Here is a 54,009-nt window from a genome sequence, read left to right as displayed (position 1 = left end):
TCGGCCATCAGATCGGCCCGCTCCACGCTGCGGCCGCTGCTGCAGAACTCCGGCATCGGGATGCGGCCGGACAGGCCGGCCTCGATCGCCTGTTGCAGCTCGGTGCTGAGCTTCGCCCCCGAGGGGCCGAACACCTTGATGCCGTTGTCTGCTGGAGGGTTGTGGCTGGCCGACACCATCAAGCCCCCGGCGGCGGCGGCGCGGCGGATGGCGCCGGGCACCGCCGGCGTGGGGCAGATCCCCAGGTGCCAAACCTCCCGTCCGGCCGCCGTCAGGCCGGCGGTGAGCGCGGCAGTGAGCATGGGCCCGCTGATGCGGCTGTCACGGCCGATGAGCACCGGGGCTCCGGCGGGAAGCACCTGGCCGCACCAGAACCCCACCTGCAGGGCCAGGGCAGGCGTGACCTGGCTCCCCACCTGTCCGCGGATGCCGTCGGTGCCGAAACCGGCGATGCCCTCACCCAGTGGATGGGCCAGGGGCGGATGGCCCAGGGGCAGATGACCCAGCAGATGGCTGGTCGGCTGGGTCATGGCGAAGCCAGTGCTGGGGGCAAGCGTATGTCCAGGCGCCCGGGACGCCCAGCCCGGCAGTGCCAGCTGGTTCAGCGCCAACGACGCGGCCACCACACCCAGCCGCACAGCTCCATCAGAGCCCACAACAACAGGCCACCCACCACCCAGCCCGGCAACCAGCTGAACGGCACCCATGGGCGCAGCACCAGCACCAGTGCCGCCAACCCCAGCACCCGCAGGGCCCGCAGACGCTGGGCACTGCCGGGGAGGCTGGAGAGGTAGGGCGGCAGGGCAGGCCGGCGCATGGGCGGCGAGGTGGCGAGGCAACGGACCACCAGAATGCCGCCCGACGACCCGGCCGGCCCGTGCAGCGCCTTCCCCTGTTTCTGGCGGTGAGCTGCCTGGGCAGCGCCGCTCTGCTGCTCGGCGGCCGTCTGCTGCTGCAACAGCGACCGGCACTCACGCCCCAGCTCTCAAACCGCAGCCTGGAGCGCAGCTGGCGGCTGGATCCCGATCCCCAGCGACGCCGCGAAGCCGCACTGCTGCTGGCGGGCCGCGGCGGCGCCAACAGCCAGGGGGATCACACGCTGCTGGACGCCGAGCGGCGCCTGCTGCGCGGCCAGGGCTGGGGACGGGATCCCCTGGCGGCGCTGGTGCTGAAACGCGAAGCCCAGGTGGCTGAACGGTTGGGGGACGACGGGGTGGCGGCCAGCCGCTGGCAGGCCTTGCTGCGGCGCTTTCCCGGTGATCCAGCCAGCGCCGATGCCCTCTACAGCCTCGGCCGCCAGCAGCCGGCCCTGCGTGAGCACCTGCTGGAGCGTTTTGCCGGCCATCCGGCGGCCCTGGCCGCCGCCCTGGAGCAGGGACCCGAGGGCGCCCTGCACCTGGCCCGCTGGGGGGTGCGCTGGCCAGGTGCCAGGGCCCAACTGCGGCGACGCTGCTCAGCCAGCCAGCCGGCCCTGAGCGCCGCAGAGCGCAACCAGCTCGCGGCCGGTCTGGCCCAGCTCGGAGATGCGGCGGCAGCCCAGAGCTGCCTGGGCGACACCACCGCGAGCCCCGCCACTGACCTGGCGCTGGCACGGGCCCTGCTGCTCGATCCCGAGCGGGAGGCAGCGGCGGAAGCTCGGCTGCTCGCCCTGGCCCGCAGCGCTCCCGAGAGCGACGAGGCCCTGGAGGCGGTGCGGCTGCTCGGCGAGGGGCGCAGCGCCGCCAGCCTGGAGGCGATCCAGCAGCTGCCGGCCGCCCTGCGCGGCAGCGCCCCCGCCCAGGCCCGGCTGGCCCGGGAGGGCGGCGATCCGCTGCGCGTCCTGGCGGTGCTGCGCCAGTGGCCCGACGATCCCGCCAGCTGGGAACTGCAGTGGCATCGGGCCCGGCAGCGGGCCCTGGAGGGGGACTGGGGCCAGGCCGCCCTGGTGCTCGATGAACCCAGCCTGAATGGCCGGCTGCCGGTGGCCCTGGACGGCCGACGGCGCTTCTGGCAAGGGCTGGCCCGCTGGCAGCTCGGCCAGCGGCAGCAGGCCCGGGAGATCTGGAGCGACCTGCTGGAGCAGCAGCCCGGTGGCTACTACGGCTGGCGCGCCGCCGTGCGCCTCGGCCAGGGGGATGTGGAACTCGATCCCCTGCTGGCACCGCCCCTGGCTCCAGCCCACTGGCACCCCCTCGGCAGTGACGACCCCAACCAGGAGCGCCTCTGGCGTCTGAGCCAGCCCCTGGAAGCCTGGGAGCACTGGTTGCTGGGGCAGCACCAGCGTGCCAACGGCGATCCGGTGGCGCAGATCCACGAGGGTCGCCTGCGCCGGGCGGTGGGCGACCACTGGCTGGGGCTGGGCCGGCTCGAGCAGGCCAGCCTGCGGCTACCGGCCCAGGACTGCGCCTGGGCGCGGGTTCTGGAGCGGGAGCTGCACACTCCGGCCTTCGGCGAGCAGCTCAACGCCGCCGGCGCCGAGGCCGCCGTGCCCGCCACCCTGCTGGCGGCGGTGGCCAAGCAGGAGTCGCGTTTCTCGCCCACGGTGCGCTCACCGGTGGGCGCGGTGGGGCTGCTTCAGCTGATGCCCGCCACGGCGGAGGAGCTGCTGGGCCGCCCGCTGCAGGTCGATGAACTCGAACAACCGGCGCTCAATGCCAGCCTGGGCGCCCGCTATCTGCGCCAGCTGCTGCAGCGCTGGCAGGGGAATCCACTGCTGGCGGTGGCCAGCTACAACGCCGGCCCCAACGCGGTGGCCGGCTGGATCGATCCCCGCCTGAGCAGCGAACCCGAGCTCTGGGTGGAGGCCATCCCCTTTCCCGAGACCCGCCTGTACGTGAAGAAAGTGATGGGCAACCTCTGGAGCCTGCAGGAACCCCGACCACCGGCCTGCCTGTCAGCACCCGTCAGCCCCGGCTGATCAGCCAGCGGCCGAGGGCACAGCTCGCCAGCACCAGCCCACTGAGGCCGAGGGAGAGCTGCAGCGGCGGCGGCACCACCCGGATACGAGCCAGATCCACCCTTGCCAGCAACACCGCCGAGCCCAGGATCAGCACCCGCGAGAGCACCTCCAGCCGCAGCAGATAGATGGCGGCCACGGTGACGATCAGCAGGGTGAGCACCAGGGTCATCACCTGGCTGGCCGCCATCAGTCCGGTGACGCCGCGCAACAGCCGCAGCGGCATGCTGCACACCACCACCACCAGCAGGGTCTGCAGGGCGTCAAACGAGCCGAACCAGCCCAGCACCGCCAGCAGGCCAGCGCCCGGCAGCACCCGCCAGGATGTGCCGATGTAGGCCGCCACCGCCACCAGCAGCAGCACCAGTGGCGCGCGCAGCGGCAGCACCAGCAGGCGCAGCAGGGGCACAACGGCAGCGGCCAGTGCAGCCATGGCTCAGGAGGGGTCCAGCACCAGGGCGATGGCCTCCACCGGGCAGCTGGGAATGCACTGTTCGCACACCAGGCAGCGGCTGGATTCGAACTGCAGCCGCCAATCCGGAGCCTTAAAGCTGAGGGCACCGCTGGGGCAGACACTCGAGCAGATGCCGCAGTCGATGCAGCGCTGACGGTCGATGGCGATCTCCCCGGGAGCGCGGTTGAGACCCAGGCCCTGGCTTTCCAGCCAGGCCTCGGCGGCCGCGAGCTCGTCGATGTCGCCCGAGAGCTCCACCACCATGGTGCCGCTCTGGTTGGGGGCGATCTGGGCCCGCAGGATCTTGGCGGCGATGTCGAAATCCACCGCCAGCCGGTAGGTGATCGGCTGGTGCACCACCTCCCGGGGGAAATGCAGGGTGAGACGGCGCTTCATGGTTCAGCGGCGACGGTGCACGCGGTCACGGCTCGGCAGCGGCGCCGACCCTGGCAGAGTGCACCCAGACTCAAGCACCCCTGCCTGTTCGCGTCGACGCCGTTGCCGGACCTCGCCTCACCTCAGCCATGAGCAACTCTGAACGCGCGGTCGGTCCTGGCCGTCGGGAACGGCTTGCACTGCTGGCGATCGCCGGCCTGCTCGCCCTGCTGGTGCTGTGGCTGCGGGGCGGGCTGCCGTCGCAGACACCGCTGGAGGCCCTGGCCCGGCGATCCCCGGCCCTTGGCGAAGCCCTGGCCGATGGCACACCCACCGTGGTGGAGTTCTACGCCGACTGGTGCGAATCCTGCCGGGCCATGGCCCCGGCGGTGGAGGCCATCGAACGGCAGCAGCGCGGCAGCCTTGACGTGGTGCTTCTCAATGTCGACAACCCCCGCTGGCAGCCTGAGCTGGAGCGCTACGCGGTGAACGGCATCCCCCATCTGGAGCTGTTCGATGCCGCCGGCACCAACCTGGGCCACTCCATCGGCGCCCGTTCAGCGTCTGAACTGGAGGCCCTCACGGCCGCTCTGCTCGGGGGCGAGCCCCTGCCCGAGCTGGCAGGGGTGGGGGCGGTGAGCCGCCTCGATGCCGGCGGCAGTCCGGCCGCGCCGGCCAGCACGGACCCCCGCAGCCATGGCTGAACCCAGTTTCGATTCCCGCTTCCGGGTGGAGCCCATCGCCGCCACCCCAAACCCGCAGCAGTGCGTGTGGGCGGCCATGCACCAGGACTACAGCGAGAACTTCGTGGCCAGCGATCCGGCGGGCTGGCCGGATGAACGGCGTGCCGGAGAGATCTGCGTGAAGCGGCTGCTGGCGGGCGAACGGGGCCACTACGGCCCTCTGGAGCATGCCCAGATCGTGCTGAATGTGGGCTGGTTTCCGCACTCGGTGATGCAACAGGCCCGCACCCATCGGGTGGGCGTGAGTTTCGATGTGCAGTCGATGCGCTACACCGGCGACCGCATCCGCAGGGCCGCCAACGGCGAACTGGAGCTGGAGGAGGTGTTCTACCTCCGGCCGGTGGGTGACTACGCCGATCGCCAGGGCAAGAAATACGCCTACTCCCTGGACCAGCGCGGGATCGATCTCCACCTCTGCCGCCAGGCCGCCGAGCGCTACCGCGACCTGCTCGATGCCGGCTATGCCGAGGAGCACGCCCGCGGCATCCTGCCGTTCGACTACCGCCAGCACTTCGTAGTGAGCTTCAGCCTGCGGGCTTTTCTGCACTTTCTCGACCTGCGGGCCAAGCTCGATGCCCAGCTGGAGATCCGAGCCCTCTGCGATCTGCTCTGGCCCCATCTGCAGAGCTGGGCTCCAGAGATCGCCGGCTGGTATGAAAAGAGCCGGCTGCATAGAGCCAGGCTCGCGCCTTAGCGCGAGCTCAGATCCGGGCCAGGGTCACGCGCTCGGGCTGGTGCTGATATTTGCCGGCACGGTCCTTGTAGGTGGTGTCGCAGGGGTCACCCTCGAAGAACAACAGCTGGCAGATCCCTTCACCGGCGTAGATGCGGCAGTCGGCCCCGGAGGAATTGCTGAATTCCAGGGTGAGATGGCCCTCCCAGCCTGCCTCGGCCGGGGTGGTGTTGACGATGATGCCCAGCCGGGCGTAGGTGCTCTTTCCGAGGCAGATCACGGTGATGTTGGCTGGCACCCTCATCTTCTCCAGGGCCACACCCAACCCGTAGGAATGGGCGGGCAGGATGAAGTAGCTGCCGTCTTGATCATCGTGCAGAGGTGCGGGCTCCAGGTTGGCCGGATTGAAGCGCTTGGGATTCATCACCGTGCCGGGCACATGGCGGAAGATCAGGAATTCCCGCGGTGACAGACGCAGGTCGTAGCCGTAGGAGGAGCAGCCGAAGCTCAGCACCGGCCGGGCCGTGGTGTCGGGGTCGAGATGGCGCACCAGGTTGGCCTGGAACGGCTCGAGCAGGCCCGCTGCGGCCTGGTCCTTGATCCAGCGGTCGTTCTTGAGCATCGAGGGGCGGTCTCAGAAGCCGCGGCGCAGTTGGGTGACCTGATCGGCTAGGGCCATCAGCTCCGGCGCCATGGGCGGCCCGGTGAGGATGACATCCATCGGCGCCGGCCGCTGCTCGAGCACGGCCAGCACCTCCTCTGCCGCCAGGAACCCCAGCTCGATCGCCAGCCCCAGCTCATCGAGCACCATCAGATCGACAGCCGCTGCGAGCAGCTGATCGCGGCTGAACTCCCACACCTCCTGCACCGCCTGGCGCACGAGCGGATCGTGCTCGCTGGCCGGTTCGGCAAGGCAGGCTTCAACGGCTGGCCGCAGCCAGCGCAGGCGGCCACAAAGGCTGGGGCTGGCCGCGGTGCCCTGATTCACCCCGCCCTTGAGGAACTGGCACACCAGCACCTGACTGCCGAGGCCGGCCGAGCGGATGGCCTGGCTGAGCACGGCCGAGAAACTGCCGCGATAGGGGGCGGTGTGGACCTGCAACAGGCCTTCAGGCTGGGCCAGCAGGCGCAGCGGAGTTGGGGGGGGCGGCGCCGGCGCGTCCGGCTGCCGCGGCCGACTGGCACTGGTTGCAGCCACAGCTCTCAGGCCCAGCGGTGGCGCACCGCAGGCCGGGCCAGCGGATCGGGCGCCGAGGCCGGCGGGAAGGCTGGCGGTCATGGAGCAGGCGGGCGCGGAGCTGAATGTAGCGGCTTCGGAGCCGATCACAACGGCCGCACACCACCTGTGGTGGAGAACAGACGTATCACCGCTCGGCCACCTCGCCCCGGGGGGCGGCTCACCAGGGCGGGAGCTGCGTTTGGTGCGCGTTGTTACAAGTGACCTCCGGTCCGATCTTTAGGGTTCCGACTCACCCATGCCTGGTCCATGGTCGGCGCCACCCGCGGCTTCAGCCGAACCGCCAGCACCCCCACCACCGGGACCCCGGGCGCCGTGACCACGATCGGTAGCGGAGTTCAGGACAGCACCACCCTGCTCGAGGTGATGCGGGGTCTGAGCGGCAGCAGCAGCGAAACCGTTGAGCGCGGCAAGACGATCTTTTTCCCCGGCGATCCCGCCGAGCGCGTCTACCTGTTGCGACGGGGTGCCGTCAGGCTCTCCCGCGTCTACGAGAGCGGCGAAGAGATCACCGTGGCCCTGCTGCGCGAGAACAGCCTGTTCGGGGTGCTGTCGCTGCTCACCGGTCAGCGTTCCGACCGCTTTTATCACGCCATCGCCTTCACGCGGGTGGAGCTGATCACGGCCCCGGCCACCTCCCTGCGCAAGGCGATCGAGCTCGATGCCAGCGTGGGCCTTCTGCTGCTGCAGGGCCTCTCCTCGCGGATCCTGCAGACGGAAACCATGATCGAAACCCTCACCCACCGCGACATGAGCTCGCGGCTGGTGAGTTTTCTGCTGGTGCTCTGTCGCGACTTCGGTCTGCCTGGCAGCGAGGGGATCACGATCGATCTGCGGCTCTCCCACCAGGCCATTGCCGAGGCGATCGGCTCCACCCGCGTCACCATCACCCGGCTGCTGGGCGATCTGCGCCAGGAGGGTCTGCTGCAGATCGACCGCAAGAAGATCACCGTGTTCGACCCGATCGCCCTGGCCAAACGTTTCAGCTGAGCGGCCGCCACTCGCCGCTGCAGACCGGTATGGCCCAGCGGCGCAGGATCGAATCGCGCGGACGGGGCCTGGAGCGGGAGATCGGGCCGGGAGATACTGAAGAGATTCGAGCGTCGCTGTGTCGGGCTGGCTGCTGATCCTGGCGCTGCTGGTGCTCGGGGGTGTGCTGGCCACCCTCGGCGACCGCCTCGGCAGCCGTGTGGGCAAGGCACGGCTGAGCCTCTTCGGGCTGCGACCGCGCAACACCGCCGTGGTGATCACGGTGCTCACCGGCAGCCTGATCAGCGCCGTGTCCCTGGGGCTGATGCTGCTGGTGAGTGAGCGGCTGCGGCGCGGGCTGTTCGAACTGGATCGCATCGAGGAGCGGCTGCGCACCAGCCGCGAGCAGCTGGAGGAGAGCCGCGGCGAACTGCAGGCCAGTCAGGCGGAGGTGGCCCGCGCCCAGCTGGGCCAGCAACGGGTGGAGCGCGAGCTCACCCAGGCCGAGGAGCGGGCCGCGACCCTGCGCAATGAACTGGCCCCGTTGCGCGCGGAGCAGGCGCGGCTGGAGGGGGAGCGCGACCGACTGCAGGCCGAACGCGGCCGGCTGCTGGGGGAACGGGAGCGACTCAGCCGCGACGTGGCCGGACGGGATGCCGAGCTCAGTCGACGGGAGAGCGAGCTGGCCGAACTGCGCCAGCGCATCGACGCCGGCAGCAGCGAGCTGGAGGAACTGGAGGACAAGCTCATCGCCCTGCGCCGGGGTGACGTGGTGCTCACCAGCGGCGAACTGCTGTCCAGCGCCAAGGTGAAGCTGGAGCGTCCGCAGCAGGCACGGGAGGTGATCGACGCCCTGCTGCAGCAGGCCAACCTGATCGCCTTTCGCCGCGTACGCCCCGGCGAGCCACCGGAACGCCAGATCCTGCTGGTGCCCACCGCCGACATCAACCGTCTTGAGGAGATGCTGCAGCGGCCGGGCAGCTGGGTGGTGAGCATCCGCTCGGCGGCCAACGTGCTGCGTGGCGAGCAGCAGGTGCTGGTCGTCCCCGACCTGCGCCCCAATCGCCGTGTGGTCAGCGCCGGCGAGGTCCTGGCCCGCACCACGATCGAAGGTGATCTGCGCAATCCCGAGCTGCTGGCCCGGCGACTCAATCTGCTGCTGGCGGAGTCCTATGCCCGGGCGCAGCGCCAGGGCACGATGGTCGATGGGCTGCAGGTCGACCCCACCGCCTTCAGCACCCTGATCCGCACGATCAGCGAACAGCCTGCCGGCCAGGTGCTGCCGGTGCAGTCCGTGGCCCTGAGCGATGCGGACACGCCGGATCCGATCAGCGTGGAGCTGCGCCTGGGGCGGCAGCAGGTGCGATCTCCCCGGCGAACACGCCCGTGACAGCCAACGCCTGGCTGGCGGCGGTGGATCCCGGCCGCAGCAAATGCGGCCTGGTGCTGGCGGATGGCGGCAGTCTCACCCTGTTGGAGGCGGCGATCCTGGTTCCAGAGGAGGCCCAGGCACTGATCGCCCACTGGCGGCGGCAGGGCCTGGCCAGTGTGGTGCTCGGCAACGGCACCGGCAGCGGCGACTGGCAGCGGCGGCTGGGGGCACTCGGGCTGCAGGTTGAGCTGGTGGACGAACGCGGCACCACCCTGCGGGCGCGACAGCGCTACTGGGATCTCAATGGACGCTGGCACTGGCGCCGCTGGCTGCCGGCAGGCCTGCGGCTGCCACCGCGCGACATCGATGACGTGGTGGCCCAGCTGCTGCTGGAGCGCCATCTGGGGGAGCGGCTGGAGCGGCAGGAGCTGACGGTGTGGCGACGGTTGCCGGCGCTCAGAACCGGGCCCTCACCGTGAAGGCGTAATCGCCGCCGGGCTCAAGCTGGTAATCGGCCCGCAGCAGGAAGCGCAGCAGGGCGTCCTGGATCAGGGCACGGCCCAGGGATGGCTCCACACTCAGCTCGCCGCGATCGAAGGCCCAGCAGAAGGTCCAGCGAAAGCCTCCGGCGCTCACCTCTCCCTCCAGCACCCGGTTGCTGAAGCTCTGATGCAGCACCCGCAGCTGGGCGGTGGTGGCGGGGAGGCGAGCCATGGATTCAGGCTGACGCAGCCTGGGCCCGGAAACCGTTCAAACGGTTACCGGCCCGCTCCAGTCCCAGGCGCTGGATCAGGCTGATGCCGGCTGTCACCTCAGTGAGCACATCCTCCAGCAGCGGTTGCTCCTGGGGGGCAAAGCGGCCGAGCACGTGGCCCACGGTGCGCGCCCGCCGTTCGGCGGGCGTGTCGGCCGGGGCGCCGATGCCGATGCGCAAGCGCGGAAAGGCCTCGGTGCCGAGGTGAGCGATGGCACTGCGCAGACCATTGTGGCCGCCGGCACTGCCACGGGCCCGCAGGCGCAGCCGCCCCAGCGGCAGGTCCATATCGTCCACCACCACCAGCAGCTGGGCCGGCTGCAGGGAAAACCAGTCGAGAGCGGCGCGGATCGAGCGACCGCTGTCATTCATGTAGGTGTGGGGCATCAGCAGCCGCAGACGCTGCGATCCCAGGCCCACCTCCGCCAGCAGACCCTGAAACTTCGCCTGCTGGCGGAAGGAAACAGCCGCTTCGCAGGCCAGCCTCTCCAGCACCATGAAGCCCACGTTGTGGCGGGTGTCGCGGTAGCGCGACCCCGGATTGCCGAGACCCACAACCAGTCGCAGCTCAGCTGCGGCGGTGTCGTCCGCTGCGCAGGAGGCTTGCAGACCGTGCACAGCAATCAGGCGGGCGGTGGGACGCCGTCAGCAGTGGCGGGGTCGGCGGTGGGCGCTTCGGAGCCCTCCGACAGGGCAGGGGTAAGAGGTACAGCAGCCGGCGGCATAGGGGCCGGCTGCACAGCGGTGGCAGGTGGCACCGCGGCAGGCTGCGACGCTGCGCTGGCCTCAGGGGTGGAGAGGGCGGAGCGGAATTCCTGCTCAAATTCCGTGGACGCAGTCTGAAAACCCTTGAGGGTGCGGCCGAGGCTGCGGCCCATCTCGGGCAGGCGCTTGGGGCCGAACACCAGCAGGGCAATGCCGGCAATCACCGCCATCTCGGGAAGGCCGATACCGAAAATGTTCATGGCGGCAGAGGAGTTGGGGCGAGCCTCAGCTGGCGCCGTCCCAGTTGACGTTGATCCCCTCGAGCAGCAGGGACTGGTTGTAGAGCTGCAGGATCACCAACAGGAACACCAGGAAGAGCAGCATGGCCACTCCCATCACGGGGGTGGTGCCCCAGCCGGGAACGACCTTGCCGTACTCGGAATTGAGGGGGCGGAGGATATCACCGAGACGGGTGCGTTGCGCCATGGAATGGATCGGCCTCTCACGCTGTAAATGGCTGTGCCTACTGTACGGGTCATCAGCGCCCATGGGCGTGGAGGTTGGCTGCACCGTGCCCGCAGCCCCGTCCCCGCAGCCCCGACCCGCCCGACCCCGCCCACAACCAACCAGCCAGCCATGGACCCCACCAGCACCAGTTCACCGGCCCTCTCCGTTGCCCTCGCCGTGCTGGCCGTGCTGCTGAGCCTCACGGGCTTTGGCGTGTATCAGGCCTTCGGACCGCCCTCCAAGGCCCTCAGCGACCCCTTCGACGACCACGACGACTGATCAGCAGCAGCTCATCAGCCGGGGCAATCCGCCAGAAACCCAGTTCCCAGGGTTTCAGCAGCAGGGTTGACGGCCGCTGATCCGCCCACGCTCGCTGCTCCTCCTTCGCCGCCAGCGGCCCACCCTTCGCCGCCAGCGACTCGTCCATACCGTCGAGACGCGCCTCGATCCGCCAGCCGCAGCCCAGGTTCACCGCCAGACGGCAGGGCGAGGTGTTGAGCAGGCTGATGACCGCCCCTTCTGGCTCCAGGGTTCTGAGGCCCATCAGCTGCACCCCGGGCGGCAGCGCCGGCAGGGCCACCCGGGCAGCGACGGCGCCCGCTTCGGGAGTGGCCTGGCCGCCGCGGTACAGCAGCGGGGGTTCGCGGAAGGCCAGGGCCTGCTCCGGCACTGCCGCGGCGCGCCAGCCGGGGGCGCAGGGCAGCAGGGCCAGGCGCAGGCGTTGCCAGCCATTGTCGGCGCCGGGATCCGGCCAGGTGGGGGCGCGCAGCAGCGACACCCCCAGCCGATCGCCCCGGGCCGACACCCCCTGCGGTCCATCCAGCAGCACGGCCAGGTCTCCGCCGGCCCCGCAGGAGGCCATCCAGCTGATCGCCGCCACTTCCCAGCGCGCCCGCTCCCGCGCCGTGAGCGGTTCGGCGGGACGCTCCAGCACCCCTCCGGAGGTGTCGGACGCCCAGCGATCGGCCCGCTCCGCCAGGGGCACCTCGAGGCGCAGCAACTCGTGGCGCTGGCGCCAGTCGATGCTCAGCACCAGCTCCAGCCAGGGGCTGTCGGCCAGCAGCCGCCCATCCAGGCGCACCCGGCTGGCACCGCAGCTGCCCCGCCACACAAAGCTGGCGCAGAGCGGGCCCCGCTCGCGCCACTGGGGCTCGCCCTGCCAGCGCCAGGGCAGCGGGCGACTGCGGTAGTTCGCGGCGATATCCCAGGCATCCCAGAACTCACCCCGATCGACGTAGCGGCACCAGGCCAGCGCTGCCGCCAGCAGGGGTCGGCCCTGGCCATCGCGGAGCTGCTCGATGCCAGAGGCCCCCAGCTCCACGCTGATCGCGCCGTTGCCAGCGCGGCGGCCGTCCACCCACACCGCACCCCGGGGCAACGCCTGCGCGCGCTCAACCGCCGGCATGGCGCCGTGGGCACTGGAACCGGGCTGTCGCCAGACGGGCTCGGCCGAGACTCCGCCCAGCGCCGGCAGCTGCACCCAGGCCCCCCCCTCCGGCGCGGGCTGGCTGGGCAGGGGCGTCTGGCCGGACAGCCAGCGGCCGGGGGGCAGGCGAAGGATCGGACGGGGGCCGGCGAGGGGCTGCAGTTGCACCGCCCACCAGAGCTGACCCGCAGCGGCGGCGGGGCCAGGGTCAGCGAGACCGGGGTCAGCCCGCTCGTCCAACCCGGCAAGCCAGGTAGCGAGGGCCTGATCCCGCAGCCTCCGGGCGCTGCGGCGGGCGGCCCGCCACTGGGGCTCGGCCTGCTCGAACACCTCCGGAATGGCCGTGCCGGGAAGGATGTCGTGGAACTGCTGGAACAGCAGGGGCCGCCAGTCGGGCTTCGACCGCAGCCCCACGGGCGCCCCGGGGGGCATCCCCGCCAGCACCCCCGCCAGCTCTGCCTGCCGCAGCAGCCGCTCAAGGCTGCGGTTGTGGCGTTTCTGATCAGGCCGGGTGGTGGCGCAGCCGCGGTGCAGCTCCAGGTAGAGCTCATCGCGCCACACGGGCAAGCGGGGGGCGTGGGGCTCGAGGCCGGCCAGATAGGCCCGCAGGCTGCCGTGACGCTGGGGTGCCGCCTCGGGCTGCTGGTTCCAGAGCTCCAGCTGCTCGAGCATCTCGGCCGTGGGGCCACCGCCGTGGTCGCCCACCCCCGGCAGCCAGAGCAGCTCCCCGAGCCCCGTGGCCTGCTGCCACTCCAGCCGCTGGCGCTCCATCGTCAGCGGGTCGCCATCCGTGCCGATCGGTGCCGTCATCAGCGCCAGCTGCTCGGCGCCGCAGCGGGCGCGCCAGCGAAACAGGCGATGGGGGAAGGGATTGCTGGCGTTCCAGAACAGCTTGTGGGTGCAGAACCAGCGCACACCGGTGGCCGCAGCCACCGCCGGCAGTCCGGCAGCGAAGCCGAAGCTGTCGGGCAGCCAGGCCAGCCGATGCTCAAGACCGGGAAAGCGCTCCCGACTGTCGCGCTGGCCCAGCTGGAACTGGCGCAGCAGCGAGGCGGTGCTGATCAGCACGCAGTCGCTCTCCACCCAGGGGCCATTGATGGGCTCGAAGCGACCGGCAACCACGGCCCGCCGCAGCCGGCTCCAGAGCGCTGGGCGGTGCTGCTCCAGCCAGGCGTAGAGGGCGGGGGTGGAGTGGGCGAAGTGCAGCGTCTCGAAGCGCTCCATCAGGTCGAGGGCCGAGGCGAAGGTGCGCTCCGCCGCCTGCCAGGTGTCGGCCACCGGCCACAGCCAGGCGAGATCGAGATGGGCGTGGCCAAGCACGTGGAAGCCGGCACCGGCCTGGGGCTGCTCGGCCAGCCCGGCCCGGCGGCGCAGGTCGCGCAGATGCTGACGCTGGGGGTCCAGCACCCCCAGGGGATCGGCGGCCTGGAGGGGTTCGAGCTCCAACCGGCTGTGGATCAGGGCGCCGTCGTCGTGCCGGGGACTGCGCAGGCGCAGCTCCAGCTGCAGCGGCCGGCCCTGCCACCAGTCCTCGGGCAGCCGCCAGCGACAGCTGGTGTCGAAGAGATCGCCGCTGTGCACCGGCGCCCCATCCACGTACAACTCCATGCACTCGGCCCACCAGCGCAGCGCCAGCCGGGCCTGCAGCTGCGGGCGCGGCTGGCGCTGCAGCGCCAGCCAGGCCGGCGGGCAGGCAAGGCGGAGCCGCAGGCGGCACCACTGGCCGCCGCGGGGCCAGATCACCAGGCCGCGAGCCCGCCAGTCGGGACGGTGGCGAGCCCCCCAGGGATGCTCCAGGGCCACGACAGCATGGCCATCGGGATCGGCACGGCGCCACAGGGGCTGCAGCTCGAGCCGGCCGCCCACGGGCGGCGGCGCAGCACCAGGAGCCACGGCAAACGTTTCAAATTGGTGAGACTGCCCGTCTGCTGGGGCCGCAGGCATCGTTGGATGGCCGGATACGTCCCATAGGATGATGCCGCCGTGGCAGGGCCAACTCAGCCCGTCGTGCGGCTGATCACTCCCTGACACCCACCCGCGCGCAAGGGCGAACCATGCTGGCTCTCAAGATCTCGGTTTACTCGGTTGTTTTCTTCTTCATCGGGATCTTCGTGTTCGGCTTTCTGGCGAGCGACCCCAGCCGTACCCCCAGCCGCAAGGATCTCGAGGACTGAGATCTCGAGCACTGCGACGTCAGGGTCCCCGAAGCTCCCTGAACCTCTGGTCCGCCGCCGTCCTGAGTCGCACCGCCGTCCTGAGTCGCACCGTTGGCCTCACTCGCCGCGCCGGCGGCCGCTCCTGGTCCTGGCCACCGCTCCGGCGAGCAGCTGCCTGCTGCCATAAGGTCCCCGCTGGTGCGTCCGTCCAGCAGCGATGAGCCCCATCCCCGGCAGCAGGCTGGTGCTCGTGGTGGCTTCCATCGCCATGGGGCTGGCCACCACGCCTCAGCTGGTCCCGAACCGCGCCGTCGCCGGGCCGCGCCCAGATGACGCCCAGGACCCAGGCAGCCAGCTGAGCGCTGACAGCTCCGCAGAGAGGCCGGAGCCCGAGCCGGAGCCGGCAGCCCGTGAGCGCTTTCTGCTGGTGTCCGCCGATCGCCAGAGCGTGGACGGGCAACTGGGCAAGCTGATCGCCGAGGGCAATGTGCAGGCCCGCTTCGATGGCTGGTTGCTGCTGGCCGACCGGGTGGAGGTGCTGGAGTCGACCCGCAGCGTCTATGCCACTGGGCGGATCCGCCTGAGCCGGGGTGATCAGACCCTTCAGGCCGGCCGGCTGCGCTACAGCGAACTGGAGGGCAGCGGCGAACTCGAGGACGTCTACGGGGTCATCGACCAGGAGCGGCTGGAGCAGCAGATCGCCTCGGAGCAGACCACCGAGACCAGCCAGGAGGCGAGCCCCAAGCCCCCGTTCGCCTGCCCAGAGCTGGTGAGTGATCCCACCCGGCGGCCGGTGCTGGAACTGCTTCCCCCGGGGCGGCTGCCCCTGCCCACCCTGCCGCCCCCCGCCGGCTGCCCCGGGGCTGACGCCGGCGCCAGGCCCCGCGCTTTGCGGGAGCTGCTCACCGAGGCGGCCCTCAGCCCGCCCCCCGCTGCGGGGGATGAAGACACGGAAGGCCCGTTGCCTGACGAGGGGGGGGCGGCGGACAGCGCCCCCATCAACCAGCGCGTGAGCGACGTGCGCTTCCACCAGAGCCTGGACACCGCGATCCGCTTCGATCTGTTCGCCGTAAGCGAGGACGACGATCCAGACAGCGCCAGCGGCAGCCCCACAGGCCCCAGCGTGCTGCGACGGCCGCGCCGGGAGTCGGGCCGCCTCAACCGGCTGCGCTTCCAGGCCTCCAGCGTGCGCGTCAGCGGCAACCGCTGGAGTGCCAAGGAGATCGCCTTCACCAACGACCCGTTCACGCCGGCCCGCTCCTGGCTGATCGGCACCGGGGTGGAGGCGCTGATCGAGGCGAACGGCGTGACCCGCATCCGCGCCCAGCGCACCCGGATCCTGCTGAGCAACCGGCTGGCGTTGCGGGGGATCAACAACACCACCATCGGCGAGGAGGGCCAGCAACTGGCCATCAACGGCGATCGCCGCGATCGCGATGGCCTCTACCTGGGCTACAACCTACCCACCCTGCGGCTTGGGCAGAAGGGCCGGCTGGACCTCCAGCCCCAACTGATGCTCCAGCGCGCCTTCGAGGGCCGCACCAACAGCTACACCAGACCCGGCGGCAACCTGGCCGGTTCCCGGGTGAACCAGGACATCCGCCTGTGGGACGTGTTCGGCCTGGTGGGGGTGCTCGACGTGCCGATCGACCGCTTTCGCCTGCGGGCCCTGGCCGACCTCTCCACCCTCAATCCCGACAATTTCAGAGCCGGGACCCGCAGCAAGGCCTCCCTCAGCACCCCGATCCGCCTGCCGGGCCACGACACGGCGGAGGTGGGGGGCTTCGGCAGCTACCGCGAGCGGATCTTCAACGGCAGCCTGGGGCGACAGACCCTGATCACCTCCTATGGGGCCCAGCTGCAGGGCCGTCTCACGGTCAACCACCAGGACAAGGTCGCCGACGAGAGCAGCCGGCCAACGCCCTACCTGGCCCCACTGCAGGTGAACTGGAGCGCCATCGGCGGCAGCTACCGGGCGGAGCTGTTCAACACCGACACCCTCGACACGCAGTGGCGCACGCGTCTGAACGCCAGCCTGAGCAGTTCCCTGCAGCTCTGGGAGGCACCGCTGGATCCGGAACGCCGGGAGCTGCCGGCCCTGCGCTACTCCGCCGTGCCGATCAGGCCCGGGCTGGCCCTGGATTTCGGACTGGTGGGCACGGGCGCGGTCTATGGGGACGGAGCCCGGCAGAACACGCTCACGCTCTACGGAGGTCCGGCTCTGACCCTGGGGCGGTTGCGGGACCCCTGGTTCGACTACACCCAGCTGGCGGTGCTGGTGGGGGGCACGCTGCGGGATGGTCTGAGTCCGTTCGGCTTCGACCGGGCCGTGGATCTCCGCACCGTGAGCTTCCGTGCCGCCCAGCAGCTCTATGGTCCCCTCGTGCTGGAGGGAGGGGCCACGGTGAACATCGATGGGCGCTCCCGGTTCAGCGGCGATGTGAGCAACTCCTATGTGGAGCTGAAACTGCTGCAGCGCTCCTACGAGCTCGGCATCTTTTACAGCCCCTACAACGGCATCGCTGGCGTGCGCGTGAAGCTCAACGACTTCAGCTTCAGCGGCAACGGCACGCCCTTCGTGCCCCGCCCGGATCCCGCCGCCGGTCCAGCCCTCAGCGAAAGCCGTTGAGGTAGGGCAGGGCCGTCGCGGTGGCCGTGAGCTCGGCGTCATGGGCCACGAGCTGGGAGGTGGCGTCCCACTGGCCGCTCACCAGCATCTGATGGGGGCCGGGATCGAGGTGCACCGGCCAGCGATTGGCGCCCACGAATTCACTCTCCAGCTCCACCTCCAGGGCCTCCAGATCCAGCAGAAGCTCGGCGCCGGGGTCGGCGGCGATCGCCTCCTGCAGGGCCCGCACGGTGGCTGGCTCGGCGCTGAGGCAGGGGATGCCCATGGCCAGGCAGTTGCCGAAGAAGATCTCGGCGTAGCTCTCGCCGATCAGGGCGCGGATGCCCCAGCGCATCAGCGCCTGGGGGGCGTGCTCGCGGCTGGAGCCGCAGCCGAAGTTGCTGTTCACCACCAGCACCGAGGCCTCCTGATGCACGCTGCGATCAAAGGGATGGGCGCCGCCCAGCTCCGTGCGGTCGTCGGCGAAGGCGCCACGGGCCAGGTCGTCGAAGGTGACGCACTTGAGGAAGCGGGCCGGGATGATCCGGTCGGTGTCGATGTCGGTGCCCACCACGGCAACGCCGCGGCCGCGGTGCTGGCGGATCGGGCCGGAGGGAAGTGCGCGGGCAGGGCGGGTCGACATGGCGAGAGACGGGGAGGGAGGTCGGCAGGCGAAGACTGCGGCTCAGCCGTTGAACTCAGGCAGCAAGCAGCTCACGCACGTCGGTGACGCAGCCGGTGATGGCGGCGGCGGCCACCATGGCCGGGCTCATCAGCAGCGTGCGGCCGCTGGCAGAGCCCTGGCGGCCCTTGAAGTTGCGGTTGGAGGAGCTGGCGCTCACCTGGCGGCCCTCGAGGCGATCGGGGTTCATGGCCAGGCACATCGAGCAGCCGGGTTCGCGCCACTCGAAGCCGGCTGCCGTGAACACCGCATCGAGCCCTTCGGCCTCGGCCGCCGCGGCCACCTGCTCGCTGCCGGGCACCACAAAGGCCTTGATCCCGGCGGCCACCTGCCGCCCTTTCGCCACCGCGGCGGCGGCCTGCAGGTCACTGAGGCGGCCGTTGGTGCAGCTGCCGATGAAGCACACATCCACCGGCGTGCCGGCGATCGGGCTGCCGGGCTGCAGATCCATGTAGCGGTAAGCCTCCTGGGCCAGCGGCCGCTCCTCGGGGGCGGTCTGCTCCAGGGTGGGCACGGTTTCGTCCACACCGATGCCCTGGCCGGGGGTGATCCCCCAGGTGATGGTGGGGGCAATGGCGGCGGCGTCGAAGCGCACCTCGTGGTCGAACACCGCATCCGGGCCGCTGGCCAGGTGGCTCCACCAGGCCACGGCCCGCTCCCAGGCCTCACCGCTGGGGGCGTGGGGCCGGCCCTGCAGATAGGCGAAGGTGGTGGCATCGGGATTCACGTAGCCGCAGCGGGCTCCGCCCTCGATCGCCATGTTGCAGAGGGTCATGCGCTCCTCCATCGACAGGGCCTCGATGGCGGGACCGGCGAACTCATAGGCGTAACCCACCCCGCCCTTCACCCCCAGGGTGCGGATGATGTGCAGCACCAGATCTTTGGCGAACACGCCGCGCTGCAGGCGGCCATCCACCCAGATGCGCCGCACCTTGAGCTTGCCCATGGCCAGGCTCTGGCTGGACAGCACGTCGCGCACCTGGCTGGTGCCGATGCCGAAGGCAATCGCCCCGAACGCCCCATGGGTGGAGGTGTGGGAGTCGCCGCAAGCGACGGTCATGCCGGGTTGGGTGAGGCCCAGCTCGGGGGCGATCACGTGCACGATCCCCTGGCGGCCGCTGCCGAGGCCATGCAGGGTGATGCCGTGCGCGCTGCAGTTGGCCTCAAGGGTGGCCAGCATCTCCTCGGCGAGGGGATCGGCGAAGGGCCGCGCCTGGGAGGTGGTGGGCACGATGTGATCCACCGTGGCCACGGTGCGCTCGGGGTGGCGCACCGTGAGTCCCAGATCCCGGAGGGCCGCGAAGGCCTGGGGACTGGTGACCTCATGGATCAGGTGCAGGCCGATGAACAGCTGGGTGGATCCACCGGGCAGGTCGGCGACCCGGTGCAGATCCCAGACCTTGTCGTAGAGGGTGCCGGCGCTCACGGGACAGCAGGGGAGCGGTTGGTCACCCTAGGGCGGAGGCCTCACTCCACCAGCAGCCTCAGACGCAGCCGGTTGAGAGCCTCGCCCGTGGTGAGCATCTGAATCCATGGCCGGCCGCGGCTGGCGCTGAAGCGCACCCCCTCGCTGCTGCTGCCGTCGGGGCCCGCCAGGGCGATGTGCACCAGCCCCACCGGCTTGGCCTCCGTGCCGCCGCCAGGGCCGGCGATGCCGGTCACGGCGATGCCCCAGCTGGCGCCGGTGAGCCGCCGCACCCCCGTGGCCATCGCCAGGGCCACGCTGTCGCTCACGGCCCCGTGCACCGCCAGGCAGGTTTCCGACACCCCCAGCACCGCCTGCTTGACGGCGTTGGCGTAGGCGATCACACCGCCCAGGAAGGCATCGGAGGCACCGGGCACCGCAGTCAGGGCCGCGCCGATGCCGCCACCGGTGCAGCTCTCCGCCACAGCCACGGTTTCACCACGCTGGCGCAGCAGCTCGATCACCACCGAGGCCAGGGAGTCGTCGTCAGCGCCAAAGCACAGCGGGCCCAGGCGGCCCCGGATCTCCGCCTCCAGCGGCTCCAGCAACGCCCGGGAGGTGGTGTCCGAATCGGCCCGCGCCGTGAGGCGCAGCTTCACCTCCCCCGCCCCCGCATAGGGGGCCACCGTGGGATTGCTGCCCTCCAGCAGATCCGCCACCCGCTCGACCAGGTCGGATTCCGCCAGGCCCCAGAAGCGCAGCAGGCGGCTGGCGATCACCCCCTCAGCCAGACCGGCGGCCCGCAGCCAGGGAGCCGCCGTGGCCTGCCACATCGCCCGCATCTCGCTCGGCACCCCCGGGAAGGTGAGCACCGTGAACCCTGGCCGGGGAGTCCAGATCATGCCGGGGGCCGTGCCGGTGGGATTGGGAAGCAGCTCCGCGTCCGGGGGCAGCAGGGCCTGCCGGCGCAGGCTGGCGGTCACGGGGCGGCCGCGATGGGCCAGCCGGGCCTCGATGGCGGCCCAGGCCTCGGGCCGCTCCTCGAGGGTGGCACCGAAGGCGACAGCGATCGCCTCGGTGGTGAGGTCGTCCGGGGTGGGGCCCAGTCCACCGGTGGTGATCAGCACCCGGCAGCGCCCCGCCGCCTCCCGCAGCGCGGTGATCAGGCGGTCGCGGTTGTCGCCCACCACCTGCTGGCGGAGGTGGGGAATGCCCAGGGTGGCCAGCTGCTCGGCGAGCCAGCGGGCATTGCCGTTAGTGATGGAGCCCAGCAGCAGCTCGGTGCCGATGCAGAGGATCTCGGCCGACCCGCTCATCCCTGACCGTCCTGAATCTGCAGGATCCGGCGGGTGCTCACCAGCACCCAGATCAGCACCGCTGTGGCCAGGCCGAGCCAGAGAAAGCGCATCTCCGCGTTCACCAGCACCAGGGCCAACGAGGCCAGCCACTGGGTGAAGGCATAGATCACCAGCACCGTGCGGCGGTGGCTGAGACCGGTGCGCAGCAACCGGTGGTGGAGGTGACGGCGGTCGGGGTGGAAGGGGGAGTGCCCCTCGCTGAGCCGGCCCATGATCACCGCCGACATGTCGGCCAGGGGCAGCGAGAGGATCAGCAGTGGCAACAGCAGGCTGACACTGGTGAGTCCCTTGGCGGGGCCCACGATGCTGATCGCCGCCAGGGCGAAGCCGAGGAAATAGGAACCGCCATCGCCCATGAAGATGCGGGCGGGGTTGAAGTTGTGGCGCAGGAAGCCCAGGCAGCTGCCGGCCAGGGCCGCGGCCAGCAGCCCGGCGGCGGGCTGATGCAGGCTGAAGCTCACCGACAGCAGACCCACGGCGGCGATGCCGCTCACGCCGGCGGCCAGGCCGTCGAGGCCATCGAGCCAGTTGATCGCATTGGTGATGCCCACCAGCCAGATCACCGTGGCCAGCAGACTCAGCCAGTCGGGGAGCTGCACAAGGGTGCTCGACTGACCGGCCCAGCCCGAGGGGATCTCGATGCTGCCGATGCGCACCCCCTCACCCCACACCACCAGCGACACCGCCAGCTGGGCCGCCAACCGCGGCAGTGGCGGCAGGGCGAACAGGTCGTCCGCCAGGCCGATCACAAAGAAGCACAGGCAGCCTGCCAGGGTGGTCCAGATCAGCAGGTCCTTGCTGGGCTCGAGCTCGGCGAACCCCCCCAGCAGCCAGGTGAGGGTGAGGGCCAGGCTGAAGCCGATCATGATTCCCACACCTCCGAGCCGCACCATCGGCCGGGTGTGCTGCTTGCGGGCATCGGGCTGGTCGGTCAGACCCCAGAGCAGGCCAAATTGCCGCACCCGGGGGACCACCAGCGCCGTCAGGGCCGCAGCCACCCCAAAGGTCAGCAGAGCGGCCGCGTTGGGGCTGTAGGCAAGGGTCACGGCAACGGGCCGGTGGGATGGAGAAGGCCTGGGGCCGCCACCCTACGGGTAGCCAAGGAAACGCTCAGGCCCGCAGCTCAGGCCGGCTGCAGCTGACGCTCGACGGTGTAAAGCGGGAAGCGCTCACACAAGGCGGCCACCCGATCGCGGCAGCGCTGCTCAACGACGGCGTCGTCGGGATGGAGCAGGCGATCGGCGATCACATCGGCCACCTCACGGAAGGCGGCCTGATCAAAGCCGCGGGTGGTGCAGGCGGCGGTGCCCAGGCGCAGGCCGCTGGTCACGAACGGCGACTGGGGATCGAAGGGCACGGTGTTCTTGTTGGCGGTGATGTGCACATCGCTCACCAGCAGGTCGGCCACCTTGCCGGTCATGCCGATGCTGCGCAGATCCAGCAGCACGATGTGGTTGTCGGTGCCGCCGCTCACCACGGCGATGCCGCGCTCCTGGATGCGCTCCGCCAGGGCCTGGGCGTTGGCCACCACCTGCTGGCTGTAGGCCTTGAAGCTGGGTTGCAGCGCCTCGCCGAAGGCCACCGCCTTGGCGGCGATCACGTGCTCGAGCGGGCCGCCCTGGCTGCCGGGGAAGACGGCCTTGTCGAACTGCTTGGCGAAGTCCGCGTCGCGGCAGAGGATCAGGCCACCGCGGGGGCCACGCAGGGTCTTGTGGGTGGTGGTGGTGACCACGTCGCACACCGGCACCGGGCTGGGATGCACGCCTGCGGCCACCAGCCCGGCGATGTGGGCCATGTCGGCCAGCAGATAGGCGCCCACCTCATCGGCGATGGCGCGGAAGGCCTGGAAATCAATCGTGCGGGGGTAGGCGGAATAGCCACACACGATCAGCTTCGGCCGGTGCTCGAGGGCCAGCTGGCGGATCGACTCGAAATTGAGCTGCTGGGTGTCGGGATCGACGCCGTAGTGCACGGCCTTGAACCACTTGCCGCTCACGTTCACGGGCGAGCCGTGGGTGAGGTGGCCGCCGTGGCTGAGGTCCATGCCCAGGATCGTGTCGCCGGGCTGCAGCAGGGCCAGGAACACGGCGAAGTTGGCCTGGGCGCCGCTGTGGGGCTGCACGTTGGCCCAGGCCGCGCCAAAGAGCTGCTTGGCCCGCTCGATCGCCAGCTCCTCGATCGCGTCCACGTGCTCGCAGCCGCCGTAGTAGCGCTTCGACGGCAGCCCCTCGGCGTATTTGTTGGTGAGCACCGAGCCCTGGGCCTCCATCACGGCGCGGGAGGCGAAGTTTTCGGAGGCGATCAGCTCCAGGTGGGTTTGCTGACGCTCCAGCTCCTTGCCGATCAGCTCCGCGATGGCGGGATCGCCGGCCGCCAGGGATTGGTTGATCGCGGCGTTGTCGGCCATCGGTGCGCCAGAGAGGGTTGAGTGAATCGTAAGAAAGGGAAGCCCCTGTTCCAGGGACGGCCAGGCCGCCGATCCCGAGGTGCCAATAAAAAAGCTCCGGCGAACCGGAGCAGGAAACAAACGCGCCTGGAGAGATTCGAACTCCCGACCCTCTGATCCGTAGTCAGATGCTCTAATCCGCTGAGCTACAAGCGCACATGGTCAGCCTAGCCGGCTGGCGTTTGAGCATTCTCAGCCCACAGGGTGCCCTTCCGTCAACTGCCGCCCGGCGCCGGCCGCGGCAGGGGGCATGACCCGGGCCATGATCGGGAACAGTTCCACAGCGCAGCGCCCCATGCCGATCCGCTGGTACGGCCCGGCTGATCCCTCCGATGCCACCTACCGGCACTTCGAGCGGGTCGTGAACCTCACCGTGCACGCCGCCCTGTTCGCCGCCATCAACAGCGGCCTGTGGGTGGTGCAGGAACTGCGCCAGCCCTGGAGCCACCTGAACTGGCTCACCCTGGGCTGGCTGCTGGCCCTGCTGCTGCACGCCAGTGTTGCGATCGCCCTGCGGCCTGCCCGCGACCCTGAAACATGACCCTCTCCGCCACTGAACTCAACGCGCTGCGCGACTCCCTGGCCGATCGCCTCTACCTGCAGGTGGCCGGCTGGCATCTGTATCTGGGAGATGCCGGCCTGGCCCAGGAGCTGGCGATCGAGTGTGCCGCGCGCCTCGACCAGGGCAGCAGCGTCTGCGCCCGCCAGGCCCTGGAGGCGGTGCAGGTGCCGATCGGCGGTGGCAGCACGCGCCTGCCAATGGCACGGTTGATTCCCGCAGGCCAGCTGCGCGATCTGGAGGACGTCCTCGAGCCGTTCTGCTCCTGACCGTTCTGCTCCGGTCAGCTCTGCTCAGGACAGTGGCGCGGCTGATCAGGAACGGCGCAGCCGGGGCAGCCGGCGTGTCACCAGGGCGATCACATCCCTGGCCTCGGGCACCCCGGCGGCACCGGCGACAGTGCCGTACACCAGCAACCCCACACCACTGCTGAGTCCGGTCTGCAGGAGCCGTCCCCAGAGGCCCGGCGGCCAGCCCACGACGCTGGCCAGGATCCAGCCGATCCCGGCCGCCAGCACCGCCGCCAGCAGCAGCTTCAGCGTGTCCCGCCCCCAGGCCCGCAGTGGCAGTCCGCCCAGGCGCTGACTCAGGGCCAGCAGCAGGCCGGCGGTGGTGATCAGATTCACGGCCACGGTGGCCAGCACCAGCCCGGCGGCACCGAAGTAGAGCGCCGGCAGCACCTGGGGGGTCCAGGGCGTGGGCCCGCCCACGAACGTCCAGCAGAAGATAGCGTTGAGGCCGATGCCCGCCAGCGACCAGCGGAACGGCGTGACGCCATCCCCCAGGGCATAGAACACGCGCACCAGCACGTCGCGGGCCAGGTAGGCCGGCATGCCGATTCCGTAGGCCATCAGCAGCTGACCCACCAGGGTGGCGGCGCTCTCGTCGAAGGCGCCACGCTCGTAGATCAGCGCCACGATGGGCACGGCCAGGGCCACCATCAGCGCCCCCAGGGGCAGCATCGAGGCGTTGGAGAGCATCAGCCCCTGGCGGACCCGCTGGATCAGCTGGGGCCGGTCCTCGGGAGCCGTGAGCCGGGCGTAGAGGGGCAGCAACGGCACCAGCAGGGCGTTGGAGATCAGCCCCAGCGGGGTCTGCACCAGCAGGTTGGCGTAGCCCAGACCGGCCGCCGCCGCCGGGATCCCGGAGGCGAAGAACAGGGACACGAACACATTGATCTGCAGCATCCCCGAGGACAGGGTGGCCGGGCCCATCACCTGCAGCACCTCCCGCACCCCGGGATCGCTCCAGTCCCACACCAGCCGGAACTGTTGCAGGCCGCGGCGCATCAGCTCAGGCAGCTGGATCAGCCACTGCAACACCGCCCCCACGGTGGTGGTGCCCGCCAACACCACACCCCCCAGCAAGGCCTGCTGGGGCAGGGCGATCTCCGAACCCAGCTGCCACCAGAGCAGAGCCAGACCCACGATCACCGACAGGCTGGAGAGCATCGGACTCACCGAGGGCAGCCAGAACACGTCGGCGGCGTTGAGGGCCCCAAACCCCAGGCCGATCAGGCCGGCGAACAGGGCCATCGGGGCCATCCAGCGCAACTGCACCACAGCGATGGCATGCACCTCGGGCTCGAGTCCCGGTCCCACCAGGCTGATCAGGGGATCGGCGGCCACCAGCAGCAGCAGGGTGACCAGGATCAAACCGGCCCCCACAAGGGTGTTGATCGCCGCCAGTACGTGGGCGCCCTCCTGGCGCGGGCGCCGCGCCAGCACGCTCACCATGGCGCTGTGGAAGGGGCCGTTGATGCCGCCCAGCAGGATCAGCAGAAAGCCCGGCAGCACATAGGCGTAGTTGTAAGCGTCGTAGGCCGCGCCCACCCCGAAGGCGGCGGCGATCACCTGCTGACGCACCAGACCGGCCACCTTGCTGAGGGCGGTGGCCACGGCCACGATCAGGGCGATGCGACGCAGCGAGGGGGCCATGGCGGGGCCGGCGGGGCCGGTGGGGCGAGCCCGGGGCCCGCGGAGCTGAGCGGCAGTATGGCGGCCGCCCCCCTGCGGCCCCAGCCGATGACGCAGCCGATCCTCAACCCGGGCCCGCTGGTGGAGGGCGTACTGGTGAAGCGCTACAAGCGCTTTCTCGCCGATGTGGAGCTCCTGGAGCCGGGGCCCGGCGGGGAGCCGGTGGGCACCGTGGTCACGGCTCACTGCCCCAACACCGGGCCGATGAGCGGGGTGCTGCGCCCCGGCGGCCGTGTGCTCCTGCGCCACGCCCCCTCACCGGCCCGCAAGCTGGCCTGGACCTGGGAGCAGGCCGAGGTGATCGGCTCAGGCGGGATCCCCATCTGGGTGGGCATCAACACAGCGCTGCCCAACCGGCTGGTGCGAGCCACGATCGAGGCCGGGTGCCTCGAGCCCTGGCTGGGGCCGATCGGGACGATCCGGGCGGAGGTGCCCTACGGCCAGGGCCGGCGCAGCAGGATCGATCTGCTGCTCAGCCCGGCCGAGGGGGCCGCCGATCCCCGTCCGATCTATGTGGAGGTGAAGAACACCACCTGGACCCGCGGGGACCTGGCCCTGTTCCCCGACACGGTGACCGAGCGGGGCCAGAAGCACCTGCTGGAACTCACGGCCCTGCTGCCCGAGGCCCGCGCGGTGCTGGTGCCCTGCCTGAGCCGGGGGGATGTGCGCCGGTTCGCCCCCGGAGATGGGGCCGACCCGCGCTACGGCGATCTGTTCCGTGCCGCCCTGGCAGCGGGAGTGGAGGTGCTGCCGTGCATGTACCGCTTCGAGCGCGGCGCTGTGGACTGGCTGGGGCTGGCCGCCGTGGACCCCCGCGACCCGGGGGCGGATCGCCAGGAACAGGGGCAACACCCATAGAGTTTGGCTCCCCCAAGCGGCGGCGACTGTGGATACCCGGGCTTTCAAGCGTTCCCTGCATCACTCCGACCGTTACAACCGCCGCGGCTTCGGCCTCGGGGACGAGGTGGCCGGCAGCCTGCAGACGGCCTACCAGAGCGATCTGGTGGCCAGCCTGCGCACCAATGGCTACGAGCTGCAGCGGGGCCGGCTCACGGTGCGGCTGGCGGAGGCCTTTGGTTTCTGCTGGGGTGTGGAGCGGGCGGTGGCCATGGCCTATGAGACCCGCCGCCACTACCCCAGTGAGCGGATCTGGATCACCAACGAGATCATTCACAACCCGTCGGTGAACGACCACCTGCGTGACATGAACGTGCAGTTCATTCGCGTGGATGGCGGCGTGAAGGACTTCTCCGACGTGGCCAGCGGCGACGTGGTGATCCTGCCGGCCTTCGGTGCCACCGTGCAGGAGATGCAGCTGCTCAACGAACGCGGCTGCCACATCGTGGACACCACCTGTCCATGGGTCTCCAAGGTGTGGAACACCGTGGAGAAGCACAAGAAGCAAGCCTTCACCTCGATCATCCACGGCAAGGTGAAGCACGAGGAAACCCTGGCCACCAGCAGCTTCGCCGGCACCTACCTGGTGGTGCTCGACCTGCCCGAAGCCCAGCTGGTGAGCGACTACATCCTCGGCAAGGGCACCCGAGAGATGTTCATGGCCCGTTTCGCCAGTGCCTGCTCGCCGGGCTTCGATCCCGACCGCGATCTGGTGCGGGTGGGGGTGGCCAACCAGACCACCATGCTCAAGAGCGAAACCGAGGAGATCGGCAAGCTGTTCGAGCGCACGATGCTGCAGCGCTACGGCCCGGCCGAGCTCAACGACCATTTCCTGGCCTTCAACACCATCTGCGACGCCACCCAGGAGCGCCAGGACGCGATGTTCGCGCTGGTGGACGAACCCCTGGACCTGATGGTGGTGATCGGCGGCTACAACTCCTCCAACACCACCCACCTCCAGGAAATTGCCGTCAGCCGCGGCATCCGCTCCTTCCACATCGACACCCCGGAGCGCATCAGCCCCGGCAACCGCATCACCCACAAACCCCTGGGCAGTGACCGGGAGCTGGAGGAGCTGTTCCTGCCGGCCGGAACGATCCGGGTGGGCATCACCTCCGGTGCCTCCACCCCCGACCGGATCGTGGAGGCGGTGATCGAGCGCCTGATCGAGCTCAGCGAGGATTGAGGGCGGCGCGCTGTCGCAGGCGCTGCAGGCCGCAGGGCGACGGCCGCTTTACATTGATTCATATCACCCAGTGTTCGAGCCCTTGCTGTCTTCGCCTCCGCTGCTCCCCAGCCCCGCCGGCGCCCTCAACAGCGGCGCGCTCGGCGACCAAGAGCCGAGCGCCGAAGGGGGTGCAGGCGGCCTCCAGGCCCCAGCCAACCGCCTGCGCGACGGCGACGACCCCAAGGTGCGGCGCTACGCCAGCACCTTCGCCGACCTGATGGAGATGCGGGCCGAGGCCGCAGCCGTGGCCGCCTATCTCGACTGCCACGAGGGCTGGTTCCAGCGCTGCGCGGCGCCGATGCCGGTGGCGCCCCTGGGCCGCAATGGCTACCGCCTCACCCTGGGGCGCTTCGGCAACTTCGGCTTCGAGGTGGAGCCCACCATCGCCCTCGAACTGCTGCCCCAGAGCGAGGGTGTCTACCGGATCATCACGGTGCCCCCTGAGGCCAGTGGGCGCGTGGAACCCGGTGCCAACCGTCTCGACGGCCTCTACGACGTGGAGTTCAACGCCTCCCTGCAACTTGATCCCGGCGGCGAGGGGCTCACCCTGGTGCGCTGGGACCTCGACCTGAGTGTGTGGATCCGCCTGCCGGCCGTGATCACCCTGCTGCCCGACGGGCTGGTGCAGAGCAGTGGAGAGCACCTGCTGCGCCAGATCGTGCGCCAGATCTCACGGAAGCTCACCTGGAAGGTGCAGGAGGACTTCCACGCCAGCCATGGGCTGGAGTGCCCGCCCCGGCGCCGCGCCCAGTTCTGACCTCAGCCGATCACACCGGAGCGATCAAACCGGCCGATTAAACGGGGCGGTTCTCCCAGATCTTGTTGAGGATCTGCATCCCGCTCAGGGCCTGCCACAGAAACAGGGTGACCATCGCCATGTTCAGTCCCACATGGGCCTTGCGGGCGATCAGATTGCCCTGCTGCATCAGGGGCGTGAGCGACACGGCCAAGGCGATCAGGCAGACCATGGCGATGCCCACCAGCAGGTGGGGACCCACGAACAGTTTGCCGTTGTTGAGGTAGGTCACCCCCATGCCACCGAAACAGCCCAGCACCAGGAGGGCCAGAAGGATGCTGCCGAGCTGGAAGTGGCGTTTGGCGAACTGCCCCTTGATCAGCTGCTTGCGCGTCTCGGCATCGGCGGTGCGTGTCTTCTTGGCCTTGATGCCCAGAAATGCGCTGTAGCCAGCCAGGGCGAGCAGTCCCCACATGGTCAGGGGGTGCAGAAAGTTGAGGGTGAAGGCGAGCGACTCGCTCATGGGTCGGGGCCGTGGTGGTGCGCGTGGCTGAAGCTACAACCGCTCAGTGCAGGAAGTGACGCCGGCCCGTGACCACCATCACAAGGCCGAGTTCGTTGCAGGCGCTGATGGAATCGACATCGCGCACGCTGCCCCCGGGCTGAATCACGGCCTGGATGCCATAGCGGGCCGCCAGCCGCACCGTGTCGTCGAAGGGGAAGAAGCCGTCGCTGGCCAGCACCGCTCCCCGGGCCCCCTGCCCGGCGGCCTCCAGGGCAAGCCGCGCCGACCCCACCCGGTTCATCTGGCCGGCACCGATGCCCAGACTCTGGCCCTGGTGGGCCACCACGATGGCGTTGGAGCGCACGTGGCGCACCAGCTTCCAGGCAAAACGCAGATCGTCGAATGTCTCGATCTCCGGCTGGCGCTCACTCACCACCTGCCAGCCGCTCTCGTCCACGGCTCCATCATCGAGGTCCTGCACCAGCACACCGCCGAGCACGCTGCGCAGCTGGCGCCGCGGCGCCCTGGCAATGGCGCCGGCATCGAGGTCCAGCAGCCGCAGGTTGGCCTTGGCCGCCAACTGCTCGAGGGCGGGTCCATCAAAGCCAGGGGCCACCACGCACTCCAGAAACAGGCCGCTGAGCTGCTCGGCCGCGGCCCTATCCACCGGCGTGTTGAGGGCCACGATGCCGCCGAAGGCCGAGAGGCGATCGGCATTCAGCGCCCGCTCCAGGGCGTTGGCACAGCCGCTGCCCACGGCCACACCGCAGGGATTGGTGTGCTTCACCACCACCGCCGCCGGCTGGGCGCCGCTGCCGTAGCCGAACTCGCGCACCGTGGCCAGGGCGGCATCGAGATCGATCAGGTTGTTGTAGCTGAGCTCCTTGCCCTGGATCTGGCGCGCCGCCCCCCAGCCTGCATCCCCCAGGCCGAACCACAGGGACGGCTGGTGGGGGTTCTCGCCATAACGCAGAGACTGGCGCGGCGGCAGCTCGAGCTGCAGGGGTGCCGACTCAGCCGCTGGGCCGGACCCCTCAGCTTCGGTGGCGCGCTGGTCGGCCAGGCGGCCAGCCAGCCAGCCACTGATGGCGGCGTCGTAGCTGGCGGTGTGCTCGAAGGCGGCCAGGGCCAGCTCACGGCGCAGGCCTTCATCCACTTCCCCCGCCCGCAGGGCGGCCAGAAAGGCGTCGTACTGACCGGGGCTGGTGAGCACCGCCACATCGGCATGGTTCTTGGCCGCCGCCCGCACCATCGCCGGCCCGCCGATGTCGATGGTTTCGATGGCCGTGTCGAAGGCCACGGCTGGATCGGCCACCGTTTCGCGGAAGGGGTAGAGGTTCACCACCACCACATCGATCGGGGTGATGCCCTGGCTGATGAGGTCAGCCTGGTGCGAGGCCTGCGCACGGCGCGCGAGAATGCCCCCATGAATGCGGGGATGCAGGGTCTTCACCCGGCCGCCGAGAATTTCGGGGGCGCCGGTGTGCTCGGCCACTTTGGTCACGGGCAGGCCAGCTGCCAGCAGGGCCTCGGCGGTGCCGCCGCTGGAAATCAAGTGGTAACCGGCCTCCAGCAGCCCCTCAGCCAGGGGCACCAGACCCTCCTTGTTGGACACGCTCAGGAGGGCCGTGGGCGCCATGGCTCGCGATCGGAGGTCAATGGAGCCAACCTACGCAGCAGCAACACCGCAACCACACGACGTTGCCATGGTTGAAGAGCGTGGCGGCGCGGAGCCCCTGGAGGGGTGTCCGCTCGGCGATCGGATCACGGGGGGGAGCGCCGGCGCCAAGCGCCGGTTGGTGCTGCTGCACGGCTGGGGCGCCGATGCCGACGATCTGTTCGAACTCGGCAATCTGCTGGTGGGACCGCAGCTGAGCGTGGTGGCCCTGCGGGCACCCCTGGCCCATCCGGCCGGCCAGGGGCGCCAGTGGTATGACCTGCAGAAGCCGGGCTGGCCGCAGCTGCCGGCGGCCCGCGACGACCTGCGCCGGCGCCTGCTGGCCCTCGATGACGAGCTGCCGCTGAGCAGCACCGTGCTGCTCGGCTTCTCCCAAGGTGCCGCCCTGGCTCTGGATGTGGCCACGAGCGCCTTCGACCTGCCGTTGGCCGGGGTGATCGGCTGCAGCGGTTACCCCCACCCAAACTGGCAGCCGGCGTCGAGCGGTGCGGTGGGTGGTGGGGCTGGTGGGGCGGCGGTGCTGCTCACCCATGGCACACAGGATCCGGTGGTGCCCTATGCCGCCAGCGAGGAGCTCCGCCAGAGGCTGCAGGACAGCGGACGCGAGGTGAACCTGATCGGCTTTGCCGGGGGCCACACCATCGATGCGGCCCTGTTTCCGGAACTGCGCGCCTTTCTGGAGGCCTGCTGGGGCGGGCCCGGCCGGTGAGACCGAGGGCCGCCCCGGCCGGCCACTCACACGAAGGCGTATTCGTATTCCTCCATCTCCTCCCAGTCATCGGCCGCCAGGGCTTCGATCCCCTCAAACAGCACCTCTTCCCCGATGCGGTCGACGATCTCGCGCAGGGAGGGGAACAGGAAGTGGTTCTCTTCGGCGTACTGAGCGCTGAACAGTCCCTTTTCCCCCCAGAAGAAGCGATCGGTGGTGTGCTCGTTGCGGCGCACGTGAAGCAGGGCCGGCGGCACCAGGACCTGCTCGGCGATGTAGCGACGGGCGGCGGTGACGGGCTTGTGGGAGCCGGTTTCGAGATTGAACGTGGGGATGTGGGCCAGCACCCGCTGACCGGCCAGACGGCGGCGGCTGATCCGCTTGCGCTTCTTGGACATCAGTTAACTCCCGACGGCGGGAGGGTCGAGGAACAGGGGGAGGGGAACACGAGCAGGGCTGGCCCGCAGAACGCACCGGCGGCTCAAAGAGCCCCCGGGGCATGACGTCCAACCTGGCGATTGCGGCCGTGAGCTCAGGAGCACCGACACAATCGGGGGGTTGCCCATTCGGGACCCCCCTGCAACAGCTGAACGGAGCAGGCCCTGGAAACCCAGAGCCTGCTCATTCCTCTGCTGTAGCCTTGGCTGCGACGGAGCGCAACTGGGCCGGCGGCATCGGTAACCACATGAGCCCGCGCGCAAACCGTGCGGTAGTGGTCGATACGCTGATCTTAAGACTTTTTCCCGGAATTTCCGCGCAGGCTGCAGATTTTCTTCTGCAGTTCCCCACAGGTCCGCCCCAGCGAAGCCGATGGCAGTCTCCAAGCGGTTTCTGAGCCTGCTGAACTTCCAGCTGGCCCAGTTCGCCGACCGCGGCGACGTGGCCTCCCTGGTGGTGTACGTCACCGAACCGGGCCCTGCCGAGACCCCCAGCCTGATTCCCGTGGGGCAGTGGCCCAGCGCCGGCCGGGTGCTGCCGCCGCTGGCGGCGGACAGCCCGCTGCGGGCGCCGGAGGAACGGCGGCGCTGGCTGCCCCTGCGCCATCAGGGCGTGCTGCTGGGGGCCCTGCAGGTGGAAACCAGCCACCTGCCCTGGCCCGAACCCCTGCGCCAGCGGCTGCAGGCCGTGGCTCTCTGCCTCACCGAGGGTCTCTGCCTCGATCTGGAGCACACGCGCCTGCAGCACCAGCTGCAGCACCAGCAGGAGCAGCTGCAGGTGCTGCTGCATCAGCTGCGCAATCCCCTGGCCGCCCTGCGCACCTTCGGCCAGCTGTTGCTGCGTCGGCTCGAGGGGGACAGCCGCAACCGCGGCCTGGTGGAGGGTCTGCTGCAGGAAGAACGGCAGCTGAGCCGCTATGTGGACGCGATCGACCAACTGGAGAGCGGCGAAGCGGCCTTCAGCGCCGCCGACATGGTCATGCCCCTGCTGCTGCCGCCCAGCCTCGGCGGCGGACGGCAGCAGAACCTCGCGGCGCTGGTGCAGCCCTTGCTCCAGCGGGCCGCCGCCACTGCGGCGCTGCAGTCGCGCGCCTGGCTCCCGCCAGCGCAGCTGCTCGACTGGCAGGGGGATGCGGAGAGTGTGGCGGAGATCCTTGCCAACCTGCTGGAGAACGCCTTCCGCTACAGCCAGCCCGGCGCGGCGGTGGGGCTGCACGTGGCCCCTTGCCCGGAGGGGGGCTGGGCGCTCACCGTGTGGGATAGCGGCGAGCCGATCGCCGCCTGCGAGCGGGAACGGATCTTCGAGCCGGGGGAGCGGGGCAGCAGCGGGGCCGATCTGCCGGGCACCGGGCTGGGGCTGGCACTGGGGCGGCAGCTGGCCCGCCGGCTGGGGGGTGATCTGTGCCTGGAGGCCTGCCCCCGGCAGGTGGACGGATCCCTGCCGGAGTGCGGCAATGCCTTCCGGCTCAGCCTGCCGCCGGCAGAGACAGCCCGCTCCACAGCAGACCGCTGAGCAGCAGCGCAAGGGTTTCGCTCCACTCCACGCAGGCGCCATAGCTGTCACCGCTGTGCCCCCCCAGGCGGCGCCCCAGCCACCAGGGCAGCAGCAGCGCCGGCGGCAGGCCCGCCCCAGCGAGCACGAACAGACCCGACGCAGGCAGGGGATGGCCCGCGGCGGCACTGAAACCCGCACTGGCGGCCAGCAGGGGCACGCCCACCAGCAGGGCCGGCAGCAGCTCAGGACCCAGGCCGGCCCAGTGGCGGCGATGGAAGGCGGCCGTACCGCCGGCGGAAGGCCCCTGGCGCAGGTAGGGGTAGCGGTGCATGGCCAGCAGGGGGGCGACCCGTCCCCAGAAGCCGGCCCATACCAGGGCGATGGCGCCGAGCGATGCCGCCAGCGGTGCCAGGCAGAACAGGCCGGCGGCCCGCAGCAGCACCAGCAGCAGCGCCGCCTGCACCGCCGCGGCCCCCACCCGGCTGTCCTGCATGGCCTCGAGGGCGCGGGGGCCGGCGGCCAGGCCATCGGCGGTGTCGAGAGCGCCGTCGTGATGCAGCCCGCCGCTGAGCACCAGGGCAAGGGCGATCACCAGCGCCACCCGGCCTCCGGCCGGCAGCCACACCTCACTGTGCAGCCACAGCAGTGCCTGCAGGCCACCGAGCACCACGCCGATCAGCGGCGCGAAGCGGGCAATGCGCTGAAAGCGGGGGGCGATGCCGGGCCAGGCCGGCAGCACCGAATAGAACACCCAGGCGCCGGCCAGATCGCGCAGCCAGCCCGGTGCGCGGAAGGGTTGACGCGTAGCGTCATCGCAGCTCCGGTGCGGCCCCATCAGCGTTTCTCCCGGCGGTGGCAGATCACCCGGCGACTCCGCGAGCGGCAGGCCCTTCAGCTTCGCGATCACCGCCCGCAGCAGCGGCAACCGCGCCCGCTGCGGGCGTTTCCACACCCCCCACGGAGCTGTGGACACGCCCTGCTTCATGCCGGTGGGCACCCTGGCCACGGTGAAGGGGATCACGGCGACCCAGCTGGAGGCCACCGGCGCCCGCATGGTTCTGGCCAACACCTACCACCTGCATCTGCAGCCCGGTGAGGGGATCGTGGCCGAGGCCGGCGGACTGCATCGGTTCATGGGCTGGGAGGGGCCGCTGCTCACCGACTCGGGGGGCTACCAGGTGTTCAGTCTGGGGGACATCAACCGCATCAACGACCAGGGGGTCACCTTTCGCTCCCCCCGCGACGGGCGTCGCATCGCGCTCACACCGGAGCGGGCGATGGCGATTCAGATGGACCTGGGGGCCGATGTGGCGATGGCCTTCGACCAGTGCCCGCCCTACCCGGCCAGCGAGGCCGAGGTGGCGGCCGCCTGCCGGCGCACCCATGGCTGGCTGGAGCGCTGCATCGCCAGCCACACCAGGCCGGACCAAGCTCTGTTCGGCATCGTGCAGGGGGGCTGCTTCCCCGAACTGCGGGCGGAATCGGCCCGGGTGGTGACGTCGATGAACCTGCCCGGCATCGCCGTGGGCGGCGTGAGTGTGGGCGAGCCTGCGGCGGAGATGCACCGGATCCTGCGCCAGCTGGGGCCGCTGCTGCCGGAGGAGAAGCCCCACTACCTGATGGGGGTGGGCAGCCTGCCGGAGATGGCCCTGGCGGTGTCCCAGGGCTTCGACCTGTTCGACTGCGTGCTGCCCACCCGCCTGGGGCGCCACGGCACCGCCCTGGTGGGCGGGGAGCGCTGGAACCTGCGCAACGCCCGCTTCCGCCACGACCACCAACCGCTCGATGCCAGCTGCCCCTGTGCGGCCTGCCGGCACCACAGCCGCGCCTACCTGCACCATCTGATCCGCTCCCAGGAAATGCTGGGCAAGATCCTGCTCAGCCTGCACAACATCACCCAGTTGATGCGCTTCACCCGGGCCATGGCCCAGGCGATCCGGGAGGGTTGTTTTGCAGAGGATTTCGCTCCCTGGGAGCTGGAGTCTGGGGCCGCACACACGTGGTAGCGTCCGATCCACGCCTGTCGAATCAGTACCGGGATGGCCGCCTACGCCCTGCAGACCCTGGCTCAGCTGCCTGAGGCTTATCAGGCCTTCGCCCCACTGGTGGACATCCTGCCGATCATCCCCCTGTTCTTCCTGTTGCTGGCGTTCGTGTGGCAGGCCTCCGTGGGCTTCCGCTGAACCAGCGCCACCCCCCAGCCGAACGGCAGAGGGGAGTGCCACAATCCCCGAAGACCTCAGCCGCTCTTCAGCACCGCCCAGGCAAAGGCGGGCAGCGCCAGCATCCGTCGCCAGCGCCTGGGTTCCTGCACCAACCGGTACAGCCACTCAATGTGCAGGGCCCCCATCCAACCGGGGGCCCTTTTTTTGACCCCAGCCCAGACGTCGAAGCTACCGCCCACCCCCATCCACAGGCCACCCTGGCGTCCGGGCAGCGCGGCGATCCAGGTTTCCTGACGCGGCACCCCCAGGGCCACCAGCACCAGGTCGGGCCGGGACGCCAGCAACCGGGCCTCCAGGGCTGGCCAGGTTTCAGCCGACTGATAGCCGTGGGCACTGAACACCGGCTCCAGGGCGGGAAGCTCGTCGCGCAGTCGGCTCTGGAGCCGCTCCATCACCGCCGGCGAAGCGCCCACCAGGGCCACCCGCCAGCGCTGGGCGGCGCCATGCTCGAGCAGGCAACGCGCCAGCTCGATGCCCGGACTGCGCCGCAGCCGCAGCCCCCGGCGGCCCAGAGCCCACACCACGCCGGCGCCGTCGGGGATCACCAGGCCGGCGGCGGCGATGGCTCGGCCCAGCTCCGGGTCGGCACGGGCCGCCATCGTCATCTCGGCGTTGAGGGTGACGATCTGCCCCCCGCCCCGATCGCGCAGGGCCAGGGCCGCCGCGAACACGTCGGGGCAGACATCCACCGGCACCCCCAGCACCTGGCTGCGCCGTGGCGATTCCGCATCAGTGGCCGTTACTGCCATGGAGCCTGGCGCCGCGGGGGAGAATCTATGGGGTGCCCGCGCCGTCACTGCATCCCGCCACTGCATCCCATCTCCTCATCCCGCCGCCGCCTCCAAACCACCCCAGCGTTTCTCGACATGGCCAGCGCACCGCCCCTGACGGCCCTGGCCGATCCCGCCCAGGCCGAGGCGCTGCTCGACGAGCTGGATCGCCAGATCGAGCAGGTGCTGCTGGCGCGCCAGCATCCGATCACCGGCCTGCTGCCGGCCAGCACGGCCCACACGGTGCACGGCAACTACGGCGACGCCTGGGTGCGCGACGGCGTCTATTCCATTCAGTGTGTGTGGGGGCTGGCCCTGGCCCACCGCCGCCTGCGGGGCCCCAACCGGCGCAGCTTCGAGCTGGAGCAGCGGGTGCTGCAGCTGATGCGAGGACTGCTGAACGCGATGCTGCGCCAGGCGGGGAAGGTGGAGCGCTTCAAGCACAGCCGCAACCGGCTGGATGCGATCCACGCCAAGTTCGACACCGCCACCGGAAACCCGGTGGTGCCCGACGACGGCTGGGGGCACCTGCAGCTCGACGCCACCGGGCTGTTCCTGCTGCAACTGGCCCAGCTCACCCGCGCCGGGCTGGTGGTGGTGCGCTCCAGCCATGAGCGCGATTTCATCCAGAACCTGGTGTATTACGTGGCCGAGGCCCACCGGGTGGCCGACTACGGCATCTGGGAGCGGGGCGACAAGGGCAACCACGGCCTGCCGGAACGCAACGCCAGTTCGATCGGCCTGGTGAAGGCGGCCCTGGAGGCCCTCGAGGGCCTCGACCTCTACGGCCCCCATGGAGACGGCAGCTGCTGCCTGGTGATCCCCCATGACGCCATCGTGCGGCTGCGCCGTGCCCTGCAGGGGCTGCTGCCCAGGGAATCGGCCAGCAAGGAGGTGGATGCGGCCTGCCTGTCGGTGATCGGCTACCCGGCCTGGGCCGTGGAGGATCCCCAGCTGGCCGAACGCACCCGCAGCCGCATCCGCAACGATCTCAGCGGCGGTTACGGCTACAAGCGCTTCCGCCGCGACGGACACCAGACCGTGGTGGAGGACCACACGCGCCTTCACTACGAGCGCGAGGAGCTGGCCCAGTTCGAGCACATCGAGTGCGAGTGGCCGCTGTTCTGGGCTTACGAGCTGATCACGGCCTGCTGCGAAGAACGCTGGAAGGAGGCCCGCCAGTGGCGCCAGCGGCTGGCCAGCGTGAGCCTGGTGGTGGATGGCGTGGCCCTGCTGCCCGAGCTCTACCTGGTGCCGGAGGAAGCCGTGGCGGCTGAGCGCCGCCAGCCCGGCAGCCAGCCGCGGGTGGCCAATGCCAACGTGCCGCTGCTCTGGACCCAGAGCCTCACCTGGCTGGGAGATCTGCTGCTGGCGGGTCTGATCAGCCCGGCCGACCTCGATCCCAGTGGCCGGCGCCTGCCCGCCAGCCTCGGTGCCGAGCGGGTGCTGGTGGCCCTGGTGCCGGCCACACCCGCCATCGCCGCCCGCTTGCGCGAGCAGGAGCTGCCCTGCAGCCTCCAGGACGGCGCCTCCCAGGGCTTCTGCATCGGGCCCTCCGCGGCCCTGGCCCAGCGCCTGGCCCAGGTGGGGGCCAACCCCGGCCTGGGGCTGAGCGGCCACCCCCCAAGCAACATGCGCACCCTGGCCACCGCCCGTCTCTACCGCCGGCCGGATGGGGCGGGTGGGGCGGAGCGGCTGGCCTTTCTGCCGGCGGTGCTGGAGGAGGGCAGCTTCTACCTGGCCGACGACCCGGAGCAACTGGTGGACAGCGTGGTGGCGGAGCTGAACCTGCTGCGCCGCCACTGGCGCGGTCCCGGCGAGCCGCTGCTGCTGATCCCGATCACCGAGGGAGCCTTCCGGGCCGGCCCCGAGCCCCTGCTGGCCCTGGCCCAGCAGCTGCGTGCCGGGGTGGTGGACGACGTGCCGGTGCAGCTCGGCACCCTGGAGGAGCTCTCCGACCGGGCGAGCTGGGTGGACCTGCCCGCCGAGGCCGGTGCCGGCACCAGGGCCCCATCCCCCCACACCCCACTGCAGGCCAGCAGCCCCCAGGCGCCGCTCACGGCCGCCGAGGAACTGGAGCTCGAGCGCGGCGATCTCAGCGTCGCCGACCTGGCCGAACGGCTCTGGACCAGCACCTCCCTCGAGGAGCAGGCCGAGGTGCTCGAACAGCTGGGCCGCCGCCTCGGCGGCGATGCGCGGCTGCTGGGCCCGGACGGCCAGTCGGTGGCACTGCGGGGCCTGTTGGAGGAGGTGTACCACCGGGCCCTGGCAGCAGCCGACTGGGATGGGGTGCGGCGCATGGCCGCCCAGCTGCAGCTGGTGCATCCCCAGCTGGAGGATGCCCTCACCGACCTGCTGGCCCGGCAGAAACAGGTGGTGGTGGGACGCAACTACACCGTGGACTCACGGATCACCAGCCCCCGCTCCAGTGGCGCGATCGCGGCCATGATCCGCCGCTTCAGCGGCGAGGACGGGCGTGAGTGGATGCTGCAGCAGGAACTGCTGCTGGCCCTCGATGGCCTGGCGCGCCACGAGCCCAGCCTGCTGAGCGGCAGCCTCACCCTTCAGCTCGGGCAGCTGCTGCTGCTGCTCACCGGTGAACTGGCCCTGGAAGGCGACCTCAGCCCGATCGAGGCCTTCGAGTGCCTCTGCCGCCAGCCCCCCCACGCGATCCGCCGCCGCCTGCGGGCGGTGTTGCTGGATGCCGACCATGCCCGCACCGCCCTGCAGCGCAAGGAGCAGCTGCACGTGAGCGGGCGGGTGCGCTGGACGGCACCGGTGCCGCTCGAAGACCTCCCCGGTGGCGAGTGCTGGCTGCAGCACCGCATGCGCCTCGGCGCCCTGGGGCGGGTGCCGCGCGACTTCTACGCCGGCGTGTGGGAGTTGCTGCATCACTGCCGCGGCATCGTCATCGGCGACAAGCTGGAGAAGCGCAATCGCCTGGCCAGCGAACCGCTGCTGAGCGAGAAGACCCCGGGTGAGCGCAACTTCGCCTCCCTGGTGGAGCATCTGCTCAGCAAGATCGAGGCGTCGGAGTACCGCCAGCTGTGCACGGAAACCCTGATCACACTGATCGCCTTCGTGGAGGCCAACCCCCAGGTGCGCTTCGAGGACGACCTGGCCCTCGATGTGGTGATCGGCCACGCCGTGCGGGTGGGTTGGCAGGGCAGTCACCCCCAGGTGCCGGCCGGCGACTACAGCCTGCACAAGGCCGCCGCCTGGGACCGCTTCTACCGGGCCTCCCCGGCCGATTGCCGGCGCTGGCAACTGGAGGCGCTGCGGGAGCTCAGCCAGGACGCCTGAATCGGATCGGCGGGATCAGATCGGCTCTTCGAGGTTCAGGGAGAGACTGGGCTGATCCACGCACTGCTCGATCAGGTCGGCCAGCAGCAGGGCACGCGAGGCCTGCAGGCCATCCACCGCCGGCGACTCATCGCCGCGAACGCAGGCCAGGAAGTGGGTGAGCTCGGCGTAGAGGGGCTCGATCGAGGTGGTGCTCACCTCCTCCACCAGACCATCGGAGCGGTACACCAGCTCGCCGTGGTCGGCACTCACCGACTGATGGGAGCGCCGGTGGATGTGCAGGGTGCGGTTGAGGAAGTCGGTTTCCACCAGGCTGGCGCGGCAGTGGGCGCTGAGGCTGCGGATCTTGCGGTGGGCCATCTTGCTGGCCGTGAGGCTGGCCACCACGCCATTGGCGAAAGCCAGGGTGGCGTTCACGTAGTCGATCGGACCCTCGCCGCTGCGCCCCCCCGCCGCCGCCAGCCGCAACACCGGGGCACCGGCCAGCTCCAGCACCAGGTCGATGTCGTGAATCATCAGGTCGAGCACCACCGACACGTCGTTGGCGCGCTCGGGATTGGGGCTGTGCCGCCGGGCCTCCAGCACCACCACCTCCTCGCTGGCCACCACCTTCACCAGCTCCCGGAAGGCGGGGTTGAAGCGTTCGATGTGGCCCACCTGCAACTGCACCCCGGCCGCCTCAGCGGCGGCGATCAGCTCCGCGGCCTCCTCCTGGCTGGCCGCGATCGGCTTCTCGATCAGCACGTGCTTGCCCGCCTGCAGACAGGCCAGCCCCACCGGGTGATGCAGCAGGGTGGGCACGGCGATGCACACCGCATCCACCTGCTCCAGGAGCTGCTGATGGCTGGGATACCAGGCACAGCCGAATTGCTGGGTGGCCAGCCGACCCCGCCCCCGGTCTGGATCCGCCACCCCCACCAGCTGGGCGTCCTTGATCAGGCTGAGCACACGAGCGTGGTGCCAGCCCATGTTGCCGATGCCGATGACCCCCACACGGACCGGGTTCATGGCAACGGTATGCAGACGGGCTGATTATCAACGATCGTCAGGCTCCCGGCTCAGCGATCGGGAGCGGCGGCCGGATCCAGCGGGTCTGCGGCGGCCGGTTCGGGAGGGCGCGCGATCTGCACCCTCTCGATGCGCGGACCGTCCATGGCCAGGATCTGAAACTGATACCCCCCCCAGCGCAGGCTTTCGCCGGCGGCGGGGATGTGCTGCAGGCGTTCCAACAGGAAGCCCGCCAGGGTGTGGTGGTCGTCGGCCTCGGGCAGGGGCAAAGGCAACTGGCGATTGAGCTCGAAGATCTCCAGTTCGCCGGCCACCGACCAGCAGCCCTCCCCCAGGGTGGTGAGAAAGTTGTGGGGTTCAAGGGGATTGTCCTCCTCACCCACGATCTCGCTGGTGAGGTCGGCCACGGTGACCAGGCCCTCGGTGCCGCCGTGTTCATCCACCACCACCAGCAGGGGCTGGCCGCTGCGGATCAGCGGCAGCAGCTCCGCCAGTGAGGCACTCTCCTGAACCTGGGCCACCGGCCGGATGAAGGGGGCCAGGGGGGAATCGGGCTGAAGCAGACCGCGGGCGATGGGATCGGCCAGGTGGCGCAGGTCGAGCACGCCGCGCACATCGTCGAGGGAGCGGCCGATCACCGGGAAGCGGGCGTGGGCGGTGTCGTGCACGACCCGCATCAGCTCGGCGAAGCTCACCTCCAGCGGCAGGGTGACCATGCCGGAGCGGGGCACCATCACTTCCCGCACCCGGGTGTCGCGCAGGGAGAACACGCCCTCGAGGATGTTGCGCTCATCGGGCATCAGACCGGTGACACCACCGGTTTCGATCAGGGTTTCGAGCTCCTCCGCCGACATCACCGGCACCAGCTGATCCCAGTTGCGCGGCAGACCCAGGAGCCGCAGAAGCAGGGCGCCGAGCCGTTCCACCAGGCCCAGCAGAGGGGCCAGGCTGCGGCTGAGGGCCGCCAGCAGCGGCGCCAGCCGCAGAGCTGAGCGCTCGGGGCTGTGCAGCACCCAGGCCTTGGGCGCCAGGCCGCCGAACAGGGTGGCCACCAGCACCATCACCAGGAACACCGCCAGATCCAGCCAGGCCTGGGGCAGGCTGTAGGTGCCCCTGGTCAGCATTGGCGCCAGCCGTTCGGCGAGGCCGCGGCCGGCCCAGCCGAAGGCCACCAAGGCCAGCACCGAGCCCAGCTGGGTGGCCACCAGGGCGCGACGCAGGCGGCGCTGGAGCTTGGCGATAGCGGCTGCGCCGGGCTCACCGGCCTCCACCAGCTGATTCACCCGGCTGGGCCGCAGCTGGATCAGTGCGGCCTCTCCGGCCGAGAAGAAGGCCCGCAGGGCCACCAGTGCCGCCAGGGCCAGAAACAGCATCACGGCATCGGGGCCGGCCACAGGCATGGGGGTCGCGAGGATCGAACTCGCCTTGGGCGGATTATGAGTCCGCTGCATTCACCAGATTGCTAGACCCCCGGGCACGCCCGAAGGTCAGGCTCACCAGAGGCCGCGCACGGGCACCGACCAGGTGTCGCCGCTCCCCTGCATGGAAAACGACTGCGGCGCCTCCTGCGAGCCGCGCTCCACCGTTAGCGGTTCGGCGCCGCCGCTGAGGCTGCCCGAAAACCCACTCGAGATATCGCCGGTGCGCAGGGGCATCGGATCGTGCTGCTGGTCGAGCAGGAACCGGGTGGTGTTCTCCACGGCGCTGCCGTCCCAGATGATGGTCTGGTCGGTGAAGCCAAGGCCCATCACCCGGTTGCCCTCGCGGCCACCCATGGCGATGCCGAACAGATCGGTGATCTGGTTGGTGAGGCTGACACCGCGGGCGAAGGGAGCGGTGTAGCTGAAGAAGCGCGCCTCCATCAGCTCGGGCACGGTCTGCACGGTGCCGCAGCGGGTGACTTCCACCGGGGCTGCAGGGGAAGAGCCGGCAGCGGCCGGGGCAGGGGCCTCCAGGGTGGTGGTGCAGACCACGGGACCGGCCAGGGCAGGTGCGGCAAGGGGGCCCACCACCAGGGCGCACGCTGGCAGGGCGAGAGCTGGCAGGGCAGCGCCGAGCAGCAGGGTGGGGGAGCAGGTCAGGCGGGAACGGGGGGACATGGCCGGGACCTCAGGAAACTGGTGGAGCGGGGCTGGGAAAACCGCGGAACAGCGGATGGGGGGAGAGCAGCCCTGAGGCATCTGCCAGAGATGGTGTCTCCGCATCCAAACTAGGCAATTCAGCGCCGTTCCACCAGTGTCGTCTCTGGAGTCAAAGCCCCGGCTCACCCTGCCGAGCGAAGCGGCGGCGATGCGCCGCCTGCTGCTGGAGCGGCTCGCCGCCCGCGCCTACCGCCACGGCAGCTTCACCCTGGCCTCCGGACGCACAAGCCCCCACTACGTGAACTGCAAACCGGTGAGCCTCAGCGGCGAGGGGCTGGCCCTGCTGGGCGCGCTGCTGCTCGAGCTGGTGGAGGCCCAAGCCGCCGCCGTGGCCGGCCTCACCCTGGGGGCCGATCCGCTGGTGAGCGCGGTGGCCATGCGATCCGCGCTCGACGGCCGCGCGCTCGAGGCCCTGATCGTGCGCAAGCAGGCCAAGGGCCACGGCACCGGCGCCTGGCTGGAGGGCCCGCTGCCCGCCGCGGGCAGCACGATCACGGTGCTGGAGGACGTGGTGACCACCGGCGGCTCGTCGCTGCAGGCGGTGCACCAGCTGCGCGACGCCGGCTACCAGGTGAACCGGGTGGTGGCGATCGTGGACCGTCAGGAGGGCGGCCTGGAGGCGATGACGGCGGCGGGGCTGGAGCTGCGCAGCCTGTTCCAGCTGGAGGAGGTGGCGGCCTGCCGCGCCGCCATGGCGGAGAGCGCGCGATGAGCCGCCTCTGGAACTGGCGGCCGGAGCGCCCCGCCCTGATGCGCCAGCCGGCGAGCCTGATCCGCCTGGAGGGCAGTGACAGCCTGCGGGTGCTGCACGGCCAGACCAGCGCCGCCATCGAGGGCGCCCGGCCGGGCCAGTGGATGTCCACCTGCTGCATCAGCCCCACCGCCCGCCTGCGGGCCCTGGCGGAGGTGCTGGTGGATGGCGACGGGGCCTGGCTGGCGGTGAGCGCCGGTGACGGCGAGCAGGTGCATCAGGCCCTCGATCGGGTGCTGTTCCCCGCCGACCGGGTGCGACTGCAGCCGCCCCGGGCCGGCTGGCTGCTCACGCCGGTGCCGGGCCGGCAGGAGCCCCCCAACGCCGGCGAGTCGGGCGAATGGCAGGAGCTGGAGAATGGCGGCGGCTGGCAGCTGGGCAGCGGCGCCCTGGGGCTGGGCCTGGTGCTGCGCCAGGAGGCAGCCCTGCCGCCGGCCTGGGCCGCGCGGGAGCCCCTGGGTGCGGCGGAGCAGGAACGTTGGCGCATCCAGAGCGGTCTGCCGGCGGCGCCCGGCGAGATCAACGACGACCACAATCCCTTCGAACTCGGCCTGGCCGATCGGGTCAGTCTCAGCAAGGGCTGTTATGTGGGCCAGGAAACCCTCGCCAAGCTCGCCACCTACGACGGGGTGAAGCAGCAGCTGCGGCGCTGGCACTGGCCGGCGGCGGCAGCGGCAGCCGGCACCCCCCCTCCGGCCCCTGGCCAGGCGCTGCACGACCCCGCACCAGCAGCCGACAATGCCCGGCTGGGCGTGATCAGCTCCGCCATGGCGCTGGCCGGCGGCGACTGGATCGGCCTGGCGCTGGTGCGCCGCCGCGCCCTGGATCACATCCAGCTGCAGGCCGGGCCCGGTGGCGCCGCCCCCCGCCTGGAGATCTCGGTTCCGGATGGCTTCGTGAGGCCGCCGGTGGGGACGGGATCTCAGGCCTCCTGATCCAGGAGCCAGCACACCACCGCCCAGGTGGCCAGGTTGTCATCGCGGTTGTAGGTGAAGATGCGCCGCAACCGGGCGGTGCCGCCATCGCGGCGCCACTGCCGCCACCAGAGCAGGCAGCGGGCCCCATCCACCCCGGCCTGGCTCCAGCGGAACCCCAGCCAGCTGGCCACCGCCTTGAGCCCGTAGCTGCTCACGGGCAGACGCCAGGAGCGCCGCAGCCGGGCATGGACATCGAGCAGGCGCGCCCTGAGGGCTTCGATCTCGCCATCCTCAGCGCCCTGGCGACGGGCCAGGCGCAGCAGAGCGATCGCCTCGGTTTCGCCGTAGTGGAGCAGCGGCCAGCCCGGATAGCGGGCCAGAAAGCGGCGCAACCGCAACCACAGCCGCGCTTCGCCATGCTCCTGGAGAGCCAGCAGGGGCTGGTAGCGCCAGCTGGGGTCGGCGCGGCGCGGCCAGGCCTCGAGCGGGTCCGCCGACGGCAGCCGCGGTACCACCACGAACCCGTGCAGGAAATCGTCGCGGGCGTCGGGATCCGATTCGATGTCGTAGAGCAGCACCCCCGGGGCCCTGGCCAGCTCCGGCAGAGCCGGCACCGGGCGTGCTGCGCGGCGCTCGGGCCGGGCCGCCGCCTGCACCCGCGCCTGGGCCACCAGCTCGGCGGCCACCTCGCGGTGCTGCTCACCGTGCACCGCCAACGCCTCGGCCAGGACCGCGGGATCGCTGGCGGCCAGGTCGCTCAGATTGCTGATGCCCTGCTCGAGCAGCAGGTCGCGGCGCCGACCGCCGATGCCGCTCACCTCGCTGAGGTGGCCGAGGCGGCTGGCCTCCTGATCGCAGAGCCCGCGCCAGCCGCAGAGCACACACTTCTTGCGGTCGGCCACCAGGGGCGGCGGCTCCGGCCGGCGCAGATCCCCGGCCAGCCGCTCCAGGGCCTCATCGAGCTGGCGCTGCAGGCCGCTGCCCAGCGGCAGCCGCTGACGCTCCAGGCCCCGGCCCCCGCCGGCCAGCACCAGGGCCTGGGGCACCGGCGCCTGCTGGCGCTCGGCCAGCAGGCGGCCCCAGAGGGTGAGCAGCAGGCGGTGTTCACGGGTGAGGTGGCGGCCCTGGCGGCCCAGCACGGGCCGGTAGGCGTGATCCCCCCACACACTCGGCCCCGCCACCCGCTCCAGCAGGGCCGGGTGGGCCTGCACGGCCAGCCCGCCGGGGCCCTGGCCGTGCAGCCGCAGCCCCACCACCCCAGGGGCCGCAGCGGCACAGGCCGCCTCCCCGCGGCCGGGCTTCTGGGGCAACAGGCTCTGGAAGCTGGCCAGCTGGTCGCTGAGGGCCAGGGCGCGGTGGGCGCTCCAGAGGCGCTGAGCCGGCTCGCCATGGCGATCGAGCCAGGCGCGGCGCTTGCAACGCAACCAGCTGCGCAGCAGCCGGTCGGTGATCACCTGCTCAGACATGGCAGCACGCTAGGCAGCCACGGCCTGGGTCCTGGCCGGGGGCAGCGTCCTTGGCCAGGCGCGGCGGAACTCGGGCAAGCTGGCGGCCGTAGTGTTCCACCGCCGGCGCCCATGGCCTCAGCCCCCCTCCCCCTGGCGCCCAGTGCCATCGCCTTCGGCACCGACGGCTGGCGGGGCATCCTCGGTGTGGACATCACCGTGGAGCGGCTGCTGCCGGTGGCGGCTGCCGCCGCCGCCGAGCTGGCCTACGCCGCGCCCGAGGGGCTGGCGAGCCGCGAGGTGGTGATCGGCTACGACCGCCGCTTCCTGGCCCCGGAGCTGGCCGAGGCGATCTGCAGTGCCGTGCGCGGGGTGAACCTGACGCCACTGCTGGCCACCTCCGCCACCCCCACGCCGGCGGCCAGCTGGGCGGTGGTGGAGCGCGGTGCCCTCGGCGCCCTGGTGATCACCGCCAGCCACAACCCGCCCGAATGGCTGGGCCTGAAGATCAAGGGACCGTTCGGCGGATCGGTGGAAGGCGACTTCACCCAACGGGTGGAGACGCGCCTGGCGGCTGGTGGCATCAGCGTGCCGAGCCCCGGCGAGCTCCAGCGCTTCGACGCCCTCGGCAGCTACGTGAACGGCCTGCGCAGCCGGCTCGACCCCGCCCCGCTGGCGGCGGGGCTGCAGCAGCTGGGGCTGACGGTGATTGTGGATCCGATGCACGGCTCGGCGGCGGGCGTGCTGCCGGCCCTGCTGGGCCCGGAGGCGATCGCCAGCGGCGCCATCCAGGAGATTCGGGCGAACCGCGATCCGTTGTTTGGTGGAAACCCACCCGAGCCCCTGGCCCCCTACCTGGGCGAGCTGATCAGCGCCGTGCAGGCGAGCACCGCTGCCGGCCGGCCGGCGATGGGAATTGTGTTCGATGGCGACGGTGACCGCATCGCCGCCATCGACGAGCGCGGCCGCTTCTGCAGCACCCAGCTGCTGATGCCCCTGTTCATCGACCATCTGGCCCGGGCCCGGGGGCTGCCGGGCACGGTGATCAAGACCGTGAGCGGCTCCGACCTGATGCGGCGGGTGGCCGAGGACCTGGGCCGCCCGGTCGTGGAGAAGGCCGTGGGCTTCAAGTACATCGCCGCCGAGATGCTCGCCGGGGAGGTGCTGGTGGGTGGGGAGGAGTCGGGAGGCGTGGGCTTCGGCATGCACCTGCCCGAGCGCGATGCCCCCTTCGCCGCCCTGCTGCTGATCGAGGCCCTGGTGGAGGGCGGCGTGCCCCTGGGCGAGCGCCTCGATGCCCTGCAGCGGGCCCATGGCGGCGCCGCCAGCTACGACCGACTCGACCTGCGGCTGGCGGACATGGCTGCCCGCCGGCGCCTGGAGGAGCAGCTGGCGCAGGCGCCCCCGGAGCAGGTGGCCGGGGAGCCGGTGCTGGAGGTGATCCGCACCGACGGCGTGAAGCTGCGCCTGGGCCCCAGCCACTGGCTGATGCTGCGCTTCTCCGGCACCGAGCCGCTGCTGCGGCTCTACTGCGAGGCGCCCAGTGCCGAGCGCGTGGCCGAGGTGCTGGCCTGGGCACGCCGCTACGCCCTGGAGGACTGATCGCCATGAGTTCCTTGTTGGTGATCGCCAGCGGCAATGCCGGCAAGGTGCGCGAATTCGGCCACATGCTGGCCGGGTTGCAGTTGCAGATCCGCCCCCAGCCAGAGGGCCTGGAGGTGGAGGAAACGGGCGACACCTTCGCCGAGAACGCCCGGCTCAAGGCGTCGGCCGTGGCCCGCGCCAGCGGCTGCTGGGCCCTGGCCGACGACTCCGGCCTGAGCGTGACCGCCCTGGGCGGCACCCCCGGCGTGCATTCAGCCCGCTATGGCCCCAGCGACCCCGAGCGCATCGCCCGGCTGCTGCGGGAGCTGGACGGCGCCGGCGACCGCTCGGCCCGGTTCACCGCCGCCCTGGCGGTGGCCGATCCCAGCGGCACCATCCGCCTCGAGGTGGAGGGCATCTGCCCGGGCGAAATCCTTGAGGAGCAACGCGGCACAGGCGGCTTCGGCTACGACCCGGTGTTCTTCGTGCCCGAGGCAGGGCTCACCTACGCCGAGATGGACAAGGCTCTCAAGGGCCGCATCGGCCACCGGGGCCAGGCCTTTGCCCTGCTGGCGCCGCAGCTGCGGGAGCTGCTGGATGCAGGGTTGTGAATCCTGGGCGGCGGGTCAGGTGTATGGCCGGGTCAAGGAGTGGCAGCACGATCAGGGCCAAGCAGAGGAAGGATCCTTGCTGTAACCATCAGCAGAACTTCAGAAGAAGCTCGCTCCATCAGCCTGGCTTTAACGTAGGGATGCTTCCAACCTGCTCGCGGCCTGTCAGCGCTGTGAATTCAAGCCAAACCAAGCCCCCGCGATCAGGGACATACCAGGACTTGCGGGAGATGAGCCGACGTTCGTAGCAGCCATGCCAGACGCGACCATGCCCGGCGGAAGACGATCCCATGCAGTCGTCATCGGAGCCGGATGGGCAGGTTGGGGCGCAGCCAAGTCACTCTGTGAAGCCGGTATTCGTGTCACTTTGATTGATGGGATGCCCGATCCAACAGGCAGAACACCAATCACAACCAAAAGCGGCAAACCTTTCGAGGCAGGCACCAGAGGTTTTTGGAAAGACTATCCCAATATCAACGCGCTCACCGATGAACTCGGCGTTGGCGATATCTTCACTGACTTCACATCCAGTGCCTTCTGGTCGCCCGATGGGCTAGAAGCAACAGCGCCCGTCTTTGGAGAATCACCCCAATGGCCAAGCCCCCTTGGCCAGATGGTGGCAACAATCACCAACTTCACACGACTACCCATTCAAGACCGGCTCAGCATCGCAGGGCTTCTCTATGCGATTCTTGACCTCTATCGCAGCGACAAGATATTCCAGCAGTACGACGATCTCGACGCGCAATCACTCTTTGTCAAGCTCGGCATCAGCGAGCGACTCATCAATGAGTTCTTGCGCCCCACCTTGCTTGTTGGCTTGTTCAAGCCGCCCGAAGAGCTTTCGGCTGCGGTCACCATGGAGCTCCTCTATTACTACGCCCTGGCCCACCAAGACTCATTTGATGTCCGTTGGATCAAGTCGAAAAGCATCGCGGAACATCTGTTTGCACCTCTGAGCCGAAGGCTGATTTCCCGTCATCATCTGCAGGTCCTTGGGGGAACGTTGGTGAAACGGGTGACGATGTCATCTGACTCGCAGCGCGTCAGCTCGGTTGAGCTTAAGAACGTGGCCACCCAAACAGTTCAGGTGATTGACGATGTGGATGCTGTGGTCCTGGCCGTTGGTGTCAAAGGGCTCAAGGCTCTGATGGCTCAATCTCCAGAACTCAGCAAGGCAGCACCAGAGCTTGTTTGCGCTGCTTCGCTTGGTGCCATCGATGTGGTGTCAGCACGTCTATGGCTGGATCGTTATGTTCCAATCGCTTACCCGGCCAACGTGTTCTCCCGCTTCGAATCACTGAAGGGCGCTGGGGGCACTTTTTTCATGCTGGATCAGCTGCACCAAGATGCGCAACAGGCTCTCTGGGGTGATGAGCGGCCCCAGGGCTCGGTGGTCGCCAGCGACTTTTACAACGCATCGGCCATCGCAGCGATGAGCGATCAAGAGATCATTGATCGGCTCACGCATGACCTGCTTCCCATCGCTCATCCGGAATTCACCAATGCCAGGGTGGTTGATTCCGAGGTGCGGCGCTATCCAGGCTCGGTGTCGCTCTTTTCTCCGTGCAGTTTCAGAAAACGGCCACCCTTGGAAACCTCAGTGGAGTCGATCGTCTGTGCTGGTGACTGGGTGCGGATGGGCGACAAAGAACATGGAGCCAAGGCACTGTGTCAGGAACGGGCCTATGTGTGCGGGCTGGAGGCAGGGAACTCCCTGATCAGGCGCAAGATTGTCAACGGTGCGGATCACTCGCATCCCATTCTGCCCATTCGGGCAGACGAGCCACAAGTGGTTCTAGGCCGTGCTCTCAACAAGCTCGTGATGGATCCAATCGAAGCCCTTGGCCTGAAACTGCCGTGGTTCAACTCCTAACGCTGCCTCTGAGTGGCAGGCATGAAACCTGCGGTGGCGCAGCAAAGAGCTGGTGGTGGCCTGTTCACTTGAGGGATGTGTTCGAAGTGTCGCTTCTCCATAGGCAACGTCAGGAGACCTTCGCATCTACTGGAGGATCCATGGCAACTACGGGCTGACCAAAGGAATCGTTTGCCTTCCATGGCGGCGGTAGATATGGAAGTCGCTATCGGTAGTGAGAAGCAATGGTGAATCGTTCATCTCCGCAAGCCGAATCAAAGCAACATCAGCTAGAGATGCAGGAACATTCTCATACCTCTTGAAGAGTGAACTCACAGAGCCGATCTGCTCCTGGAGCACGAAAGGCAATTGAACGACCCCTCGCTCAATCAACTGCAACGCCAGGGAAGGATCAAAACCGGAGCGCTTCAGCAGGAAACAAGTCTCCGCAACGACAGCCTCACAGCTCAGCAACGGAGGCTGAAAAGACTGAAACTGTTCAAGAGCCCATCGATGATGGGTATCGTTGCGACTCAACAGGGCAACCCAAGGGCCTGTATCCAGCAGTACCGCCATATTCAGTGTTTACCGAAGTCAGACATGTATGCAGGGTTGAATGAAAGATCTACTGGTCCATCTTCACAACATCCCACCAAATCGGCCACCAGATCAGCTGCTGATTGTCGTGCTGAGCCATCCACACCCTGCTCTGAGGACTGGAGAAACGCCGTCAATGCTCGTCGAACCAGCTCAGACTTGCTCAGCCGACGACGATGTGCCTGCTCTGTGAGCTGCGCATCCAGGGCTTCGGTCAACTTGAGTGAGATCACCGCCATGGCAAGCACCCCGCCGCTACCCCGTCATCCTACCAGTTGCCAAGCGGTATTACGAACATCGTTGGCGTGCTGTGCTCGGAATTGGCTGCAGGGTGTGCTTGTGCCAACAGCAGCGGCCTCCTCCACGAGACATTTCTGCTCGGTCTTACCGATCCTTCGAACGCTCAAGATCAGAAGCGGGCAGGGAATCGGGCATCAACAACGTCCTGTACTCCCGCCTTCTGTATCTTGATGTTAGAAGGTCCACTCATCGATAGACATCTCTTCTGTGGCCAACCTTAATAACGTCGACAACGCGCGTCTCGTCATCGATGGAGTAAATGACCCGATAGTTGCCTTGGCGGACACGATAAAGATTGGGTCTTCCCGCGAGTTTTTCAGATCTTGATGGGCGCGGTTGAGTGGCCAGCAGTTTGATCTTCTCAATCAATCGTGTCAGCGTCGCCTTGTCTGAAATCGCTTGTAGCTCTTTAGTGGCTGATGACTTGATCGTGAGGCTATAGTCGGCCACTATTTCTTAGGCTTGTGACGAACTCTTCGAAGCTAGAGCTTGGCTCATCTTGCCTCTCATCAGCGTCTCTCAAATCATCAGCATCGTCGGCCAATGTCATGCGAACTGCTTCATTGACCATGTCTGATATTGAGCGGTTACATGCAGCAGCTCTTAAGCGCAGTGCACGATGTACATCCGCGTCGAAGTAGACCGTGGCCCGTTTTGTTTCATCCATCCCACGACCTTAGCGCTTTGACGTTCTGACGTCAAGACGGTGTGGCTGCCGGCTTCCCCCTGATCCTTCTAACGCTCAAGATCAGCGGCGGGCGATAGCTCGTTGCATTGAACAGGCATGCTTGGCTCCCCGACCGATGCATCTTGATGTTAGGCCTTAAAACGAAGCAATTGATCATACTCAGCATGACTACCAATCCAGACCCAGATCAAGTCATTGCTGCTTGCTTCAACAGCTAAAGCTCTGAATCGAAGTCCAACTCTGGCCGACCAAAACTTGCCGATCTTCTTGAAATGGAGCGAAGGATGGCGTGGCTCGGCTTTGAGCAATTCGAAGCAGCGATCAGCCTGGAGTTTCACCTCTGAAGGAAGTGAGTTATAGCAAGCCCAGAAGCGTGGGCTGGCCCGATGCCTCATAATTCAGAACATCGACCAGCCTTGCTGTCGCTGATTGCCTCGTTGGCTAGCCATTCCAAGTTGCCTGCAGTTATGTCATCCTCCATCTGCTGGTCCCAGTCCGTTGCGTCGAACGACTGGAACCAAGCCCGGAACTCGGCCCGCTTGGCCGGCGGCAGCTGCTGAACTGCAGCCTCAATCTCTTCGAGGGTGCTCATGAGTCCCATAATAGCTGAGTTCTCCAGCTGAGACGCGACATCCACCTGATAGGCCTAACGGCAAAGCTGATCAGCGGCGGACCATCGGCTCTGTGTTACCGCTGGATTCTATCCGCCGTCTGATCCAGCGTGTGGTTAGGCCTTGCGTGCGTTACGTATGAGTCGGGGGCGATGAACTCCGACCAAAGAAGAAGTAAGCGAGCGCGCCCACCCAGTGAGTCAGCGCGATGGCGATTATCCATCCGACTTGCTTGGTGTCGCCGCGGCTGATGCGCTTAGCGCAGTCAACGAGCATCCAAATCCAGAACGCGCTGAGAGCGATCATGAGCCCGACGAGCAGTAGCTCAGTGGGCCCAAGGCCGAACATGCCGATCATTATTGGTGTGTCCATGTGATGGATCGCGGTGGCGTATGTGGTCGAGCGGCCTAACGTTCGACATGAGCGGTGGACCAAGGGGCGCAAAGCGACCTTTGGTCCACCGCTCGATGGAGGGGTTAGGCCACATGCAAACGGCGAGCTGCTAGCTACATGAACCCCAAGCACAGCAGCATGGCCAAGGTAAGGAGAGAGCTGACCATAAAAAGCAAATTCGCCGCGAACAGCCACCGGTGTTTCACCATTGCGATTCGGTCGACCGTGCGACACCATCGACGCATCGCGTCCGTTAGATCTTCGCCGCTTACTCCCGATGGGTTGCTAGCGCGCTGCATCAACAGGTACGTGTCAATCGCCTCCATCTTGAGAGGAACGGTGCAGATTACTTTCGCCGCGCAAAACACCATCGCCAGCAACGGAAGAAAAAAGGCTCCAACAATCCACAGAGGAAATGGGAAATCGTTCTTCCATTTTCCAATGGCCACGACTGCAAAGAAAAGGCCCTGCAGCAGGCCTCCCGTGGCAATGAGTTGCTTCGCGGCTTCATCAAACCTCGCGATGACTTGCATCGGGCCATCAATGCGCGCCTTAGCCCAATGCTGGACTAATGTCTCAAACGACTGCCCGCTCTGAAAGAGACCGTGTGTCGCTATCGGATGACTCTCGTAGGGCATGACGGTACCTAGTGCGATGGAACGGCGCTGTAGATCATGAGGCCTAACGCTAAGATCAGAAGCGGGACAAAACCTTAGAATTGGCAGTTACCTAAATCTCCCGTCTTCTGAATCTTGATGTTAGGCTACGGCCTTGGAGATGCATTATTTTGCCGCTGCCACGTCTTTTGGCCCTTAGGATATGGCCATGTCGAGGCAACAACCAGTATGCCCACTAAAAAGATTATTATTGCCAATGCGATTCGGGAGCCGAAATTAGAGTCTGTTCCAATGATAGATCTAAGCGATAACGGGCCTGCAAGACTCGAATAAATACTTGGCCCAATTACAACCAGAAACGGAAATGCGCGGTGCAAGAAACTTATAGGCCCTTGAATTGAGGGATCTATAGCCAGAACAAAGTAGGCCGAGACGCCAATAAGCAACGTCGAGAGAATGTCTCCGCCGATGGTAGATGTCGTTTCACTGATAGATAACATCTCAGCCCGAAAGTACCTATAGCAAATTGGATATATGGCAAAGAAGATTATCGACCACTTCAAGGCCTCAACTGCTGGGGATAATTCAACTATAGATTTCTCCTGGGCCACAAGCGTCAACATTACAAGAACAATGAATGTTATTGATGCAACGAGAAGCGTTATAAACGTCTGCAATACGGCCAAGTTGGCTCGAGTCGGGTTTAACAGGCTCCATCCTTTCTGGAACTTGACATCAAGAGCAATCTTCATGAATCCTGAGGCTGGCATCCTTAGGATATCTTCTCGAGGGACTGGTCTATCTTGAGATAGCCCACTGGCTATCTCCTTGGCTTCTCTGGTTATGTTATTTCTCTCTCTGATCATTTCTTGTTCAGACGACAAACTTTCGATTCTGCTTCGAAGATCTGACGCAGAGGTTATTGCTTTTCGTGCGTAAGCAGGTTGTAGGCGATCAAAGGTTCTTGCAGTAACTATTGAATCAACTGCTGCGACTGTAGAAGCCAAGATTGATCCCACAAGAATAGCCACGGGCCAATTAGGGACTCCTGAAAAAGGGATCCGCCGGCTGGATCCAAATACTGCGAACGAGCGGCGCGTTGTCTGCCCAGACGCTTGGCTATACAGCGGCCAATGAATCGGCCATTTCAAGCTTCCAAATGTTCCTG

At 68.8% G+C, this 54,009-nt stretch carries 57 protein-coding genes and 2 tRNA genes (1 of these 59 only partly in view); 24 read left to right on the top strand and 35 right to left on the bottom strand.

Annotated features, from left to right (window positions below; all coding sequences use genetic code 11):
* Together glmM and KBY96_RS11825 are read right to left on the bottom strand one after the other, a co-directional pair.
* A protein-coding gene (gene glmM / locus KBY96_RS11830) for a phosphoglucosamine mutase (protein WP_254979610.1) crosses the window boundary here: on the bottom strand, positions 1-530 show its beginning. Its footprint begins 889 nt before the window's first position; only the first 530 of its 1,419 coding nucleotides appear in the window; it begins with the start codon at positions 528-530; its stop codon lies beyond the left edge, outside the window.
* Positions 531-601: 71 nt separating this feature from the next.
* Positions 602-817 carry a hypothetical protein gene (locus KBY96_RS11825; protein WP_254979609.1) on the bottom strand — a complete coding sequence of 72 codons (216 nt, stop codon included), beginning with the start codon at positions 815-817 and terminating at the stop codon, positions 602-604.
* A gap of 60 nt (positions 818-877) precedes the next feature.
* Between KBY96_RS11825 and KBY96_RS11820 the strand changes: the two genes are divergently transcribed.
* On the top strand, positions 878-2,896 hold the full coding sequence (locus tag KBY96_RS11820) for a lytic transglycosylase domain-containing protein (RefSeq protein ID WP_254979608.1): 2,019 nt from the start codon (positions 878-880) through the stop codon (positions 2,894-2,896).
* Here the strand turns inward: KBY96_RS11820 and KBY96_RS11815 are convergent.
* Positions 2,883-3,368 (bottom strand): hypothetical protein, encoded by a 486-nt coding sequence (locus tag KBY96_RS11815; RefSeq protein ID WP_254979607.1) that lies wholly within the window; start codon positions 3,366-3,368, stop codon positions 2,883-2,885. The two genes, KBY96_RS11820 and KBY96_RS11815, sit on opposite strands and share 14 nt — an antisense overlap.
* Positions 3,369-3,371: 3 nt before the next feature.
* Positions 3,372-3,785: an NIL domain-containing protein gene (locus tag KBY96_RS11810; RefSeq protein ID WP_254979606.1), complete on the bottom strand. Its 414-nt coding sequence runs from the start codon at positions 3,783-3,785 to the stop codon at positions 3,372-3,374.
* A 128-nt stretch (positions 3,786-3,913) separates the two neighbouring features.
* Here KBY96_RS11810 and KBY96_RS11805 point away from each other — a divergent pair, with 128 nt between their 5' ends.
* Both KBY96_RS11805 and thyX read left to right on the top strand, forming a co-directional pair.
* Complete coding sequence (locus KBY96_RS11805) at positions 3,914-4,468, top strand: thioredoxin domain-containing protein (RefSeq protein WP_254979605.1); 555 nt, start codon at positions 3,914-3,916, stop codon at positions 4,466-4,468.
* The gene (thyX, locus tag KBY96_RS11800) at positions 4,461-5,201 is read left to right on the top strand and encodes an FAD-dependent thymidylate synthase (RefSeq protein ID WP_254979604.1); all 741 of its coding nucleotides are present in this window, start codon (positions 4,461-4,463) and stop codon (positions 5,199-5,201) included. Before KBY96_RS11805 ends, thyX begins: the two co-directional genes overlap by 8 nt.
* A gap of 7 nt (positions 5,202-5,208) precedes the next feature.
* Here thyX and dcd read toward each other — a convergent pair whose 3' ends face one another.
* Complete coding sequence (gene dcd / locus KBY96_RS11795) at positions 5,209-5,802, bottom strand: dCTP deaminase (RefSeq protein ID WP_254979602.1); 594 nt, start codon at positions 5,800-5,802, stop codon at positions 5,209-5,211.
* Positions 5,803-5,814: 12 nt separating this feature from the next.
* Positions 5,815-6,459, bottom strand: a complete 645-nt coding sequence (locus KBY96_RS11790; RefSeq protein ID WP_254979601.1) for a cob(I)yrinic acid a,c-diamide adenosyltransferase — start codon at positions 6,457-6,459, stop codon at positions 5,815-5,817.
* A 207-nt stretch (positions 6,460-6,666) separates the two neighbouring features.
* On the opposite strand from KBY96_RS11790, the gene ntcA reads away from it, so the two are divergent.
* From ntcA to KBY96_RS11775, 3 genes are all read left to right on the top strand, one after another.
* Positions 6,667-7,407 carry a global nitrogen regulator NtcA gene (gene ntcA, locus KBY96_RS11785; protein WP_254979600.1) on the top strand — a complete coding sequence of 247 codons (741 nt, stop codon included), beginning with the start codon at positions 6,667-6,669 and terminating at the stop codon, positions 7,405-7,407.
* Between the two features lie 118 nt (positions 7,408-7,525).
* Positions 7,526-8,776, top strand: a complete 1,251-nt coding sequence (locus KBY96_RS11780) for a DUF3084 domain-containing protein (RefSeq protein ID WP_254979598.1) — start codon at positions 7,526-7,528, stop codon at positions 8,774-8,776.
* Positions 8,773-9,237 carry a resolvase gene (locus KBY96_RS11775; protein WP_254979597.1) on the top strand — a complete coding sequence of 155 codons (465 nt, stop codon included), beginning with the start codon at positions 8,773-8,775 and terminating at the stop codon, positions 9,235-9,237. Before KBY96_RS11780 ends, KBY96_RS11775 begins: the two co-directional genes overlap by 4 nt.
* On the opposite strand, the gene KBY96_RS11770 is transcribed toward KBY96_RS11775, so the two are convergent.
* The 4 genes from KBY96_RS11770 to psbH are packed head-to-tail and all read right to left on the bottom strand — an operon-like array spanning position 9,215 to position 10,703.
* Positions 9,215-9,472 carry a DUF3146 family protein gene (locus KBY96_RS11770; RefSeq protein ID WP_254979596.1) on the bottom strand — a complete coding sequence of 86 codons (258 nt, stop codon included), beginning with the start codon at positions 9,470-9,472 and terminating at the stop codon, positions 9,215-9,217. The genes KBY96_RS11775 and KBY96_RS11770 overlap by 23 nt on opposite strands.
* Positions 9,473-9,476: 4 nt before the next feature.
* Positions 9,477-10,079: an aminoacyl-tRNA hydrolase gene (pth, locus tag KBY96_RS11765; protein WP_254979642.1), complete on the bottom strand. Its 603-nt coding sequence runs from the start codon at positions 10,077-10,079 to the stop codon at positions 9,477-9,479.
* A 56-nt stretch (positions 10,080-10,135) separates the two neighbouring features.
* Positions 10,136-10,477: a TatA/E family twin arginine-targeting protein translocase gene (locus KBY96_RS11760; RefSeq protein WP_254979595.1), complete on the bottom strand. Its 342-nt coding sequence runs from the start codon at positions 10,475-10,477 to the stop codon at positions 10,136-10,138.
* Positions 10,478-10,502: 25 nt separating this feature from the next.
* Complete coding sequence (gene psbH / locus KBY96_RS11755) at positions 10,503-10,703, bottom strand: photosystem II reaction center phosphoprotein PsbH (RefSeq protein WP_254979594.1); 201 nt, start codon at positions 10,701-10,703, stop codon at positions 10,503-10,505.
* A 150-nt stretch (positions 10,704-10,853) separates the two neighbouring features.
* Between psbH and psbN the strand changes: the two genes are divergently transcribed.
* Positions 10,854-11,003: a photosystem II reaction center protein PsbN gene (psbN, locus tag KBY96_RS11750; RefSeq protein WP_254979593.1), complete on the top strand. Its 150-nt coding sequence runs from the start codon at positions 10,854-10,856 to the stop codon at positions 11,001-11,003.
* On the opposite strand, the gene KBY96_RS11745 is transcribed toward psbN, so the two are convergent.
* Complete coding sequence (locus KBY96_RS11745) at positions 10,972-14,016, bottom strand: glycoside hydrolase family 38 C-terminal domain-containing protein (RefSeq protein ID WP_254979592.1); 3,045 nt, start codon at positions 14,014-14,016, stop codon at positions 10,972-10,974. The genes psbN and KBY96_RS11745 overlap by 32 nt on opposite strands.
* A 188-nt stretch (positions 14,017-14,204) precedes the next feature.
* Here KBY96_RS11745 and KBY96_RS11740 point away from each other — a divergent pair, with 188 nt between their 5' ends.
* Together KBY96_RS11740 and KBY96_RS11735 are read left to right on the top strand one after the other, a co-directional pair.
* A complete protein-coding gene (locus KBY96_RS11740) occupies positions 14,205-14,324 on the top strand; it encodes a photosystem II reaction center protein I (protein WP_006172424.1) in 120 nt (39 codons plus the stop codon).
* Positions 14,325-14,523: 199 nt separating this feature from the next.
* Positions 14,524-16,935, top strand: coding sequence for a DUF3769 domain-containing protein (locus tag KBY96_RS11735; RefSeq protein ID WP_254979591.1), 2,412 nt, complete (start codon positions 14,524-14,526; stop codon positions 16,933-16,935).
* Here the strand turns inward: KBY96_RS11735 and KBY96_RS11730 are convergent.
* The 6 genes from KBY96_RS11730 to KBY96_RS11705 form a co-directional block, all read right to left on the bottom strand.
* Complete coding sequence (locus KBY96_RS11730) at positions 16,919-17,557, bottom strand: 3-isopropylmalate dehydratase small subunit (protein ID WP_254979590.1); 639 nt, start codon at positions 17,555-17,557, stop codon at positions 16,919-16,921. The genes KBY96_RS11735 and KBY96_RS11730 overlap by 17 nt on opposite strands.
* 55 nt (positions 17,558-17,612) lie before the next feature.
* The gene (gene leuC, locus KBY96_RS11725; RefSeq protein ID WP_254979589.1) at positions 17,613-19,022 is read right to left on the bottom strand and encodes a 3-isopropylmalate dehydratase large subunit; all 1,410 of its coding nucleotides are present in this window, start codon (positions 19,020-19,022) and stop codon (positions 17,613-17,615) included.
* Between the two features lie 41 nt (positions 19,023-19,063).
* Complete coding sequence (locus tag KBY96_RS11720; protein ID WP_254979588.1) at positions 19,064-20,317, bottom strand: competence/damage-inducible protein A; 1,254 nt, start codon at positions 20,315-20,317, stop codon at positions 19,064-19,066.
* Positions 20,314-21,405: an MraY family glycosyltransferase gene (locus KBY96_RS11715; protein WP_254979587.1), complete on the bottom strand. Its 1,092-nt coding sequence runs from the start codon at positions 21,403-21,405 to the stop codon at positions 20,314-20,316. Before KBY96_RS11715 ends, KBY96_RS11720 begins: the two co-directional genes overlap by 4 nt.
* A gap of 77 nt (positions 21,406-21,482) precedes the next feature.
* Positions 21,483-22,766, bottom strand: coding sequence for a serine hydroxymethyltransferase (glyA, locus tag KBY96_RS11710; protein WP_254979586.1), 1,284 nt, complete (start codon positions 22,764-22,766; stop codon positions 21,483-21,485).
* 121 nt (positions 22,767-22,887) lie between these two features.
* Positions 22,888-22,961 (bottom strand) — tRNA-Arg (locus KBY96_RS11705).
* Between the two features lie 139 nt (positions 22,962-23,100).
* On the opposite strand from KBY96_RS11705, the gene KBY96_RS11700 reads away from it, so the two are divergent.
* Both KBY96_RS11700 and KBY96_RS11695 read left to right on the top strand, forming a co-directional pair.
* Positions 23,101-23,346 carry a 2TM domain-containing protein gene (locus tag KBY96_RS11700; protein ID WP_254979585.1) on the top strand — a complete coding sequence of 82 codons (246 nt, stop codon included), beginning with the start codon at positions 23,101-23,103 and terminating at the stop codon, positions 23,344-23,346.
* Complete coding sequence (locus KBY96_RS11695; RefSeq protein WP_254979584.1) at positions 23,343-23,633, top strand: DUF3181 family protein; 291 nt, start codon at positions 23,343-23,345, stop codon at positions 23,631-23,633. The genes KBY96_RS11700 and KBY96_RS11695 overlap by 4 nt, the downstream gene beginning before the upstream one ends.
* A gap of 45 nt (positions 23,634-23,678) precedes the next feature.
* On the opposite strand, the gene murJ is transcribed toward KBY96_RS11695, so the two are convergent.
* Positions 23,679-25,301: a murein biosynthesis integral membrane protein MurJ gene (gene murJ / locus KBY96_RS11690; protein ID WP_254979582.1), complete on the bottom strand. Its 1,623-nt coding sequence runs from the start codon at positions 25,299-25,301 to the stop codon at positions 23,679-23,681.
* Between the two features lie 57 nt (positions 25,302-25,358).
* Here murJ and sfsA point away from each other — a divergent pair, with 57 nt between their 5' ends.
* From sfsA to KBY96_RS11675, 3 genes are all read left to right on the top strand, one after another.
* On the top strand, positions 25,359-26,198 hold the full coding sequence (sfsA, locus tag KBY96_RS11685) for a DNA/RNA nuclease SfsA (protein ID WP_254979577.1): 840 nt from the start codon (positions 25,359-25,361) through the stop codon (positions 26,196-26,198).
* Between the two features lie 28 nt (positions 26,199-26,226).
* The gene (locus KBY96_RS11680; protein ID WP_254979576.1) at positions 26,227-27,423 is read left to right on the top strand and encodes a 4-hydroxy-3-methylbut-2-enyl diphosphate reductase; all 1,197 of its coding nucleotides are present in this window, start codon (positions 26,227-26,229) and stop codon (positions 27,421-27,423) included.
* 202 nt (positions 27,424-27,625) lie between these two features.
* Positions 27,626-28,222 carry a DUF1997 domain-containing protein gene (locus KBY96_RS11675; RefSeq protein ID WP_254979641.1) on the top strand — a complete coding sequence of 199 codons (597 nt, stop codon included), beginning with the start codon at positions 27,626-27,628 and terminating at the stop codon, positions 28,220-28,222.
* A gap of 37 nt (positions 28,223-28,259) precedes the next feature.
* Here the strand turns inward: KBY96_RS11675 and KBY96_RS11670 are convergent, their stop codons facing one another.
* Positions 28,260-28,724: a DUF4079 domain-containing protein gene (locus KBY96_RS11670; RefSeq protein WP_254979575.1), complete on the bottom strand. Its 465-nt coding sequence runs from the start codon at positions 28,722-28,724 to the stop codon at positions 28,260-28,262.
* Positions 28,725-28,767: 43 nt separating this feature from the next.
* Positions 28,768-30,345, bottom strand: a complete 1,578-nt coding sequence (gene purH, locus KBY96_RS11665) for a bifunctional phosphoribosylaminoimidazolecarboxamide formyltransferase/IMP cyclohydrolase (RefSeq protein ID WP_254979574.1) — start codon at positions 30,343-30,345, stop codon at positions 28,768-28,770.
* A 67-nt stretch (positions 30,346-30,412) separates the two neighbouring features.
* On the opposite strand from purH, the gene KBY96_RS11660 reads away from it, so the two are divergent.
* Complete coding sequence (locus KBY96_RS11660) at positions 30,413-31,093, top strand: alpha/beta hydrolase (protein ID WP_254979573.1); 681 nt, start codon at positions 30,413-30,415, stop codon at positions 31,091-31,093.
* Positions 31,094-31,119: 26 nt separating this feature from the next.
* Here the strand turns inward: KBY96_RS11660 and KBY96_RS11655 are convergent, their stop codons facing one another.
* Positions 31,120-31,491, bottom strand: coding sequence for a DUF3155 domain-containing protein (locus KBY96_RS11655; RefSeq protein WP_254979572.1), 372 nt, complete (start codon positions 31,489-31,491; stop codon positions 31,120-31,122).
* A 412-nt stretch (positions 31,492-31,903) separates the two neighbouring features.
* Here KBY96_RS11655 and KBY96_RS11650 point away from each other — a divergent pair, with 412 nt between their 5' ends.
* Positions 31,904-33,043: a sensor histidine kinase KdpD gene (locus KBY96_RS11650; protein WP_254979571.1), complete on the top strand. Its 1,140-nt coding sequence runs from the start codon at positions 31,904-31,906 to the stop codon at positions 33,041-33,043.
* Here the strand turns inward: KBY96_RS11650 and KBY96_RS11645 are convergent.
* Positions 32,997-33,860: an adenosylcobinamide-GDP ribazoletransferase gene (locus KBY96_RS11645; RefSeq protein WP_254979640.1), complete on the bottom strand. Its 864-nt coding sequence runs from the start codon at positions 33,858-33,860 to the stop codon at positions 32,997-32,999. The genes KBY96_RS11650 and KBY96_RS11645 overlap by 47 nt on opposite strands.
* Between KBY96_RS11645 and tgt the strand changes: the two genes are divergently transcribed.
* Positions 33,859-35,031: a tRNA guanosine(34) transglycosylase Tgt gene (tgt, locus tag KBY96_RS11640; protein ID WP_396122320.1), complete on the top strand. Its 1,173-nt coding sequence runs from the start codon at positions 33,859-33,861 to the stop codon at positions 35,029-35,031. The two genes, KBY96_RS11645 and tgt, sit on opposite strands and share 2 nt — an antisense overlap.
* Positions 35,032-35,064: 33 nt before the next feature.
* Positions 35,065-35,208, top strand: coding sequence for a photosystem II reaction center protein K (locus KBY96_RS11635; RefSeq protein WP_010312123.1), 144 nt, complete (start codon positions 35,065-35,067; stop codon positions 35,206-35,208).
* A gap of 56 nt (positions 35,209-35,264) precedes the next feature.
* Here KBY96_RS11635 and KBY96_RS11630 read toward each other — a convergent pair whose 3' ends face one another.
* Positions 35,265-35,999: a WecB/TagA/CpsF family glycosyltransferase gene (locus KBY96_RS11630; RefSeq protein ID WP_254979570.1), complete on the bottom strand. Its 735-nt coding sequence runs from the start codon at positions 35,997-35,999 to the stop codon at positions 35,265-35,267.
* 117 nt (positions 36,000-36,116) lie between these two features.
* Here KBY96_RS11630 and KBY96_RS11625 point away from each other — a divergent pair, with 117 nt between their 5' ends.
* Positions 36,117-39,323: a glycoside hydrolase family 15 protein gene (locus KBY96_RS11625; protein WP_254979569.1), complete on the top strand. Its 3,207-nt coding sequence runs from the start codon at positions 36,117-36,119 to the stop codon at positions 39,321-39,323.
* Between the two features lie 15 nt (positions 39,324-39,338).
* Here KBY96_RS11625 and KBY96_RS11620 read toward each other — a convergent pair whose 3' ends face one another.
* The 4 genes from KBY96_RS11620 to KBY96_RS11605 all read right to left on the bottom strand — a co-directional run bounded on the left by KBY96_RS11620 (position 39,339) and on the right by KBY96_RS11605 (position 42,430).
* Positions 39,339-40,331: a Gfo/Idh/MocA family protein gene (locus KBY96_RS11620; RefSeq protein WP_254979568.1), complete on the bottom strand. Its 993-nt coding sequence runs from the start codon at positions 40,329-40,331 to the stop codon at positions 39,339-39,341.
* Between the two features lie 50 nt (positions 40,332-40,381).
* Entirely contained in the window at positions 40,382-41,704 is a 1,323-nt protein-coding gene (locus tag KBY96_RS11615) for a hemolysin family protein (protein WP_254979636.1), read from the bottom strand.
* 26 nt (positions 41,705-41,730) lie between these two features.
* Positions 41,731-41,803 (bottom strand) — tRNA-Ile (locus KBY96_RS11610).
* Positions 41,804-41,824: 21 nt separating this feature from the next.
* A complete protein-coding gene (locus tag KBY96_RS11605; protein ID WP_254979567.1) occupies positions 41,825-42,430 on the bottom strand; it encodes an Occludin/ELL family protein in 606 nt (201 codons plus the stop codon).
* 190 nt (positions 42,431-42,620) lie between these two features.
* On the opposite strand from KBY96_RS11605, the gene pyrE reads away from it, so the two are divergent.
* Complete coding sequence (gene pyrE, locus KBY96_RS11600; protein ID WP_254979635.1) at positions 42,621-43,184, top strand: orotate phosphoribosyltransferase; 564 nt, start codon at positions 42,621-42,623, stop codon at positions 43,182-43,184.
* Positions 43,181-44,158 (top strand): folate-binding protein YgfZ, encoded by a 978-nt coding sequence (locus tag KBY96_RS11595; RefSeq protein ID WP_254979566.1) that lies wholly within the window; start codon positions 43,181-43,183, stop codon positions 44,156-44,158. The genes pyrE and KBY96_RS11595 overlap by 4 nt, the downstream gene beginning before the upstream one ends.
* Here the strand turns inward: KBY96_RS11595 and KBY96_RS11590 are convergent.
* Positions 44,146-45,606: a TM0106 family RecB-like putative nuclease gene (locus KBY96_RS11590; RefSeq protein WP_254979565.1), complete on the bottom strand. Its 1,461-nt coding sequence runs from the start codon at positions 45,604-45,606 to the stop codon at positions 44,146-44,148. The genes KBY96_RS11595 and KBY96_RS11590 overlap by 13 nt on opposite strands.
* 111 nt (positions 45,607-45,717) lie before the next feature.
* Here KBY96_RS11590 and KBY96_RS11585 point away from each other — a divergent pair, with 111 nt between their 5' ends.
* The 3 genes from KBY96_RS11585 (at position 45,718) to KBY96_RS11575 (ending at position 49,656) form a co-directional block, all read left to right on the top strand.
* Positions 45,718-47,187 carry a phosphoglucomutase/phosphomannomutase family protein gene (locus tag KBY96_RS11585; protein WP_254979564.1) on the top strand — a complete coding sequence of 490 codons (1,470 nt, stop codon included), beginning with the start codon at positions 45,718-45,720 and terminating at the stop codon, positions 47,185-47,187.
* 5 nt (positions 47,188-47,192) lie between these two features.
* On the top strand, positions 47,193-47,780 hold the full coding sequence (gene rdgB / locus KBY96_RS11580; RefSeq protein WP_254979562.1) for an RdgB/HAM1 family non-canonical purine NTP pyrophosphatase: 588 nt from the start codon (positions 47,193-47,195) through the stop codon (positions 47,778-47,780).
* A 253-nt stretch (positions 47,781-48,033) separates the two neighbouring features.
* Positions 48,034-49,656: an FAD-dependent oxidoreductase gene (locus KBY96_RS11575; protein WP_254979561.1), complete on the top strand. Its 1,623-nt coding sequence runs from the start codon at positions 48,034-48,036 to the stop codon at positions 49,654-49,656.
* Positions 49,657-49,803: 147 nt separating this feature from the next.
* On the opposite strand, the gene KBY96_RS11570 is transcribed toward KBY96_RS11575, so the two are convergent.
* The 7 genes from KBY96_RS11570 to KBY96_RS11545 form a co-directional block, all read right to left on the bottom strand.
* Positions 49,804-50,211: a type II toxin-antitoxin system VapC family toxin gene (locus KBY96_RS11570; RefSeq protein ID WP_254979560.1), complete on the bottom strand. Its 408-nt coding sequence runs from the start codon at positions 50,209-50,211 to the stop codon at positions 49,804-49,806.
* Between the two features lie 2 nt (positions 50,212-50,213).
* Complete coding sequence (locus KBY96_RS11565; RefSeq protein ID WP_254979558.1) at positions 50,214-50,471, bottom strand: ribbon-helix-helix protein, CopG family; 258 nt, start codon at positions 50,469-50,471, stop codon at positions 50,214-50,216.
* A gap of 247 nt (positions 50,472-50,718) precedes the next feature.
* A complete protein-coding gene (locus KBY96_RS11560) occupies positions 50,719-50,982 on the bottom strand; it encodes a type II toxin-antitoxin system RelE/ParE family toxin (protein WP_254979557.1) in 264 nt (87 codons plus the stop codon).
* Between the two features lie 629 nt (positions 50,983-51,611).
* Positions 51,612-51,812, bottom strand: coding sequence for a hypothetical protein (locus KBY96_RS11555; RefSeq protein ID WP_254979555.1), 201 nt, complete (start codon positions 51,810-51,812; stop codon positions 51,612-51,614).
* 151 nt (positions 51,813-51,963) lie between these two features.
* Positions 51,964-52,137, bottom strand: coding sequence for a PLD nuclease N-terminal domain-containing protein (locus KBY96_RS16555; protein WP_396122319.1), 174 nt, complete (start codon positions 52,135-52,137; stop codon positions 51,964-51,966).
* Positions 52,138-52,337: 200 nt separating this feature from the next.
* Positions 52,338-52,862 carry a hypothetical protein gene (locus tag KBY96_RS11550; protein WP_254979554.1) on the bottom strand — a complete coding sequence of 175 codons (525 nt, stop codon included), beginning with the start codon at positions 52,860-52,862 and terminating at the stop codon, positions 52,338-52,340.
* A 125-nt stretch (positions 52,863-52,987) separates the two neighbouring features.
* A partial coding sequence (locus KBY96_RS11545; RefSeq protein WP_254979553.1) for a hypothetical protein occupies positions 52,988-54,009 on the bottom strand: 1,022 nt, incomplete at its 5' end.

Origin of the sequence: Cyanobium sp. ATX 6A2 (assembly GCF_024346355.1) — a bacterium.
In the GTDB taxonomy this organism is placed as follows: Bacteria; Cyanobacteriota; Cyanobacteriia; order PCC-6307; family Cyanobiaceae; genus NIES-981.
This window is presented reverse-complemented; position numbering and strand designations above follow the sequence as displayed.

What these genes read in the sequence shown, in the direction of transcription:
- glyA (WP_254979586.1), bottom strand. Translation starts at nt 22,766, where the DNA reads ATGGCCGACAACGCCGCGATCAACCAATCCCTGGCGGCCGGCGATCCC.
- KBY96_RS11650 (WP_254979571.1), top strand. Translation starts at nt 31,904, where the DNA reads ATGGCAGTCTCCAAGCGGTTTCTGAGCCTGCTGAACTTCCAGCTGGCC.
- KBY96_RS11645 (WP_254979640.1), bottom strand. Translation starts at nt 33,860, where the DNA reads ATGGGGCCGCACCGGAGCTGCGATGACGCTACGCGTCAACCCTTCCGC.
- psbH (WP_254979594.1), bottom strand. Translation starts at nt 10,703, where the DNA reads ATGGCGCAACGCACCCGTCTCGGTGATATCCTCCGCCCCCTCAATTCC.
- KBY96_RS11565 (WP_254979558.1), bottom strand. Translation starts at nt 50,471, where the DNA reads ATGGCGGTGATCTCACTCAAGTTGACCGAAGCCCTGGATGCGCAGCTC.
- ntcA (WP_254979600.1), top strand. Translation starts at nt 6,667, where the DNA reads ATGGTCGGCGCCACCCGCGGCTTCAGCCGAACCGCCAGCACCCCCACC.
- KBY96_RS11585 (WP_254979564.1), top strand. Translation starts at nt 45,718, where the DNA reads ATGGCCTCAGCCCCCCTCCCCCTGGCGCCCAGTGCCATCGCCTTCGGC.
- KBY96_RS11760 (WP_254979595.1), bottom strand. Translation starts at nt 10,477, where the DNA reads ATGAACATTTTCGGTATCGGCCTTCCCGAGATGGCGGTGATTGCCGGC.
- KBY96_RS11730 (WP_254979590.1), bottom strand. Translation starts at nt 17,557, where the DNA reads ATGTCGACCCGCCCTGCCCGCGCACTTCCCTCCGGCCCGATCCGCCAG.
- KBY96_RS11670 (WP_254979575.1), bottom strand. Translation starts at nt 28,724, where the DNA reads ATGAGCGAGTCGCTCGCCTTCACCCTCAACTTTCTGCACCCCCTGACC.
- pyrE (WP_254979635.1), top strand. Translation starts at nt 42,621, where the DNA reads ATGCGCCGCCTGCTGCTGGAGCGGCTCGCCGCCCGCGCCTACCGCCAC.
- KBY96_RS11810 (WP_254979606.1), bottom strand. Translation starts at nt 3,785, where the DNA reads ATGAAGCGCCGTCTCACCCTGCATTTCCCCCGGGAGGTGGTGCACCAG.
- thyX (WP_254979604.1), top strand. Translation starts at nt 4,461, where the DNA reads ATGGCTGAACCCAGTTTCGATTCCCGCTTCCGGGTGGAGCCCATCGCC.
- sfsA (WP_254979577.1), top strand. Translation starts at nt 25,359, where the DNA reads ATGGCGGCCGCCCCCCTGCGGCCCCAGCCGATGACGCAGCCGATCCTC.
- rdgB (WP_254979562.1), top strand. Translation starts at nt 47,193, where the DNA reads ATGAGTTCCTTGTTGGTGATCGCCAGCGGCAATGCCGGCAAGGTGCGC.
- KBY96_RS11825 (WP_254979609.1), bottom strand. Translation starts at nt 817, where the DNA reads ATGCGCCGGCCTGCCCTGCCGCCCTACCTCTCCAGCCTCCCCGGCAGT.
- KBY96_RS11695 (WP_254979584.1), top strand. Translation starts at nt 23,343, where the DNA reads ATGACCCTCTCCGCCACTGAACTCAACGCGCTGCGCGACTCCCTGGCC.
- KBY96_RS11700 (WP_254979585.1), top strand. Translation starts at nt 23,101, where the DNA reads ATGCCGATCCGCTGGTACGGCCCGGCTGATCCCTCCGATGCCACCTAC.
- KBY96_RS11595 (WP_254979566.1), top strand. Translation starts at nt 43,181, where the DNA reads ATGAGCCGCCTCTGGAACTGGCGGCCGGAGCGCCCCGCCCTGATGCGC.
- KBY96_RS11605 (WP_254979567.1), bottom strand. Translation starts at nt 42,430, where the DNA reads ATGTCCCCCCGTTCCCGCCTGACCTGCTCCCCCACCCTGCTGCTCGGC.
- KBY96_RS11620 (WP_254979568.1), bottom strand. Translation starts at nt 40,331, where the DNA reads ATGAACCCGGTCCGTGTGGGGGTCATCGGCATCGGCAACATGGGCTGG.
- KBY96_RS11740 (WP_006172424.1), top strand. Translation starts at nt 14,205, where the DNA reads ATGCTGGCTCTCAAGATCTCGGTTTACTCGGTTGTTTTCTTCTTCATC.
- KBY96_RS11790 (WP_254979601.1), bottom strand. Translation starts at nt 6,459, where the DNA reads ATGACCGCCAGCCTTCCCGCCGGCCTCGGCGCCCGATCCGCTGGCCCG.
- KBY96_RS11630 (WP_254979570.1), bottom strand. Translation starts at nt 35,999, where the DNA reads ATGGCAGTAACGGCCACTGATGCGGAATCGCCACGGCGCAGCCAGGTG.
- KBY96_RS11550 (WP_254979554.1), bottom strand. Translation starts at nt 52,862, where the DNA reads ATGCCCTACGAGAGTCATCCGATAGCGACACACGGTCTCTTTCAGAGC.
- murJ (WP_254979582.1), bottom strand. Translation starts at nt 25,301, where the DNA reads ATGGCCCCCTCGCTGCGTCGCATCGCCCTGATCGTGGCCGTGGCCACC.
- KBY96_RS11815 (WP_254979607.1), bottom strand. Translation starts at nt 3,368, where the DNA reads ATGGCTGCACTGGCCGCTGCCGTTGTGCCCCTGCTGCGCCTGCTGGTG.
- KBY96_RS16555 (WP_396122319.1), bottom strand. Translation starts at nt 52,137, where the DNA reads ATGATCGCTCTCAGCGCGTTCTGGATTTGGATGCTCGTTGACTGCGCT.
- KBY96_RS11735 (WP_254979591.1), top strand. Translation starts at nt 14,524, where the DNA reads ATGAGCCCCATCCCCGGCAGCAGGCTGGTGCTCGTGGTGGCTTCCATC.
- dcd (WP_254979602.1), bottom strand. Translation starts at nt 5,802, where the DNA reads ATGCTCAAGAACGACCGCTGGATCAAGGACCAGGCCGCAGCGGGCCTG.
- KBY96_RS11615 (WP_254979636.1), bottom strand. Translation starts at nt 41,704, where the DNA reads ATGCTGTTTCTGGCCCTGGCGGCACTGGTGGCCCTGCGGGCCTTCTTC.
- purH (WP_254979574.1), bottom strand. Translation starts at nt 30,345, where the DNA reads ATGGCGCCCACGGCCCTCCTGAGCGTGTCCAACAAGGAGGGTCTGGTG.
- KBY96_RS11655 (WP_254979572.1), bottom strand. Translation starts at nt 31,491, where the DNA reads ATGTCCAAGAAGCGCAAGCGGATCAGCCGCCGCCGTCTGGCCGGTCAG.
- KBY96_RS11555 (WP_254979555.1), bottom strand. Translation starts at nt 51,812, where the DNA reads ATGAGCACCCTCGAAGAGATTGAGGCTGCAGTTCAGCAGCTGCCGCCG.
- KBY96_RS11805 (WP_254979605.1), top strand. Translation starts at nt 3,914, where the DNA reads ATGAGCAACTCTGAACGCGCGGTCGGTCCTGGCCGTCGGGAACGGCTT.
- KBY96_RS11575 (WP_254979561.1), top strand. Translation starts at nt 48,034, where the DNA reads ATGCCAGACGCGACCATGCCCGGCGGAAGACGATCCCATGCAGTCGTC.
- KBY96_RS11770 (WP_254979596.1), bottom strand. Translation starts at nt 9,472, where the DNA reads ATGGCTCGCCTCCCCGCCACCACCGCCCAGCTGCGGGTGCTGCATCAG.
- KBY96_RS11660 (WP_254979573.1), top strand. Translation starts at nt 30,413, where the DNA reads ATGGTTGAAGAGCGTGGCGGCGCGGAGCCCCTGGAGGGGTGTCCGCTC.
- KBY96_RS11590 (WP_254979565.1), bottom strand. Translation starts at nt 45,606, where the DNA reads ATGTCTGAGCAGGTGATCACCGACCGGCTGCTGCGCAGCTGGTTGCGT.
- psbN (WP_254979593.1), top strand. Translation starts at nt 10,854, where the DNA reads ATGGACCCCACCAGCACCAGTTCACCGGCCCTCTCCGTTGCCCTCGCC.
- KBY96_RS11625 (WP_254979569.1), top strand. Translation starts at nt 36,117, where the DNA reads ATGGCCAGCGCACCGCCCCTGACGGCCCTGGCCGATCCCGCCCAGGCC.
- KBY96_RS11570 (WP_254979560.1), bottom strand. Translation starts at nt 50,211, where the DNA reads ATGGCGGTACTGCTGGATACAGGCCCTTGGGTTGCCCTGTTGAGTCGC.
- KBY96_RS11720 (WP_254979588.1), bottom strand. Translation starts at nt 20,317, where the DNA reads ATGAGCGGGTCGGCCGAGATCCTCTGCATCGGCACCGAGCTGCTGCTG.
- KBY96_RS11635 (WP_010312123.1), top strand. Translation starts at nt 35,065, where the DNA reads ATGGCCGCCTACGCCCTGCAGACCCTGGCTCAGCTGCCTGAGGCTTAT.